Below are 56,664 nucleotides of genomic sequence, written 5' to 3'. Positions count from 1 at the left end.
GCGTCGGACCTTCGGGTTGCCCCCGGTCACGATCGATGTGGTGGCGCTCATTCGGAACCCTCCTTGCTCGTGACGGGCGGCTGTCGGAACGCGAGTCGTGCCCAGTCCGCGTCCATGGTGCGGAGCATCGACGCCGCGTCGGTGCCGAGGACCAGCGACTGCGCGTAGTTCTCGGTCGGGATGGCGCGAGGGTTGAGCACGCCCGGGCCCTGGTAGAACGCGCCGGCGTCGTAGTACGGGATCATGCCCGCGACGCGCGGGTCGTCGGGAGCCTTGCCGTCGTCGGTCGGGACGAACCCGAGCTGCGACTCGTTGTAGGCCTGGATGACCTCCGGCTGGAAGAGGTACTCGAGGAAGTCGCGGGCACCCTCGGGATTCTTCGCCTCTTCGGGGATGATGGTGACGAGGTCGAGGTTGACGCGAACCTTGAGGTCCTGAGGGTCTTCGGTCATCGGCAGCGGGAAGGTCCCGAGGTCGAGATCCGGTGCGGTCAGTGCGATCTGGCTGAACGCCCACGGGCCCTGCAGGTACATGGCGCCCTCACCCTCGGCGAAGGCGACGTTGCCGGCGTCGTAGGTGCGACTCGGCGCATCGGCCTGCGTGTACTCCTTGGCGAGCAGCTGCATCTTCTCGACGGGCTCCAGGAAGTCCTTCTCGAAGGAGACCGGAGCATCCGGTCCCACCTCGGTGCCTTCTTTAGCGAGCCGGTCGTAGAAGTCCGGGATGTCGACGGCGCCACCGACCGAGTAGTCGAACCAGCCCTGGTTGGCGGTCCAGGCATCGGCGAACGTCGCGTAGAACGGCGCCACGCCGGCCGCCTTCAGCGTGTCGGAGACGGCGATCAGTTCACTCCACGTCGTCGGCACCTCGAGGCCGTACTCGGCGAAGATCGTCTTGTTGTAGATGACCGAAGCGGCCATCACCGAGTAGGGCAACGCACTCGTGCGTCCCTCGCACACGCCGTACTGGTCGAGCAACGGCTGGAGGTCGTCGCGGATGGACGCCGCCGCTGTCGTGTCGGACAGGTCGGAGAGCGCGCACCGTTCGACGAAGCGCGACACCTCGTGGTTGTAGTTCGAGAGCATGAGGTCCGGCGGGTTGCCACGGACGAAGCTCGCCGCGAGCGGATCGGGCCCCGAGGTGTCCATGACGACCTCGTACTGCTGCTGCGAGGCGTTGTAGTCCGCGACGGCCTGGTTCATGAAGGTGAACGCCTCACGCTTGCTGAACGTGAAGTGGATGGTCTCCCGGCCATCACTCGAGCAACCGACGAGGACGCTGGCCAGGAGCGCCACCCCCGCCACTCCGGCCGTGGCGCGTATCGCGCGTTTCAGTGGGTTCGACATCATTGTCCTTCCGCGGAGCCCTCGATGGATCCGCTGACTAAATACCGAGAGTAAATCAACTGATGACGGAAACTCTGCCATCCGTTCGACGTCTGGTCAAGCACCGGTTCCATCACGACATCCACGGGTCGGACACCGTGATCGTTCACGGTTCTGCGCACGGTGCAGTGCCTCCGCGGCACGGTGTCCACGCGGGCCCTCGGATCGTGGATATCGTTGTCGGTCATGGAAGCGACGACGACGGAGCGGGCATCGGAGCCGCGCTCCTCCAGCATCACCGCAGTCCTCGATCACGCCTGGGCGACGTCCGCGTTCACCGCGGCCGACGTCATCACCGCGACCGGGTTGTCACGATCGACGGCGATCACGCTCTCCGACGAACTCATCGGACTGGGTTGGCTGACGGAGCTCGACGACGCACGTCAGGCTGGTGCCGCCTATCGGAAAGGTCGCCCCGCCCGACGCTACGAGCTGCGCATCGACGCCGGGATCGTCGTCGGTGTCGACGCCGGAGCCCACTCCATCACCGCCATCGCTGCAGACCTGCGCGGTCGGGAACTCGCGAGGTCGCACCACACCGTCGATCCGGCGGCCACCGCTGAGGCGCGGGTCGACGCCGTCGACGCGGCGATCGACGAGGTCCTGCGACAGTGCGGACCGAAGCCGCCGCTCTGCATCGTGCTCGGCGTCCCGGCCCCCATCGACGCGCTCGGGCGATCACCCGAGGGCAACGTTTTCTGGGATCGGATGAACCCTCGGCTCGGTGAGCGCATCCGCGACCACGGCTGCGCGGTCGTCACCGACAACGACGCGAACCTCGCCGCCGTCGCCGAGGGCGCGATCGGCGCCGGCGTCGGTGTCGACTCCTACATCACGGTGGTCACCGGTGAGCGGCTCGGAGCCGGATACGTCGTCGACGGTCGTCTCGTCCGCGGTCGCGGCCGGGCGGGCGAGCTGCACCTCCTCGACCTCGTCGACGGCGTCGGTTCGTCGCGAGGCATCGCCGCGCTCCTGCGCGACTGGGGTCGCGAGTACCGCGAGAGCGGCGGGCTCCCGGAGAGCAGCCCGCTCAGCCGCATACCGGTCGCGCAGGTGGATGCGCAGTCGGTCCTCGCTGCGGCGGACCAGGGCGACACGGTCGCGCTCGACCTGGTGCGCCGGATGGGTGATCGCATCGCGCGGATGAGCGCCATCCTGGGCGGGTTGCTCGACGTCGAGCGCATCGTGTTCGCCGGCGGGATCGCTCCGTCGATGTCGCAGCTGCTCGAGGTCGCGTCGGAGCGCATCCCCGGCTACATGAGCGCGGAACCTCCCTTGCTCGTCGCGTCGGAACTCGGTGCCGACATGGTGGCGCAGGGCGCGGTCGCGACCGCGATCGACGACGTGCGTCGCAACGCACTGCGGATCGACCTCGCCCGACCAGTACGCTGACGTCGTAGCCAGCCGGAAGGATCACCATGGCCGATGCGATCGTCCTCATGTCAGGGGGTGCCGCCGTGACCCCGTTCACGGGTCCGGACCATGCCGCCGACTCCGGCCTCGCCGCCGGGAACACCCTCACCGCACTGAGAGCGCACCTGCTCGGGCGGGATATCCCGGTCTTCACCGCACCGGCACGCATCGGTGCCGGGGAGGTGCACGAGGACACGGGTTGGCAGGGGTTCGCCGACGTCCCGATCGTGCTGCCCGCCGAGGTGACCGTCAACGCCGTCGGTGGGATCGACGCAGGCGGGACGAGCCTGGCCGCGTTCCTGCGGTGGTTGTCCGACGAACACGGCTTCGCGAGCGTCGACCTCGTCGCACACTCCATGGGCGGTCTCTTCTCTCGTGCCGCGATCCGCGAACTGCGCGGCTCCGGCCCATCGATCGGCCGGCTCGTCACCCTCGGCACCCCATGGGAGGGATCGCTCCTCGGCGACGTGCTCACCGGCGAGATCTCGGTCCACGACGCCCACGGCGACGAGGGGACCGCGACGATCCTCGAGCGGTCGAGCGGCTATGCCGCCGAGAACTCTCAGGGCGCTGCCGACGAGGTCTCACGCCGGTTCCTGCGCGAGTGGAACACGACACAGGCCGGCTTCCTCGATGGCGTCGCCGTCACCGCAGTCGGGGCGGGTCACTTCCACACGGCAGCCGAGCCGCGACAGCTGTGGCCACACGACGGCCTGGTGGCCCTGAGAAGCGCCCGAGCCGATGACGTCCCGGTCGACGTGCTCCCCCGCGTGGTCCGCCACGCCTTCGAGGACGACGTCCACAGCATCTTCTTCGCCGACGCCTTCGACCTCCCGTGGGAGCGCGCGCTCACCTGGGATCCCGAGGTCTTCGCCGTGGTCGACGAGGCGCTCGCGTCCTGAGTCGGCGTCGATGCCCGTGTGAGCCGACCAGCACTCCGGAATATACCCCCGAGGGGTATCGTTCGACCTCTTGGACGAACCGGAGGAGTGCTCATGAGCGACCAGACCCACCACCACCACCACCACCACCACCACGGCCCAGCAGCCGACAATGCGACCTCCTGGCGGATGGCCGCCACCGCCACCCTCCACTGCCTCACCGGATGTGCCATCGGCGAAGTGCTGGGCATGGTGATCGGCACCGGCCTCGGACTGCACAATCTCGGGACCGTGGTGCTCTCGATCGCACTGGCCTTCGTCTTCGGCTACGCGCTCACGATGCGCGGCGTGCGCCGCGCGGGACTGTCCTGGCGCGCCGCCCTCGGTGTCGCCCTGGCGGCGGACACGGTGTCGATCGCGGTCATGGAGATCATCGACAACACCGCGATGCTCGCCATCCCCGGAGCGATGGACGCCGGCCTCACCAGCGGCCTCTTCTGGGGCTCCCTGGTCGCCGCTCTCGCCCTGGCCTTCATCGTCACCACACCGGTCAACCGTTGGCTGATCGGCCGCGGCAAGGGGCACGCCGTCGTCCACGGACTCCACCACTGAGGCCATGATGGGCCTCCGACCTCGCGGTCTGCGACTGTCATTCGGACGGCGCGGTGTCGTCGACGGGGCCTGCCTGCTTCATCGTCGGCGGAGGTCTCGCAGTGCCTCCGGCGACGGGGTGAGACTGCCGACGATCTCGCCGAGGCTGCTGATGACCGGGTGACGTCGATGCGAAGGCGCGTCCTGGTGACCACCGTCGAATCGCAGGAACCGCACCTGGAGCGCTTCGGCGATCTCCTCGTCATGATTGGTGTCGCCGACCATCAACACGCGCCGGGGATCATGGCCCGAGTCCTCCAACCACGCGGTCACGACATGCTCCTTCGACGCCGCATAGACATTGGTGATGCCGTGGACGTGTGCGAAATGACCGTGCAGCGAGTGGGGAGCCAGCTGACGCTCGAGGGTGACCTCCGGGGTCGCCGAGATGAGGACCTGCTCGACGCCGAGCACGTCGATCGCCGCAAGGGTCGCGCGGGCCTGCGGTTGGAGCGACGCCGATCCCACACCGGCCGCGAACAGCGCGAGGTATTCGTCGGCCGCCTCCAGGAAGTCGGCTGCATCGACACCGAGCCGGGCGTAGAAGGCCCGGATGGGGAAGCCGAACACGGCCCGATACGCCTCCTGGTCGGATATCTCGGCAAGACCGCGCCGCCGGAGAACGGTGTTCATCGCGGCAAGCGCCACCTCGACGTCGTCGAGGAGCGTGCCGTTCCAGTCCCAGCACACCGCGTCGATGGTCGTGGATCCGTTCTCGTGCACGAGGTCGAGTCTCACACGGTCGGCTGACATCGGCCGGATCCGTCGAGGCCGGTGGTTCCTGCTCAGGTAGTGCCGACGCCGGCCGCCAGTCCCTCCAGGACATCCGCGAGTGCCACGGCACCGGCCTCGGCGTCCGCGTCCTCGGCGCGCTCTTCCTGCGAATGGGAGACGCCGGTCGGGTTCCGGACGAAGAGCATCGCGGTCGGCGCGTGCGACGCGAGCACTCCGGCGTCGTGCCCCGCGCCGGTACCGAGCACGGGCGCCTCCGGCAGCATCCGTTCGAGGCGCCCGCGGAGGAACGGGTCGAAGTCGGTCGTGGCGCTGAACGACTCCTCGGTGATCACGGCCTCGCATCCCTCCTCCGCTGCGATGAGCGACAGGCGTTCGGTGATCCCTGCCACGATCGCGGCGGTCACGACGTCGTCGGGATGACGGACGTCGATCCAGAAGTCCACGCTCGACGCGATCACGTTCGTGCCTCCCGGCAACGGGAGCACCCGGCCGACGGTCGCCCGAGCGTCCGGCGTGGCCCGTCCGATCGTGCGGATCTCGGTGATCATCCGCGCAGCCGCGACGAGCGGGTCCCGTCGATCCTGCATGAGCGTCGTCCCCGCATGGTTCCCTTCGCCGCGGATCGACACCCGCCACCGTCCATGCCCGAGGATGCTCGAACCGATCGCGACCGGGCGATCGAGGTCGACCAGCGCCCGCCCCTGCTCGACGTGGAGCTCGACGAACGCGTCGATCGCTCCGAGCCCGCCAGGATCTGGACCAACACCCCGCGGATCGACACCATTGCGGGCGAGGACTTCGGCGAACGTGTCGCCCTCCACGTCGCGCAGGGCCAGCGCCCGCTCCGGACTGATCGCACCGGTGAGGAGACGCGAGCCGAGGCACGCGACGCCGAAGCGCGAGCCTTCCTCCTCCGGGAAGACGGCGACGACGATCGGCTTGGTCGGCTCGACGCCACGTGTCCGCAGGACGTCGATCGCGATCAGCGCCGATGCGACCCCGAGTGGTCCGTCGTAGGCGCCACCGCCTGGGACCGAGTCGAGATGGCTCCCGGTGACCACCGCACCCGCCGTCGAACGTGACGGCACATGCCACCAGGCGCGGATGACCCCGTTGCCGTCGATGTCCACGTCGAGGCCACGGCGCTCGGCCTGACTGACGAACCACTCCCGCAGCTCGAGTTCGGCGGAGGAGTAGACGGGCCTCGAGTAGCCTCCCCGACGCTGATCCCGACCGATCCCCGCGACCTCGTCCAGAAGGGAGACAACGGTGTCGTGCGTCACCGGACGGCTGCCAGGCTCGGCCGGAACATCGCCGGCACAGCGTCTCGGCCCTCGACCAGCGCAAGGGCGTATTCGCCGATGAGCGGGGCGAACTTGGCACCGTGGCCGGAGCAGGGCGCCAGGACCGTGATCCCGTCGACACGGTCGATGACGAAGTCCTCCGTCGGGGTGTTCGTGAACAGGCAGGTCGTCTCGGCATACGGTTCCGGAACGAGGCTCGGGAGGAACTCTCGGACGTAGGCGACGACCCGTCGGCGGTTCGCGTCGTCGACGAGGCCGTCATGATCGGCGGCCGAGGGGATGCGCCTGCCGCCGTTGTACTCGGCGACCTTCTGACCACGCCACTCGGCGTCGCGCCCACCGGGGAGCCCGTAGACCTGCATCCGCTCGAACTTGTGGATGAAGGTGGGCCACACTGAACCGGATCGCGCCGGATCTTCCGCGTCGACGCCGATCCGGTCCCGATACGGGAAGTGGTACGCCTGCTCCTGACTGACCTCGAGGGCCGGGAACGCGTCGAGGAACCCGCCCGGCAGCGCGAGCTTGCCGAGGAGGTCCGGAAGCCAGCCGCCGGCTGCGACGACCACCTGCTCCGCATCGAACGCCCTGCCCCGAGATCCGAGCACCCGGTACCCGGTGGCAGTCCGCTCGACCCGCTCGACCGGCTGATCGTTCAGGACCGTGGCCCCGGCGCGGACGGCGGATTCGAGCATCGCCATCACCGCCTGCTCCGCGTCGATCACGCCGGCTCCCGGGTGCCACAGAGTGGGCGTGTCGAAGCCGATGTCCCAGCGGGCTCTGGCTTCGTCCCGGGAAAGCAGCTCGTGATCGATGCCGTGCTCGGCCAGCACCGACGCGAGGTGCTCCGGGCGACGGGTCGCACCGAAATCGAGCGCACCCGTCTGCGTGATCAGTGGACGCCCATGCTCCAGGCCGAGCTCGTCCCACCCAGACGCCGCCGCGAGGACGAGACGGGTGTAGGACGCCTTCGGGTAGGCATAGCGGAAGATCCGGGCCGATCCGTGGGACGATCCCCACTCGTTGGCCGGGCGACTCCGCTCGAGGACGGTGACGTCGTGCCCGGCCTGGGCCAGGCGCCAGGCCGCCGCAGCACCGGCGAGCCCGGCTCCGATGACGATGACGCTCGTCATGCGCGTGCTTCCTGGTCTTCGTCCTCATAGGCGCGCTCGGCGTGGGCGTGCTCGTCGATGCCGGCGACCTCGTGCTCCTCGGGGATCCGCAGACCGATGGTGATCTGGATCACCTTCGCGATCACCCAGGTGACGATGAACGAATAGGCGAGGACCGCGACGGTCGCGATCGTCTGCACGCCGAGGAGTTCGAATCCGCCGCCGTAGAGCAGACCGGAGCGTCCGTTCGGAGCCGCATCCGTCGCGAACACCCCGATGAGGAGCGTCCCGATGATGCCTCCGACGAGGTGGACCCCGACGACGTCGAGGGAGTCATCGAACCCGAGCCGGAACTTCCACTCGATGGCGAGGCAGCAGACGACGCCCGCGATGGCCCCGATGATGATCGCACCGATGGGCGAGACGGCGCCGCAGGCGGGGGTGATCGCCACGAGGGCGGCGATGATCCCCGATGCACTGCCGAGGCTCGTGACCGCTCCGTGTCGGAGTCGATCGACGATGGACCAGCCGATGAGGCCGGCACAGGCGGCGACGGTGGTGTTGAGGAACACGACGCTCGCCGCATTGCCGGCTGCCAGCGCCGAGCCGGCGTTGAAGCCGTACCAACCGATCCAGAGCAACCCGGCGCCGACGAGGACGAGCGGGCGGTTGTGCGGGCGGAGCTTGCCGCCCCAGTCCTTGCTCTTGCCGAGCACCAGGGCCAATGCGAGCGCCGCGATGCCGGCGTTCATGTGCACGGCCGTCCCGCCGGCGAAGTCGACGGCACCGAGGGTGTTCGCGATCCATCCACCGGTCGCCGTGTCGTTCGAGAAGGCGAACACCCAGTGCGCGATCGGGAAGTACACGAACGTCGCCCAGAGCCCGGCGAACAACAACCACGCGCCGTACTTCATGCGACCGGCGGCGGCACCCGCGACGAGTGCCGTCGTCACCCCCGCGAACAGCAGTTGGAACGCCGCGAAGAGCGCGAGCGGGATGCCGGCATCGGGGTCGTCGACGAGTGCCTGGTCGAGCCCCGCGAACTCGAACGGGTTCCCGATGAGTCCGAGCCCGCCGACGGAGTCACCGAAGACGAGCGAGTACCCGAAGGCCACCCAGAGCAACGCGACGAGGCTGGCCCCGCCGAAGCACATGATCATCATGTTGAGGATGCGGCGGGACGAGACCATCCCGCCGTAGAACAGAGCCAGGGCCGGGATCATGAGGGCGACGAGCGCCGAGCTCGTCAGGATCCAGGCGACGTTTCCAGCGTCCACAAATCACTCCATCGTTCGAGGTGCACAGCGGCCGGGCGGCCACAGCGTCGGGTTCGGGTGGAACAGGTGTCGGTGCTCGATGCCGGTCGGCGTTCAGGCCAGGTCGGGGGCGTCCCAGAGGTTGAGCTTCGTGCCGATCCCCTGCTCGACGGCGTTCTCGTAGATCGTCTTCGCCCACGCGACGTCCTCGACGCCCATCCCACCGACGCTGAAGAGCACCGGCTGCTCGGGGAACTCGCGACCGACGGCGTTCCCGTCGAAGACGTCTCCGATGTTGACCACGCGGGACTCGTCGAGCTCGCCGGTCCCGATGAGGTCCTGCCAGTAGAGGCCGATCATCCCGAACGCGGTCTCGTGCGACGGCGCCGGGTACTCCTCGGCCCACGCCTCGTAGATCTTCTTCGCGTCGGCGATGAGGCGCGCCTTGCCGGAGAGGGTGTACTCCTTGTCCATGCGCAGATTGGCGGGCAGGCTGAGGAAGGCGCCCGGCTTGATCCAGTCGCCGTCGATGAACGGGTAGTTCTCCGAGCCGACCAGGCCGGTGACGGCCTCGGAGACGATGTCCGAGTCGCGCACGGCGGCCTCGACCGTCTCGGCGATCTCGATCGTCGTGAACTGCGGGTAGTGCGCGCGGACGTAGTCGGCGAACGCCTCGGAGGTCGACCGTCGGCGCCCGTGGATGCGGATGGTGTCGAGCGAGGGACGGGCGGTGGTCATGGCGTGCAGGGCGCTCTTGTTCATGGCGCCGGGCCCGATGATGCCGAGCGACTTCGCATCCACCGGTGCCAGGAGCTTCGCGGCGGCTCCCGGCACGGCAGCGGTGCGGTAGGCGCTCTCGAGGTTGCCGGACATGATCGCGTAGGGCGCGCCGGTGTCCTTGTCGTTGAGCACGATGAGGTGGATGGAGCGCGGGAGGCCTCGCTCGCGGTTGTCGACGTTCGACCCGTACCACTTGACACCGGCGGTGTCGAAGCGCCCGCCGAGGTAGGCGGGCATCGCCATGAACCGACGGTCGGCGGCATCCAACGGCATGCCGGGGAACGGTGAGGTGGCGGGGAACCCGATCGGTGCTCCGTGCGAGTTGGCGGTCGGGCCGGCCATCCGGTAGTCACCCTTCGCGACGAGCACCAACACCTCCTCCATGACCTCCATGCAGTGGGCCATGTCTTTCATGCCGGCGGCGATGACCTCCGGTTCGCTCAGGTAGAGCATGTCGATCCGGGTGTTCGGGGAAGCGTCTGCAGTCACGGGTGGTCCTCCAGGTCGGGGTGTGTGGTCCTCAGCGAACACGGTCGCGATCGTCCTGGTCAAATACCGATTCGAACCTCGATTGAGAGCGTTTCGCTCGCAATCTGGACGAAACAGCGCGGTAATACGAGGGTCGTATCGTCGATGGGATGGAGCTCCGCCAGCTGCGCTACTTCCTCGCCGTCGCCGAGGAGCTCCACTTCGGTCGTGCCGCGCGACGGCTGCACATGTCGCAGCCACCGCTGAGCGTCCAGGTCTCACGACTGGAGCAGGAGGTCGGCACCGCGCTGTTCGACCGTTCGACGAGGCGGGTGGCGCTGACCCCCGCTGGACGACATCTCCAGGCGCGGGCACGACACATCGTCGAGGAGCTCGACACGGTCCGGGGTGAGATGCGCGACTTCGTCGACGGTCTCGCCGGGGAGCTCACCGCGGGGTTCGTGAGTTCAGCCAACTACACGGTCCTCCCAGGCGTCGTGCAGCTGTTCCGGGCGAGCCGCCCCGGGGTGACGCTGCGCCTGGTGCCGTTGACCTCGGGCGAGCAGTTCGACCGGCTCCGCGACGGCACGCTCGACGTCGGGATCGTCCGTGACGAGGTCCCGCAGACGCCGTCCGACAGCTCCCCCACGCTCACGACCGAGGTCGTCTTCGAGGAGCGTCTCGTGGCGTGCCTCCCGGTCGGTCATCCGCTGGCGGGCCGACCCGAGGTCACCGCGCACGAGCTCATGGAGGTCCCGATGATCTCCTACCCGCGGGCGCTCATGCCGGGGTTCGTGGACCGCGTCGCGGAGGTCCTCGGCACGTCGAGTCGGACGCAGGTGGTCGAGGAGGTCGTCCATCAGGAGACCGCACTCGGGTTCGTCGCGGCCGGCGTGGGCATGACGATCCTGCCCGAGTCGGTGCGGCAGCTGGTGCCGCCGTCGATCGTCGTCGTGCCGCTCGCCGGGTCGCCGACGACACGCCTGCTGGCCGCTCGTCAGGAACGGACGGACGAGAGCCCGGTCCACGACGCGTTCATCGCGTGTCTCCGCGACGCGGCCGCACAGCTCAGGTGAACGCCCACACGCACACCGCGCGTCCGCCTCCCGTCTCGGCGGCGTAGCCCAGGTGTTCCTGCCCGGCCTGGACAAACGAGTCGCGCCTGTCCAAGCTGGAACCGATGACCGACACCCGCGACGACTTCACCATCCGCCGAGCCACCCCGGACGACGTCCCCCTCCTCCAGGAGTGGAGCTGCGACGAACCGGTCGCCTGGGTCGATCCGGAGCGGCTGACCGCCGAACTCGCGAGTGGGAACTATCGGCCGGAATGGTCGTGGATCGCCGAGCAGGACGGTCGCCCGGTGGCACGAGCACTCTGGTGGGGCCAGGCGGACGCGAACCGGCCCGCCACACTCGACTGCCTCACCACCACGGTCGAAGTCGCGGAGCCCGAACGTGTCGGCGCTGCGCTCATCCGCGCTGGACTGGACGCCTTCGGCGCAGGTCCCGCACTGGAGTTCAATGTCGACGTCTCCCCTGCCTGGGCGGATGACGCCGCCAGCGTGGAAGCGGTGCGATGGCGCCATGAGGCGGCACGCGCGGGTGGATTCTCGCGCACGACCGAGCGGGTCAGTTTCGCGAGGTCCAGCTCCGATCCGGTGCCGGCGCGATCGCAGCGCCTCCGTTTCGTCGCCGCCGCGGACGACGCGTTCCATGAGCTGTTCGCCCTGGTCGCGACCGGCACCCTCGATGCGCACACGCAGGACATGGTCTCGCGCGAAGGGCTCGAGGCGCTCGCGGACGACGATCTAGCGTTCTACCAATCGCTCCCCGGCGAGCGGGACGCCTGGCGGGTCGCAGAGCTGCTCGACGGGACGATCGCGGGATTCATCGTCCCGACGAGGACGGCGTACGACGCGAGCATCAGTTACCTGGGCGTGCTCCCCGAGCATCGCGGACACGGTTACGTGCACGACCTCTTGGCGGAGATGGTCCACGTGCACCACGGGTCGGGACAGGACCGGATCGTCGGCACCACGGATGCCGCGAACACGCCGATGCGTGGCGCGTTCGAACGAGCCGGCTTCTCGGTCACGCGCGTTCGGATCGTGCACGAGCAGTAGGTTCGCCCCGGGCTCGGTTCCGACCGTGTCAGCCGAGCACTGCGACACGGTCGACCGCCGCGCGTGTCAGACCCGCGACGACCGCAGCACGCGGACGACCCCGAAGCAGACCGCGAGCCAGATGATCAGCTGCAAGACCGCAGCGACGAGGAGCGGCAGCACGAACGACCCGCTTTCGGCGGAGGACAGCCAGACCGTCGAGACGACGGTTGCGGCGATCCCTGCGCCCGAGACCGACAGGAAGAGGGTGCGCGTCGTCGCCGCCTCCCGCCGGTCAACGGACTGCGCAGTCGCCGTCTGTGGCTCCGGCGGGCCGCCGGTTCCCGGAGTGACGCCGGACCACACGGAGATGGCGCGGATGATGCGGTTCTCGGAGACCTGCAGCCGGAGCAGGATGACGACGCTCGTCAACGCGACCGCGAACCCGATGAGGACCACGAAGCCATAGAGCGCCCCGCTCTCCCCCACCCAGAACGGACCAAGGACGGTCACGGTCGCGACGGAGAGGGTGGCGGCCACGACGAGTGCCACGGACGAGACGAGCCCGAGCGCCAGGCGGGCCGGGCGACGGTACTCCAGGAGCAGGACCTCCAGAGCGACGTCGCCGACCTCAGCCTGTCGCTGTCCACGCTCGGTGGCACTGATCCACGCTCTCGCCTCAGGTCGGAGCAGGAAGGCGTTCCAGGCTGCCGCCGTGGATGACGCGGCCGAGGGCTTCGAGAGCGCTCGCCTCTGTTCAGGCTGTGGGGGTTGCTCGAGGGGCATGCGACGACCTTACGCTGACGGCGGGGCCGGCGAGATGGGCCCGGCCTGATGCGGTGCGTGTCATCTCACTGCGCATCGATGAAGGTACGGAGCGCCTCGACCCACTGCTCATGCGCATCGAGATGCGCGTCGTGCGATGCGCCGCTGAGATCGACGCGACGGACGCGCCTGCCCCGGCCTGCGAACGTCGCCTTCTGATCCTCGGTGAGGATTCCTCCGCCTGCATAGACCACGAGGGTTTGCACGCCTCGATCGTCGTCTGCATGACGTCCGCGTTGAACCGTGGGACCAACCCGTCGAGGAGGCGTTCGTGCGCAGCCAGGCCGGGAGCGGCCACCGCTAGCCTTACGTCATGCAACGCAGGGGTGTGGGCGCATGACGATCGACGATCTTCTCGCGGAATCAGACGACGGATGGTCTCGTAAACCACGGACCGTGCGTCAGGTGCTGGGAACGCTCGGGGTAGCCATCGGCTGTATGGCCGGCTTCGTCGTCCTCGTCGTCGCGCTACTGGGGTCGTTTCAAGGCAGCTACAGCTCGTTCCTCGAAGGTGACGTGTCCGTCTGCGGCTACGCAGGCGTGGATTCGGTCTGCCAGCAGGAGCTGCGGGAGCAGGTGCGCACCACGATGCACATTCCGCTCGCCGAGGACGTCCGCGTCGAGAAGCTGCGTCGCTACGGGTTCCCCGATCCGATCTATCAGGCCCGGTTGTCGTTCCCGAGCGCCGCCGATGCGAGGGCTGCCGGTTACACCGTGCTGGAGGTGAGACCGAGCGGCTCAGCCATCGTCGTCGTGAAGGCGAACGGCTGACTCCTGACCCATCCTTGCTCGACGGCCGGCGGCGCCGCCGTCACCAGGCCGCGAGCATCCGGTCGGCCGTGCGCAGCGACAACGCCATCTGCGCGAGGCCCGGGTTCGCGGAGAGCGCGCTCGGGAACGTGGAGTTGTCGCAGATCCACAGGTTGTCGATGTCGTGCGATCGACCCTCTCCGTCGACCACGCCGTCACTCGGATCGTCGCTCATCCGGCACGTGCCGAGCGTGTGCGCCGTGCGCGCCAGCACCCTGGTGCTCCGCGCACCGGCCGCCGTCAGGATCTCCGTCATCGTGCGGATGGCGTGGCGGTCGATGGCCTGCTCGTTGTCGCCGGGCGAGAACGAGATGGTCGCACGCGGCAGACCCCATTCGTCCTCCTCCGACGAGAGCTCGAGCCGGTTGCCGTCGGCGGGCAGACAGTCGGCGTTCATCCCGATGCCGGCGTTGTACCGGGACGCGTCGAGCTCGTCGACCAGCTCGGTACCCCAGAGACCGCCGCCGCGCACGAGGGTCGTCGCGTAGTTGAAGGGCATGACGCCGAGGCTCTGCAACAGATACCCTCCTGCGAAGTCCGCACCGTCAGGGCGGACGAAGTCCTCGGTGATGAGCGCCGACGGGTAGCCGCGGTAGCCGCGGATCTGCTCGTCGAACCGCCCCCACACCTGCACCGCACCATGGGCGAGGAAGTTCCGGCCGACCTGACCGCTGGCGTTCGCGAGGTCGTTGTGCAGCAGGAGCCGAGGGGTCTCCACCCCGCCGCCGGCCAACACGAGCACCTCGCAGCGTTGCCGCTTGTCGACGCCGTCCTGGCGATAGACGACGCCGGTCACCCGACCGCGGGCATCCCGCTCGATGGTGTGCACGACGGCGTCCGGACGGATCTCCGCTCCCGCCGCGACCGCCGCCGGCAGGTAGGTGATGGCCGTCGTCGCCTTCGCACCGTGGCGCTCGCCCTGGTGGATGGAGCCGACGTTCGTCGTGGCGCGTCGGAGGCCGTGGTGCGGCTGATCGCGGTCGCGCGTGATGATCGCGGCGGGTGCGTCGGTCGCCCGGATGCCGAGCGACTCTGCGCCCTTCGCCATGAGGTCAGCCGGGGCGTTCCGCTTCGGCGGCGCGTACAGGTAGGTGCGCGATGGGTCCCACGGATACGGCGTCGGCCCGGAGACACCGATGGTCGCCTCGACCTCTTCGACGTAGCGGGTGAACTCCGCATGATCGACGGGCCAGTCACGGCCGAGGCCGGTCTCGCTGCGCAGACGCAGGTCACGGGCGTCCGGTCGGGGCGTGAACGCGCCCCAGTGGACGGTGCCACCGCCGACGCCGAAGCCGCTGTTGTTCGGACCGAACGCCGTCGGAGCGTCCCCGCCGCTGAACCGGCTGGACATCCAGTTGATCGTCGTCGCGTCGACCTCGTCCGGCGTGGACTCCGCGGGGTCGTGATTCGGCCCGGCCTCGAGCGCGACGACGCGCAGCCCCGCCTCAGCGAGTCGCGCGAGCAGTGGTGCGCCACCCGCACCGGTACCGACCACCACGACGTCGACGCTGTCGTCGAGGTCGTAGGTCTTCATCGCGTCCAGGTTCACGCTGCGTCCTCCTGCTGCTGTGCGGCTGTGGGGGCGGGCGCGGCGCCAAGGTCGGAGGGCTCCCAGCCATCTCGGGTGTCGGCACCGAGCTCGCGGTAACCGGCGAAGTCGACGTCTTCTGCGCCGGTCGCGAACCCGTCGTACCCGACCCGGGCCAACGATGCGGGGTGGATGAGCCACTCCCGCGTGACGTCCACGCGCAAGTCCTCGAACCAGCGCCGCAGATCGTCCGCGTCGATGGCGCCCCCTGGAACGCCCCGGCCCTCGATCACGGCGCTGATCAACGCATCCTGGTCATCGGCCGAGTCCGTCCAAGCGGTTCGGAGGTCATCCAGCCCGGCGCGGTAGGCCTCGTCGTCCGTGAGTCCTCCGACCGGCCGCCATCCGTCGCCACCACCGGCTGCGAGGTCGGCGTCGACCCGCGCGGCGAGGTCGATCCGCCCACCCGCCGGTTGCGGAACCAGGCGATCGGCGATAGCTCGGAGCAGGTCCAGCTGTTCCGCGCTCAGCACGCGGGGCCGATACCGGGGGTCGTCCGGCAAGGCGCGTCGTGCCAGCGCGCTGCGCACCCGCGGCGTGGTCCGCAGGGACGCGATGACGAGCCCCCACTCGGCTGGGACGATGGCGCTGTGTGCGACGATCTCGTCCCAGAACTCGGTGAGCGCGCGCGCGACCGTGACCGGACGCTCGTACGAGAGCAGATGTCCGGCTCCTGCGAGCGACACGAATCGTGCACGGGGGTAGACGTCCGAGAGCAGCTCGGGCTGCACTGCGGCTCCGAGCGCCTCGTCCTGATCTCCGGCGAGCACGATGCACGGGAGGTCGAGCTTGCCGACGGAGGACGCGATGTCCTCCTCGCTGCCCTGCTCGAGCCAGCGGCGCCACGCGACGGGCGACATGGCCTGCACGGACGCCACGGCGGCGGCCTGTAGCTCGGCCGGAAGGGATGCACCCACGTTGTCGTCGACGAAGGTCTGCGCGTCCGGCTCGGCGATGGGCCCGTCCTCGATCCAGCTGAGCATCTGGTGGCGCTTGGCGTCAGGCATCGGCTCGGGCGTGGGCGGTGACGGTGCCAGGAGCACGACGCCGAGGAGCCCGAACACGGGGACGTCGCCGTGGCGGACCCGGGCGGCGATCCCGGCGGCGACCTTGCCGCCCATGCTGTGGGCGCACAGTATCCAGGGTCCGCCGTCGGCCTGCTCCGCGATCACGGCGAGGGCAGCGTCGACCTGCGACTCGACGGAGCCGTCCGGCGCGTCGGCCGTGTCACCTTGGCCGGGCAGCTCGACGGCGATCACCCGGAACCGAGCGTCGAGTTCGCGAGCCACGGGTGCGACCGCGGCGGCGTCGAGCCCGAGCCCTGGGAGGAAGAAGACCGTGCACGCAGCCGCGGTCACGGGGTGACCATGCCGCCGTTGACGTTCAGCGTCGCCCCGGAGACGTAACCGGACTCCGCTGAGGCGAGGTAGACGTACGCCGGCGCGAGCTCAGCCGGCTGTCCGGCACGCTGGTACGTGTTCTCGTCGTCGAAGGCCTGCATCTGCTCGTCGGAGACGCCGTCGGAGACCTGCAACGCTGTCCACACGGGGCCGGGAGCAACCACGTTCACGCGGATCCCGCGCGAGGCGAGCTGCAGCGCGAGCCCCTTCGAGAGGTTGTTGATCGCGGCCTTCGTCGCCGCGTAGTCGAGCCGGTCGGGTGACGGCTTGTACGCCTCGAGCGACGCCGTGTTCACGATGCTCGCGCCCTCGCCCAGGTGCTCGAGCGCCGCCTTGGTGATCCAGAAGTTCGCGAACACGTTCGTCCGGAAGGTCTCCTCGAACTGCTCGTCGCTGAGGTCTTCCACCCGGTCGACCGCGATCTGCTTGCCCGCGTTGTTGACGAGGACGTCCAGGCCTCCGAGGAAGTCCGCGGCCTCCGCGACGAGCCGACGGCACTGGTCGGCGTGCGAGATGTCGGCGACGATCGCCTTGCCCCGGCGTCCTGCGTCGGCGATGAGCGACAGCACGTGCTCGGCGTCCTCCTCCTCACCCGGGAGGTGGGCGATGACCACGTCCGCGCCTTCGCGGGCGAACGCGATCGCCGTGGCCGCACCGATCCCGGAGTCGCCGCCCGTGATGAGCGCCTTCCGACCGGTCAGCCGTCCGCTGCCCCGGTAGCTCGCTTCACCGAGGTCGGGAACGGGGGTTATCCTGGCCTGCACGCCCGGCTCCGGCTGGTGCTGCAGCGGGGGCTCGACCCGGTCGTACTGGGTCACGGGGTTGGTCAGGTCGTACTGGTCGCGCGGAGACATGACGACCACGCTAAACGAGACACAGGCCGGAACCGGTGGGGTTGCACTCAGCGCGTCCGGTGGTGCAGACGTCCGATGGAGGGCCGCGGCGTTCGGGCCGCGTGATCCGTGCGTGGACCGCGTCGTCGCCGATCGGGTCAGCAGAACGACGAGGGTCCGCCCCAGCCGCCGACCCAGGCCGCCACCCGGGGATCAGGCCGGAGCTGGTGGACGCCGTCGGCGACGAGCTGCTGCGTCTCGAAGGCATCCGGACTGCCCAAGCGTTCCTCACGCCGCCTGGCCCGCCGGGATCGCAGGCGGCCGAGCGACGCGCCGTCCGGGTCGACGAGCTCGACGGTGCCCACGTCTCCGGTACCGAGGCGGTCGACCAGATCGACGATCCACGTCGGGTCGAGGATGACGATCGGACGGTCGAGCTCCCACGTCACTCGGGCGTCGACTCCGGCTGCTTCGTCGAGGACGCGCGGGTCTCCCCCGAGCTCCTCAGCTCCCCCGCCGTCGAGGACGAACCGAGCCTGCGGGAAGGCGGTGAACAGCGAGTCCGCCGCGACGAACCGAGCGGCCGCCGTATGGACGCCCCGCAGCCGCACGACGAGATCGACCGCGTCCGACCACAGCCCCCGCGGCGCGGACCCCGACACGGGGATCGACGAGAGGAGCCGCATGGTCTGGGCGTTCGCGCGGTCCAGGCCTGAACCGTCACGCTCCCCCCACTCGGGGCCGTCGTGCCAGGCCACCGCTTTCGGGACATGGGCGAGGACCGCTCCCGCCTGCCACATGCGGTGCGCCCACTCCCAGTCCTCACCGCCGTACGAGGTGAAAGACTCGTCGAATCCGCCGACCTCGTCGAACAGGCTCCGCGAGCAGGCGATCACCGCGCCGATCATGAATCGATAGGAACGGTCGTCCGCGTCGCGCAGATCCCGACTGCGCGCGTACTCCTCGGCGAGCCACGCCGGTTCGGCGAGCTCACGGCCGGCGGCCGCCTCGGCGACCGGTGTCTCCGGGGCGACCCCGCTGAAGTCGGCGTGGCGACGCCGCCCCACCGTGACCGCCTCGGGCAGCAGGGCGGGGAGCCGCGTGAGCGCGCGCACGTACCCCGGCTCGGGGACCGTGTCGGCATCGAGGAAGCACAACACCTCGCCACTGCTCGCCCGCACGCCCAGGTTGCGGACGGCGGCAAGCCGGAACCCCTGGTCCTCCTGCCTGACGAGGATCACGTTCTCCGGCACCGACACGTCACCCGGGGATCCGTCGTCGGCGACGATCACCTCCAGGAGGTGACGCGGGTAGTCCTGCGCGGCGAGGGCGTGCAGGGTCCGGAGCAGCTCACCGGGCTGGTCGTAGTGCGCGACGATGACGGAGACGCGTGGGAGCGGATCAGGATGGACGTCGTCGAGCGTGTCCCACCGGTTGCCGACGACCCACGGCCGCACACTCGCGGTCACGCGTCGCGCCAGACGGTCAGGAGAGCCGAGAGCCGGTCGAGGGCAGGGACGACGAACTCGGCGTGGGACGCATACCAATCGGTGTGGGCGGCGCGCACCTCGGCGTCGTCGACCTCGACGCCCTCCAGGATCCAGTGGTCGCGGGGCTCGTCCGTCAGAGACCAGGCGTCGACGACCTCGGGTGCGATGGGCGCGCGCACCGCGTTGAGCAAAGGGCGTCCGGGGTCGGTGACGCCGCCAGGGGCCCCCAGGACGTCGAGGACGCGGGCGCCGAGCGGCAGCCAGATCGCGTTCCCCGGGTGGTTGACGGTGCGTGCGTGGTCGGCGGTGACCGACTCGAAGAGGTCGGACACCGGCACGTCGGTCGCGGCCTCGCGTCGCCGCAGTTCCTCGACGGAGGCTCGGCCGATCGCGCGAACGGCGTCCGGCTGGAGCGCGGACGCGACTGGCAGACCTGCAGCGGCCGCGAGCGTCCGGACGTCGTGGTACGCCACGATCGGCGGGTTCTCCTCGACGCCGGGGACCCGGACGGCGGCCTGGAACGGATGCAAGCCTCCGAACCGCACCGGAGTCACCGTCAGCACGCGGCCACTGGTGGAGGCTGCCACCTGACGCGTGCCGAGCGGCAGATCGTGGTAGTCGTCCCGCACGGGTTGCGAGACCACGGTGTGCGCGGCGCCGACCACCTCGTGCAGCCGCTCCGCATCTTCGGGGGTCATCTCGTGCACGGCCGGCACCCGCACGAACCTGCGGTCCGGTGCATCCATCACGGTGCGCAGGGACTCAGCCTGGCAGTTGCCGAGCACCACCCCGAAGTCCGTCGGCAACGGCGCGAGTCCGTAGAACTCCGCGTAGTGCCTGCGGCGTGCCTCCACCGGCGACCCGGCGGGCGCAGCGGTCGTGCCCGGTTCCAGGGTGTGGCTCATGCGTCGACGGTATACCGTCGCCGTGCGTGGCGTGGTCCTGCCGCATCGGGGTTGCGCCGGGACGCCGGAGTCTGCCATCAGCGCCGGACATGCGCGTCAGCATCACACTCAATCGGGCTGGCGCGGCACGCTGGCGGCACGGAACGGAGCAGACTCATGACGGCGGTGACGGTCTGCAAGAATGGGCAGATGTCGTCCGCCCGCTCGACCCGCGCCCTTCGTGGTGTGGTCGCAGCGGCGTTCTCGATCTTCGTCGCGCTCCTGTCGCACGTCGCCGGCGGCGGGTCCATGCCCGGCGCCCTCGGCCTCGTCGTGCCACTCGTGTTCTCGACCCTCGTCTGCGTCCTGCTCGCGGGCAGGCGGCTGTCGATCGTCCGTCTGTCAGTCTCCGTCGCGGTGAGTCAGGTCCTGTTCCACACGCTCTTCGTCCTCGGCACCGCCCAGGGCACCACCTCGACGGCGACGCCGAGCGGACACCTCTCCCACGGATCACCGGTGATCCTCGACACGTCGTCGATGCCGATGATGCACGACGGGCACGGCGGTGCCGGCATGTGGTTCGCCCACCTCGTCGCCGGCCTCGTGACCATCGCCGCGCTCCACCGAGCCGAGACGCTGCTGTCGACGGCCGCAGCCATCACGGAGTTCGTCCTCGCACGACTGGTGCCCGCGGTCCTCGCAGCTCTGGCGTCGCCAGTGCTGCCCGCCCGGGTGCTGCCGCAGCGTGACGTGCCGATCCTGCGCCCACTCGGCGTGTATCCGGAGACGACCGCCTTGCGCGGGCCTCCGGCGCTGTCCTTCCTCTGAGATCACGGCACGACCTCGCCGAGCTGCACGCTCGGTCGACGGTCACCGCTGCGTGCGCGTAGGACGCTTCCTCGACGACGACGCTCGAACCAGCGTCATCCCGATGCGCCGTGCGCCGGCGGAGTGCCACCATTTCCGCCGCTCGGTCCTGCCCCGGCGCCCGTCCGGGTGCGATCGCGGGCTCACCGGGTGAGCTGTGCCGCTGCGTTCGTCCACTCGAGCCCGCGGGGAAGGAGCCACCTCCTATGGCAGAAACAACCATTCCGTCGAATGCGCCCGAAGCCGATCCGAGCGGTCGGCGAGGCCAGTCGCCCGTCCTCGTGCCGATCCGTGCACCTGAAGCCGTCATGCTGGCCGCGTTGCCGGTGGCGGTCGTCGTGGCGCTCTCCGCGCTGCAATTCACCGGTGCGTTCACAACCGGCACGCTGCTGTCGGATCCGGGGGTGATCGTCACTCGCGGTCTGCCGGTCGCGAGGGTCATCCACGATGCCGCCGCGTCGGTCACGATCGGCCTGCTCATCGCGGCGACCTTCCTGCTGCCAGGGCAGCGGATCCTCCCGGGGGTCGTCTCGTTCTCGCAGTCGAAGGCGATCCGCTGGGCCGCCTGGGCGGCCTCCATCTGGCTCGCGGCGGGAATCGCAGTGCTGGTGTTCACCGCGGCGAACTCCATCGGTGTGCCGGTGTCCTCGCCGACGTTCGCGAAGACCTTCGTGTTCTACGCGACGCAGTTGGAACTCGGGCAGACCCTGGTGTGCTCGCTCGCGTGCGTGCTGGTGGTGTTCTGCATCGTGATCCTCGCCCGCCGTCTGGCGTGGATCGCCGCCGCGAACGCGATCGCTGTCTTCGCACTGCTTCCGCTGTCCCTGTCTGGTCATGCTGCAGGCTCCGACGAGCACGGCAACGCGGTCAACTCGCTCGCGATCCACCTCATCGGCGTCACCGCCTGGGTCGGCGGTCTCGTGGCCGTGATCCTGCTCCGTCGGAAGATCGGTGATCAGATCGGCGCGGTCGTCGCACGCTACTCGGTGCTCGCCGGTTGGGCGTTCGGTGCGGTGGCCTTCTCGGGCGTCGTGAACGCCTCGCTCCGCCTCGCGGGCCCGATGGACCTCCTCACCCCGTATGGGCTGCTCCTGGTCGCGAAGACCGTCGCGCTCGTGCTGCTCGGACTCGCCGGCGTGTGGCATCGGCTCCGGCTCATCCCCCGGCTGCAGGCCGAACCCGGGAAGCGGTCGACGTTCATCCGGCTTGCGGTCGTCGAGGTCGTCGTCATGGCGGTCACGATGGGCGTCTCGGTCGCGTTGTCGCGCAGCCAACCGCCGGTGTCGCAGGAGCCGGTCGCCGACGACGTCCGCCGTCGGCTCCTCGGGTTCGCCTACCCGCCGGAGGTGACGCCACTGCGGATGTTCACCGAGTGGCACGTCGACTGGATGTGGGCCGGCCTCGCCGTGGTCGGTGCGGCCTGGTACCTGTGGGCGTTCCGTACGCTCCGGCGCCGCGGCGACGCCTGGCCCGTGGTCCGCCTGATCGCCTGGCTGGCCGGGTGCGCGGCGCTGTTGTACGCGACCAGCGGTGGCCTCGCCGTGTACGGGCAGATCCACTTCAGCACGCACATGCTGCAGCACATGGCGCTCATGATGATCGTGCCGCCGCTGCTCGTCCTGGGCGGCCCGATCCTCCTCGCACTGCGAACCCTGCCCAGTCGCACCGACGGGGGCCGAGGCCTCCGGGAGTGGATCCTCGCCGTCGTGCACTCGCGGTACCTGCGGCTGCTGTCGAAACCGGCCGTCGCAGGAGTGCTCTTCGCCGGGAGTCTGGTGGTGTTCTACTACACCGGTTGGTTCGAATGGGCGATGCTCGCCCACCAGGGTCACATCCTGATGACGGTGCACTTCCTCGCCACCGGGTACCTGTTCTTCTGGGTCCTCATCGGCATCGACCCGGGCCCGAACCGCCCGGCCTACCCGTTCCGGATCATCATGCTGCTCGCGACTCTCGCCTTCCACGCCTTCTTCGGACTCGCGATCATGTCCAGCGCCACCGTGCTCGCCGAAGGGTGGTGGACCGCCCTCGGCTACACGGACACCGCCGCCCTCCTCGCCGATCAGGCGGTCGGCGGCGGCATCGCGTGGAGTGTCGGCGAGATCCCGGCCGTCCTCGTCGCCCTGATCGTCGTCTCCCAGTGGGTGCGGAGTGACGAACGTGCCGCGAAACGCTACGACCGCCGAGCAGAACGCGACGGGGACGCAGAACTCACCGACTACAACGCCCGCCTCGCACGCATCAACGACCACGACCAGGCCTCACGAAAGGACCACCCGTGACCACACACGCACCGACCCGACGCGACGCCGACGGCCCACCCCCGGAGCCGGTTGAACGCTGAGACTCCGTCGGGAGGGGTCGCGCTGGGCGGAATCAGGCGGTGACGACCGCGATGACGAGCAGCACGACGGTCGCCGCAAGCACTCCCAGGGTCACGGCCCGCGTACGGCTCCGGTGCTCCGGCGGCACAGCCAGCGGCAGCGAGACCGCCACGACCAGACCGGCGAAGAGTGCGATCGGGGTGCCGAAGAGCAGGCTGTACCCGTGGAGGTCGCGGTCGTCCCAGCCGAACCGGCTCGACACCACCATCCAGATCGCCAGCAGGAACACGATCGCGGCCGCGGCGGCGACGACACCGGCGATCACCCGGAGGACGAGACGTGTCCGAGTGGTCGCCCGCCGTGCGTGCGGGTGGGCCATACGGCCACCCTAGAGCGGAAGCCGAGGCGTCGGCCAGACCAACGGAGACGGTCGCTCTCCCCAGGTCGCCTGAATCCGCATCCGTCATCGCATCAGTTGACCTCCGCCGAGCGGCTCCTCGCGGCGTAGACGGCGGGGGTCACGGAGAACCGGGTCCGGAACGCCCCGATGAAGCTGCTCACCGACTCGTAGCCGACCGCGGGTGCGACGTCCTGCACGGCGGCACCCCGTCCGAGCATGCCCGCGGCAGCATGCAGGCGCACGCGGACCCGCCACTCGCGGAAGGTGCATCCCGTGCCGTCCACGAACGCCCGTCCGATCGTCTTCGAGCTGACGCCCGCCGCCGACGCCCAATCGTCGAGTCCGCGCGGGTCGGCGGGGTCCGCCATCAGGGCCGACGCGATGGCACGCGCACGCGGTTCACGGGGCATGGCCAACGCCTCATCGTCGCGAGCCGCAGCCGAGAGCAGGTCGACCAGGAGCGTCCAGCACCGCCATCGACGGCGCCCGGTCGGGTCGGCGTCGAGCAGATGCGCCAGCAGCGCTCCCGAGAGGTCGTCGACCCGGACGGTCCGTGCACCGTTCCAACGGCCGCCTTGTGGGCGCAGTTCCGGGTCGGCGTAGACGCTGATGAGCTCTCCGGGTTCGCTGAAGCTCATCTCGTGCACCATCCCCGCGGGGATCCAGGCGAGGTGCTCTCGCCGCATTCGCCGTCGATCGCCGAGGACCGACACCTCCATCGAGCCGGAGCTCATCCACGCGAGTTGGTCTTCGCGGTGGGAGTGCTCGTCGAACCGTGTCGTCGCGTCGACCCGCGAGCGAGAAAGCCGGAATTCCCCCGATGTCCTCTCGCCGTCATCCAGCGGGCCGACAAGCTCGATTCCGCCGTCCGAGTGATCGCGACCAGACATCCAGCTGTCTCCATTCGACAAGTCCTGTCCACTCAGCGCGATAGCGCGAAGCGATTAGGCAAGGCTAACCTGACTGTCGTCATCCCGCCAGCCGAACCGATGAAGGACCCCATGATCGTTCCGAAGCACCACCGCGCCCCGAGCGCGAGGGCCGCTCGCCTCCTTGCCGCGATGAGCGCGCTCGCCCTCGTCGGAGTCGCACTCTCCGCCTGCTCGAGCGCCGCCTCGACGACCGCCGAGAACCCGAACTACACGACCGAGCCGAGCGACTCGTTCCCGGTGACGATCGAGCACGAGTACGGCGAGACGATCATCCCGTCGGAACCGCAGCGGATCGTCGTGGTCGGCCTGACCGAGCAGGACATCCTCCTCGAACTGGGTGTCACACCGATCGCGACGACGGAATGGTACGGCGAGCAGCCGTATGCGGTGTGGCCGTGGGCGACGGACCTCCTGGGCGATGCCGAGCCGACCGTCCTCACCACGACCGACGGGTTCGAGTACGAGAAGATCGCGTCACTGCGGCCGGACCTGATCATCGGGACGAACGCCGGCATGACCGAGGAGAACTACGGGAAGCTCGCGGAGATCGCCCCGACCGTGACCAATGAGGAGGGCGCGGGGCTCTACTTCGCGGACTGGCGGGACCAGACCAGGATGGTCGCCCAAGCCGTGGGTCGGTCGGCGGAAGGCGAGGCGCTCATCACCGGCGTCGACGAGGCCTACGCGGCGGCCGCAGCAGCGCACCCGGAGTTCGCGGGCCTCACGGCGACCTTCTCGCAGGGTGGGCCGTGGGACGGCAACCTGTGGGTCTACCCCGACGGCCTCAACACCGACTTCCTGACGGATCTCGGGTTCACGATCACGCCCGGGTTGCAGCAGTACGTCCCGAGCGAGGGCGGACAGGCGCAGATCGCCGCGGAGAACGTCGGCGTCATCGATGCTGACGTGATCGTCTTCGCCACGGAGTCAGCGGATGCCGTCCAGGAGGTGCTGGGATTCGGCACCACCTCGAGCCTCGACGCCGTGACCGGCGGGCACGCGGTCTTCACCGACGGCGAGCTCGCTGGCGCGATCTACTTCCTCACCCCACTCAGCCAGAAGTACGTCCTCGAGCAGTTGGTGCCGCGCCTGGTGGACGCCGTCGCCGGCACAGCTCCACAGAGCGTCGACGGCTGACCCGTCGGTGACCTCCCGCACCCCTCGCGGGCGCCGTTCGCTGGGGCTCGGGATCGCGGTCGCGGCACTCGCGACCGCGATCCTGCTCAGCGTCCTCGTGGGGTCTCACCCCGTGGGCCCGACGGACGTCTGGCAGGCACTCACGAGGCCCGATGACTCCGTCACCGATCTGGTCGTCCTCGATCTGCGGATCCCCCGCACCGTGGCCGGACTCGTCGTCGGTGTGGGGCTCGGCGTCTCGGGCGCTCTCATCCAGGGCCTCACCCGCAATCCCCTCGGCGATCCGGGCATCCTCGGCGTCGACGCGGGCGCGGCGCTCTTCGTCGCGATCGGTGTCCTGCTCGGCGCTCGCACACCTGTGCAGTACCTCCCGTTCGCGTTCCTGGGAGCCCTGATCGTGACCGCCCTGGTCTACCTGATCGGCTCGGCGGGACGTGGTGGCGCGGATCCTGTCCGGCTGACCCTCGCCGGCGTCGCCCTTGCCGCTGTGCTCAGCGGCATCACGACCGCGATGATGCTCCTCGATCCGGTCACCTTCAGGCAGCTCCGCGGCTGGAACGCCGGGTCCTTCGTTGAACGCGGCTTCGACGTCATCCTGCCCGCACTCCCCTTCGTCCTCGCGGGCGTCGTCATCGCGCTGTTCAGTGCGAGGTCGCTGAACGCCCTGGCGCTGGGCGAGGATCTCGCCTCCTCACTCGGCACGCGCCTCGTGCGCACGCGCGTGCTCGCCGTCGTGGCGATCACCCTGCTGGCGGGTGCGGCGACCGCGATCGCCGGACCGGTCGGCTTCGTGGGCCTCATGGTGCCCCACATCGCGCGCTGGATCGTCGGCCCCGACCAGCGGTGGATCGTGGCGTACTCGATCCTGATCGCGCCGGCCGTGCTGCTCACCTCCGACGTGATCGGTCGCGTGATCCTCTGGCCGAGTGACGTCCCGGTCGGGATCGTCACCGCGTTCATCGGTGCGCCCGTGCTGATCCACCTTGTGCGGCGCGCGAAGGCGAGCGCACTGTGACCGGGGTCGAGACGGGACCGCGCGCGGTCGTGTGTCGGCGGCGCTCGCTCTCCCTCCGTGTCCGGCTGCGCACGATCGTCGTGTGCGGGGTGTTCTGCGTGGTCCTCTTGGCCCTGGCGTTGCTCGCGCTGTGTCTCGGCGATCTGCCGCTGTCGGTCGACGAGGTGGCGTCGGCGTTCCTCGGCGGACCGAGCACCCTGGTGCAGACGGTGGTGCTCGAATGGCGCCTCCCACGGGTCCTCGCCGCCCTCCTGTTCGGAGGAGCCCTCGGGCTCTCCGGTGCGATCTTCCAGTCCCTCACCCGGAACCCCCTCGCGAGCCCCGACATCATCGGGCTCACTGCGGGATCGTACGCGGGCGGTCTCATCGTGACCATCGTGATCGGCGCGGGCGCCGGGTCGGCAGCCGTCGCGGGCGGCGCCATCGGTGGCGGGCTGATCGCCACAGCGCTGGTCTACCTCCTCAGCTACCGTCGAGGCGTCCAGGGCTTCCGTCTCATCGTCGTGGGCATCGGTGTCTCGGCCATGCTCGAGGCGCTCAGCTCCTACCTCGTACTGCGGGCGAAGCTCGAAGTCGCGATGCTCGCCACCGTTTGGGGTGCCGGCTCGCTGAACAGCGTCGGTTGGGCGCAGTTGCTTCCGGCCGCAGTCGTGATCCTGACCATCATCATCGCCCTCGGTCCGCTCGGTGGTTCGCTCCGCCAGCTCGAGCTCGGCGACGACGCGGCGAAGGCGCTGGGCTCGCGGGTCGAACGTTCGCGGCTCGGTCTCGTGGCGTGCGCCGTCGCGCTCACGGCTGTCGTCACGGGCGCGGCCGGACCCATCGCCTTCGTCGCCCTCGCCGCCCCGCAGATCGCGCAGCGGATCACCCGCACCGCCGGCATCGCACTGGTGCCGTCTGCTCTGCTCGGGGCGCTCGTGCTACTGGCATCCGACGTCGTCGCGCAGCACCTGCTGCCGACGTCGCTGCCGGTGGGGGTCGTCACCGTGATCGTGGGTGGCGGTTACCTCGTCTGGCTCCTCGTCCACGAGATCCGGAGACGCTCGTGACCGTTCTGTCGTGAGGACCGGGGATACCCCCTCACCGCATCGATCGGCGGCCCTCTAGCCTGATGCCGAAGAGCCGACGCAGCCCACGCGACGGCGGAAACGAGGCACGATGTCGCTCCCTCCCGCCCCCGATCCCACCCGGACCACGAAGCGCTTCATCCTCGCCGCCTTCAGCTTCGTCGCGCTGATGGCGTCCGGCGTCGGTGTGGTCGCCTGCTCGATCGGCCTCGCCGACACCGGCCATCCCGCCATGATCGTCGGGCTCGCCGGAAGCGTGCTCGGCATCGCCGCCGCCTTCGTCGTGATGTGGACGGCCCTGCGCGCCGAACGCTGACGACGCCAGAGCGTTCAGGTCGGGAACGGCGAGGCTGATACGCTCTCGCAGGTCTGCGTTCGCGTCGCCACCCGGGTCGTGACCGGGGTCGGGGACGTGCTCATGCGCAGCGGGGCGTGAGGAGTCGCAATGAGCATGGAGAGCGCGGCCTGGAGCTCGCTGTACAAGATCTCGACCGCCAAGGACGGGAAGCACGGCATCTCCCGTGAGTCCGTGCGGCGCATCATGACGTTCGCGGTGCCCTACCGGTCCAAGTTGCTGGTCTTCATCGCCCTCTCCGTCGCGGGAGCATTCCTCGCGGTCGCGACGCCGGTGCTCGCCGGCCAGGTGGTCGATGTCATCGTCGCCCGGGGCGAGGTGGCCACGATCGTCCGGCTCGCCGTCGTCATCGCCCTCGTGGCCGTGGCGGACGCCGCCGTGTCGCTCGTGACGCGCTGGTATTCGGCGCGAATCGGCGAAGGCGTGATCCTGGACCTCCGCACCGCCGTCTTCAACCACGTGCAGCAGATGCCGATCGCGTTCTTCACCCGCACCAGGACGGGCGCGCTCGTGAGCCGCCTCAACAACGACGTGATCGGCGCGCAGCAGGCCTTCAGCGGCACGCTGTCCGGCGTGATCACGAACCTCGTGGCCCTGATCCTCACGCTGATCGTCATGCTCAGCACGTCATGGCTCGTGACGGTCCTCGCCGTGGTGATGCTCCCCATCTTCCTGGTACCCGCGCGCCGCATGGGTAGCCGTCTCGCCGCGCTGCGTCGCGAAGCCGCCGACCACAACTCGGCCATGAGCACGCAGATGACCGAACGGTTCTCAGCGCCCGGTGCCACGCTCGTCAAGCTGTTCGGTCGACCGGATCAGGAGGCTGAGGAGTTCCGCGTCCGTGCCGCCCGCGTCCGCGACATCGGCGTCCGGACGGCGATGCTGCAGTTCGTCTTCTTCACCGCGCTGATGCTCGTCTCCGCCCTCGCCCTCGCCCTCGTGTACGGCCTCGGCGGCATCCTCGCACTCGCCGGGCAACTGGACACCGGTGAGGTGGTCACCCTGGCGCTCCTGCTCACCCGCCTCTACGCACCGCTGACCGGCCTCGCGAACGCCCGGGTGGAGATCATGAGCGCGGTGGTCAGCTTCGAGCGCGTGTTCGAGGTGCTCGACCTGGAACCGCTCATCCTGGAGAAGCCCGACGCCGTCACCGTCGCCGATGGTCCGGTGTCCGTCGAGTTCGACGACGTCCACTTCGCCTACCCGTCGGCGGACAAGGTGTCCCTGGCCTCTCTGGAAGAGGTCTCGACGTTAGACACCCGCGGCGGCGAGGAGGTGCTGCACGGCGTCTCCTTCCGGATCGAGCCGGGGCAGACCGTCGCCCTCGTCGGCTCGTCGGGAGCGGGTAAGTCCACGATCGCGCAGCTGCTGTCGCGGCTGTATGACGTCGACGAGGGCGCCGTGCGTCTCGCGGGGACGGACGTTCGCGATGTCGCCTTCGCCTCCATGCGGCACACCCTGGGCATGGTGACGCAGGACGGTCACCTGTTCCACGAGACCATCCGCTCCAATCTGCGTCTCGCACGTCCGGAGGCGTCCGAGGACGAGGTGTGGGACGCCGTCCGCCGCGCGCGGCTCGAACCGCTCATCCGGTCCCTGCCGGACCAGCTGGACACCATGGTGGGCGAGCGTGGCTACCGACTCTCCGGTGGTGAGCGCCAACGGATGACCATCGCGCGGCTGCTCCTCGCCCAGCCGCGCGTCGTCATCCTCGATGAGGCGACAGCGGCACTGGACTCGACCTCGGAGGCGGCGGTGCAGGCGGCGCTCAGCGAGGCCCTCGAAGGCCGGACGGCGATGGTCATCGCGCACCGGCTCTCAACCATCCGCAGCGCGGATCTGATCCTCGTGGTCGAGGACGGCTCGATCGTGGAGCGGGGCACGCACGACGAGCTGCTGGCTTCCGGCGGGCGGTACGAAGAGTTGCACCGGACGCAGTTCGCCGTCCAGAAGAACCTGGCAGCGGATGAGGAGACACCGAGCGGGACCTGACCGCGGTCGCCCCCCTCGCAGCCTCCGGGCCGATGGGTTACCGGAGACGCCTGCGCAAGAGCAGGGCGGCTCCGCCCGCGAGCAGGCCGGCGGCGACGACGCCGGCCCCGCCGAGCTGCCAGCCCGTCAGCGCCAGGTCTCCGTCAGCGGAGGGTCGTGCTGCGGCCGACGGGCTCGGCGACGCGATCGCCCCTGCTCCAGGACCTCCCAAGGGCGGGCCAGCGGTCGGAGTGGCCGTCGGAGGGACCGGCTCAACTTGAGCGCCGGGAACGGACCAGGTTCCCGCGGCGAACGTGACGGGCAGGGTCGCCGCCGTGACCACCGATGACGGGATGCCTGACTCGAGAACGAGGCACTCGAGCGCGAGGGTCGCATCTCCCTGTTCGACGCCACCGTCCACGACCTCCTGGAACGAGATGGCCATCGGCACCTCGACCGGCTGCCCGGCGGCCACCGTGACGGTCGGAGACGTGACGACGGTGACCCCTCCCGCCGTCACGGAGAGTCGGGCGGCGTCGTCCGCATCGGCTGGGCAGCCCGCGGCGAGCACCGCGGAGCCGAACGACGGGACGGCGCGCGCGTCACCTGACGTGACCGCGGCGCCGGCGGTGTCGCGCAGCGTGAGCGGTGCCGGCGCCGAGGCGGCGACGGCAGCACCAGCGCCGGTGAGGCAGAGCACCGCGCTGGCGCTGAGCGCTGCCGTGACGAGCAGGGTGCGCCCTGCGGCACGGAGCGGAGAACGGTGGATGACGCGAACGGTGGAAGACATCGGGACCTTTGGTGGGTGCGGTGGGCCTCCGGGACGGGGATACCCGGTGACGCCAGGACTATCGCCCACGCAGGTGAATGGGTCGTGAACGCGGGGCGTCACTCGTGGCACCGGCCGTTGGGCCGAGGTTCACCTCCGCTGCCTACGATCGGCGCGTCCGTCCGATGAAAGTGATGCCATGCCCTTCGATCCCCGCCCCGAGCAGCCCGCGCCAACCGGTGGCTCATCCTCCGTGCCCGAGGTGAAGCGGGGCGCATCGGCCCGGCCCGGCCTCTCCCGCCGGTCCTTCCTGGGGGTTTCCGTCGCTGCGACGGTCGCAGTGGGAGCGACCGCCCAGGGGCTCGGGAGCGCGGCTTCTGCCCAGGGCGCGCCGCTGCCGTCGGCGTCGGCAGTCGTCGACCCGGATGCGCTCTCCTGGCTGGTGTTCGACCACCACGTGCACTCGGTCTACTCGCACGACGCCAAGTACCCGATGACGACGATCCTCGATCAGGCGCAACGTTTCGCGGTCGACGCGATCGCCTTCACCGAGCACAGCAACAAGGGACATGCCAATGTCGGCGGGGTGTTCAACGCGGCACGCGAGATCGACACCGCGCGGGCGGCTCGCCCCGACATGCTCGTGCTCCAGGGCCTCGAGTGGTACATCCCGGGAGCCGAGCACGCGACCGTGCTGATCGCGCCCGGGCCCCAGACGACCCTCGTGTTGCGCCGCTTCGAGCTCGACCACGACGGCAAGCTCAACGGATGGGAGAAACCGCGCCCCGGCACCGAAGACGCCGCCGAGTGGCTCGTGCACGCGACCGACGGGATCGCCTGGCTCGGCGCCCAGAAGCGTGCAGGCGTCATCGACGACGTGATCGTCCTGGCGAACCACCCGAGCCGCCTCGGCATCGACTCGCCCGGCGAGCTCCGTGCCTGGCAGGACGCCGACCCCGAGGTGTTCGTCGGCATGGAGGGCGCTCCCGGCGCCCAGGCCGGAGCGATCGCAGCGAACGCGACCGAACGCTCACGGCGTGGCGAGTACGAGAACACCCCCAGCGAGTTCTCCTTCCCCGGCTACCCCGCGGAGGCCTATCTGACGCACGGCGGGTTCGACTGGACGACGGCCGTCGTCGGCGGCGTGTGGGACTCGCTCCTGAGCGAGGGACGGCGCTGGTGGATCACCACGAACAGCGATCTGCACCTCAAGGAGTCCGACGCGACCCGCGTCGGCGACTTCCCGACCGGGCCGGGCTGGGAGTCCGGGGCGACGCTCGCGAACTTCAACCGCGCCGGCCGTCGGCCGGACCCGATCGCCACGGACACACCCCAGAACGGCGCCGACTTCTGGCCGGGCGAGTTCAGTCGGACGCACGTCGGGGCCGTCGACCGGTCGTCCGTCTCCCTGCTCGACGCGATCCGGGCCGGCCGTGTCTGGGTCGACCACGGGCACCTCGTCGCCGGGCTCTCCGTCGTGCTCCGTGCCACCGACCAGCCGGAGACCGGCGTCACCTTGGGTGGGACCCTCACCGTCGAAAGCGGCACAGCCCTCGAGCTCGTGGTCGATGTCACGCCCACGACGACGCCGACCTCGCGGGGCACGACGCCGAGACTCGCGCACCTCGACCTGATCCGCGGGCGCGTCACCGGGCTCGTCGCCGACCGTGACGAACAGCGCGCACCAGGCACCCGAGTCGTCGAGATGCTCGACGTCGCCGACCGCAGCGACTCCCCGTTCCGTGTCGTGGTGCCCCTCGAGCCGGCCACTGAGGACGGCTACGTCCGCCTTCGCGGCAGCGATGGCCAGGTGCACGGGGTCGGTCCGCTCGGCGCCGAGGTCGACTCACGTGCACCCCAGCCGTACCCGGTCTCCCCTGCGGACCCATGGGCCGACACCTGGCTGTACACGAATCCGATCTTCGTCAGCGTGCGCTGAGCCCGGTCGGGCCCGGTCCGTGCCAGCGACCCGGATCCGTCCACGCATGTCGTCAGGTTGTCCTCGCATCAGTACGTCTGGAGTTCGTTTGGGTGGCCGCCCAGCTCGCGAGCAGTGCGAGCGCCTGTTCCGAGGATGAGTCCGGTTCCGCGCCGTAAGCGACGAGTGAGAGGCCATCGTCGGCGGTGAGGTCCATGGCTTCGAAGGTGAGTTCGATGCCGCCGATGACGGGGTGGTGGATGCGTTTCTTACCGGCGCGGTGGGCGTGGACGTCGTGCGCGGCCCAGCGGACCCGGAAGTCTTCGCTCCGGGTGGACAGTTCGCCGATCAGATCGGTGAGCCGTTTGTCATAGGGCCGTCGGCCGGCTTCACCGCGAAGTGAGGCGACGAGGTCGGAAGCAAGGCGGTCCCAGTCGGGGTAGAAGTCCTTCGAGCGAGGGTCGAGGAACGTGAACCGCGCGGAGTTCGGCGTCCCTGCCGGGTCGATGAACATCGGTGCGTACAGTGCCCGTCCGAGCGTGTTGGTGGCGAGCATGTCGGATCGTCCGTTCCTGATGACGGCGGGGGCACCCATGCTGTCGAGGAGTCGTTGGATCGTCGGGCGGACCCGGTTCGCGGGTGTTCGTCGGCGTGCGACCGGGGAGGCGTTCGCGGCGTGAGCAAGATCGAGCAGGTGGGCGTGCTCGGCCTCGTCGAGTTGCAGGGCGCGTGACAGCGCTTCGAGGACGCTCTCGGAGACGCCGGCGAGGTTGCCGCGTTCGAGCCGGACGTAGTAGTCGACGCTGACACCGGAGAGCATCGCGACCTCCTCGCGGCGAAGCCCCGCGACGCGCCGCTGGCCGCCCAGGTCCGGGAGCCCAGCGTCGTGCGGCGTGAGTTTCGCACGTCGACTGGTCAGGAACTGCTGCACCTGCGCTGTGATGTCCACCCTGTAACGGTACGTCGCCGCGATCGCTCGTGGGAGGTACCGTCCTTAACTCCCACCCCGCTGGGCCGTGCTCGTAGCGTCGAAGTATGGACACTTTCACTCTGAACAACGGCGTCGTCATCCCCGCTCTCGGGCTCGGCGTCTTCCAGACCCCGCCGGATGAGACCACCGCCGCGGTCACCGCCGCCCTGCAAGCCGGCTACCGCCACATCGACACCGCGGCCGCCTACGCGAACGAGCGCGGGGTCGGTGACGCGATCGCCTCATCCGGCCTCGACCGTTCCGAGGTCTTCATCGAGACGAAGATCTGGATCAGCGACTACGGCTACGACGAGACGTTGCACTCCTTCACCAAGAGCGCCGGCAAGTTGGGTGTCGAACAGCTCGACCTGCTCATCCTCCACCAGGCTCTCCCGAGCGAGTTCGAGCAGACCATCGGTGCGTACCGGGCCCTCGAACAGCTCCTCGCCGACGGCAAGGTCCGGGCGATCGGCGTGAGCAACTTCATGGTCGATCACCTGACCCGCCTCCTCGACGCGACGAGCGTCGTGCCCGCGGTCAACCAGATCGAGGTCCACCCGCACTTCCAGCAGCGCGAGGTCCAGGCGTTCGGTACTGAGCACGGCATCCTCACCCAGGCGTGGTCACCGATCGGCGGCATCACGTCCTACCGCGACGCTGCGCGACCGAGCTTCGACGAACCCGTCATCCTCGGCATCGGTGAGCGGTACGGCAAGTCGGCCGCTCAGGTGATGCTCCGCTGGCACATCCAGCAGGGCCGCCAGGTCATCCCGAAGTCCACCAAGCCCGAGCGCATCGCGGAGAACCTCGACGTGTTCGACTTCGCCCTCACCGATGACGAGCTCGCGCAGATCGACGCCCTCGAGACCGGCGTCCGCGGCGGCCCCGAGCCCGAAGCAGTCACCCTCGGGGCCTTCGGCCGCGAGATCCCGGAGGCCTGACCCACGCTCGGCCGCTGGACATCGCAAGCACCCATCCCGGGCACCCACGCACAACCGTCTCCGATGAGAGGACACCTCATGAAACACACCCGTCTCGGCAACTCAGGCCTGAAAGTTAGCCGCATCGCGCTCGGCTGTATGAGCTTCGGTGACCCCGCCAGCGGCCACCTGCCATGGTCCCTCCCGAAGGACGATGCCCTGCCGTACTTCCGGCAGGCACTCGACCTCGGCATCACGTTCTGGGACACCGCGAACGTCTACTCCTACGGCGATTCCGAACGTATCGTCGGCGAAGCGCTCCGGCAGTTCACGAACCGCGACGAGATCGTCCTCGCCACCAAGGCCCACTTCTCCGACACCCCCGGCACCGGCCCCGGCCTGCAGGTCGCCGGGCTGTCGCGGAAGGCGATCATGCAGCAGATCGACGCGTCCCTGACCCGCCTCGGCGCCGACTACGTGGACCTTTACCAGATCCATCGCTTCGACCCCGAGACCCCGATCGAAGAGACGATGGAGGCCCTCCACGACGTCGTCAAGGCCGGCAAGGCGCGCTACCTCGGCGCGTCAGCGATGTGGGCGTGGCAGTTCGCGACGATGCAGCATGCTGCGGACATGCACGGCTGGACCCGGTTCGTGTCCATGCAGGACCAGTACTCGCTCCTCTACCGAGAGGAAGAGCGCGAGATGTTCGGTTTGCTCGCAGACCAAGGCGTCGGCAGCATCCCCTACAGCCCCCTCGCCAAGGGCCGCGTCGCCCGCCCTGCCGGCGAGCAGACGCAGCGCTCCTCCGACGACCCGGTCGGTAACAGCTTCTTCGCTGACTCCGAACGGGACCGCCCCGTGATCGACGCCGTGCAACGCGTCGCGGAGAGCCGCGGTGTCCCCATGGCGCAGATCGCGATGGCGTGGGTGCTCAGCAACCCCGTCGTCGCAGCCCCCATCATCGGAGCGACCAAGCCCCGCCACCTCGATGACGCCGCGGCAGCCGTCGACATCGACCTCACCCCAGAAGAAGTCACCGCACTCACCGAGCACTACACCGTCCGTGCCGCCGGCGGGTTCTGACGGGAAGGCGACATCCGAATCGGCCGAAAGGTGACCCGAGATGCGCATGATCTCGGGGAGCTTCCTTCGGTGGGCCCTGCCGGGATCGAACCGACGACATCCACGGTGTAAACGTGGCGCTCTACCAGCTGAGCTAAAGGCCCGCGATCGGATGGAACCATCCGATGCGACTCGTCGAGTCTAGCCGGAGTCCCCGTCGGAGCCGGAACGCTCCACAACCCTGGTCCGCGCGCATCCGTCGCGACACCGGACGATCGGTCGGGCGCGGTGACGGTCGCTGGCCGTACGATCGAGGGGATGGATACGACGATCCCCACCCCGTACGAAGACCTCCTGCGCGACACGCTCGAGCATGGCGCCACCAAAGGCGACCGCACCGGAACCGGCACGCGCAGTGTGTTCGGCCGCCAGCTCCGTTTCGACCTCTCCGAGGGCTTCCCGCTCATCACCACCAAGCGGGTGCACTGGAAGTCCATCGCCTACGAACTCCTCTGGTTCCTCCGCGGCGACGGCAACGTCCGCTGGCTGCAGGAGCACGGCGTCTCCATCTGGGACGAATGGGCCGACGACCAGGGCGAACTCGGTCCCGTGTACGGCGTGCAGTGGCGGTCCTGGCCGACCCCCGACGGCTCGCACATCGACCAGATCTCGCAGGTCATCGACCAGCTGCGCACCGATCCGAACTCGCGCCGCATCATCGTCTCCGCCTGGAACGTCGCCGACATCCCCAACATGGCGCTCGCCCCGTGCCACGCCTTCTTCCAGTTCTACGTCGCCGACGGCAAGCTCTCCTGCCAGCTCTACCAGCGCAGCGCAGACCTCTTCCTCGGCGTTCCGTTCAACATCGCCAGTTACGCGCTCCTCACCCACCTCGTCGCCGAGCAGGTCGGCCTCGAGGTCGGCGACTTCGTGTGGACGGGCGGCGACTGCCACATCTACGACAACCACGTCGAGCAGGTGACGGAGCAGCTCACGCGCGCACCGTTCCCCTACCCGAAGCTGCGCATCAATACGAAGCGCGACAGCATCTTCGACGTGGAGTACGACGACCTCGAGATCGTCGACTACCAGCACCACCCCGCCATCCGCGCGGCCGTCGCCGTATGAGCCTGGCACTCATCTGGGCCCAGGCCCACGACGGCGTCATCGGCGCAGACGGCGACATGCCCTGGCACGTCCCCGAAGACCTCGCGCATTTCAAGGCGCTCACCGGGTCGGACGCGGTGATCATGGGTCGCCGAACCTGGGATTCACTCCCCCCGCGGTTCCGTCCGCTCCCAGGACGCCCGAACATCGTCGTCACCCGCGATCACGCGTGGTCCGCCGACGGCGCGATCGTCGCGCACTCCCTGGAGGATGCATTCGAAGCGGCACAGCTCGTCGGCAACGGCCAGGCCTGGGTCACCGGCGGCGCGGGTCTCTTCACCGAAGCGCTCGCGCTTGCCGACCGGCTCGAGGTGACCGAACTCGACCTCGACGTCGCGGGCGACACCTTCGCACCGACCATCGGCGAGGAGTGGGTGCCGGTCACGATCGATCCGGCGCACGGCTGGTCGGAATCCCGCACGGGTGTCCCCTACCGGTTCATCCGCTACGAGCGCGCACCCGAGGTCACGATCACCGGCTGAGACGCCCGGCGATCCGGATCGACCAGAGCGAGCCCCGACTCAGGCCGGCTGACGCAGCTCTTCGAGCGCGGCGCGGTAGGCCGCGAGCGAGCGGGCTTCGCCCGGTGCCGTGATGAAGCTCTCACGGATGATGCCCTGCTGGTCGATGAGGAAGGTCGCACGGTTCGCGAACCCCTTCTCCTGCAGGAACACCCCGTACTCCTTGGCGACCTGGCCGTGCGGCCAGAAGTCGGCGAGCAGCTGGAAGCCGTACTGCTCCTGCTCCGCCCACGCGCGCAGCGTGTGCTTCGAGTCGACGGAGATGCCGACGAGCGTGACCTGGTCGTCCGTGAACAGGCTGAGGTTGTCGCGCAACTCGCACAGCTCCCCCGTGCAGGTGCCGGAGAACGCCAACGGGAAGAAGACGAGGGCGACAGCCGAACTGCCGCGGAACTGACTCAACCTGACGAGTTCACCGAACTGGTTCGCCAGTTCGAAGTCGGGTGCCAGGGTGTCGTTCTCGAGTGCCATGAGGGTCCTTTCAGGCGGGTTCGCCTGCTCCGGATCGCCCGAGCGGTGGACGGGTCCGATCCGGTCACACATCCTAACCCCGCACCGCAGCTGCACAAACCCGGAGGGGTGCGCCGCTCGGTCACCGTTCCCTGGGGTGACCGGATAGGGTGAAAGGTGGCGCCCGCGTCCATACCCATCAGGACGCATGGAGTTCACCATCACAACCCAGGCACGATCTGCCACGAGAGAAAGGTCGACGGTGACTGTTCACGACCAGGATCCATACTCGTCCAACCACGTAGACGCCGATCCTGAGGAGACGTCCGAGTGGAATGAGTCCCTCGACGCCCTCGTCGACGAACGTGGCCGCGGTCGCGGCCGCGACATCATGCTGAGCCTCCTGAAGCGCTCGAAGGAGCTGCACCTCGGCGTGCCGATGGTGCCCACCACCGACTACATCAACACCATCGCCTCGGAGAACGAGCCCGACTTCCCGGGCGACGAGGACATCGAACGCCGCTACCGCGCCTGGATCCGCTGGAACGCGGCCATGACCGTGCACCGCGCGCAGCGCCCCGGCATCGGTGTCGGCGGACACATCTCCACCTACGCGTCGTCGGCCGCGCTCTACGAGGTCGGCTTCAACCACTTCTTCCGCGGCCAGGACGCCCCGGGCGGTGGCGACCAGATCTACATCCAGGGCCACGCCTCCCCCGGCACCTACGCCCGCGCCTTCCTCGAGGGACGCCTCAGCACCGACCAGCTCGACGGCTTCCGTCAGGAGAAGTCGCACGCGCCGCACGGGCTCTCCTCGTACCCGCACCCGCGCCTCATGCCGGACTTCTGGCAGTTCCCGACGGTCTCCATGGGTCTCGGTCCGATCAACGCGATCTACCAGGCGCACCTCGCCAAGTACGTCACGAACCGTGGCATCAAGGACGCCAGCGACCAGCAGGTCTGGGCGTTCCTCGGCGACGGCGAGATGGACGAGGTCGAGAGCCGCGGTCAGCTCCAGGTCGCCGCGAACGAGGGCCTCGACAACCTCAACTTCGTGATCAACTGCAACCTGCAGCGCCTCGACGGCCCCGTCCGCGGGAACGGCAAGATCATCCAGGAGCTCGAGAGCTTCTTCCGCGGCGCCGGCTGGAACGTCATCAAGGTCATCTGGGGCCGCGAGTGGGACGACCTCCTCAACCGCGACACCGACGGCGCGCTCCTCAACCTCATGAACGTCACGCCCGACGGCGACTTCCAGACGTACAAGACGGAGGACGGCGCCTACGTCCGCGAGAACTTCTTCGGCCGCGACGAGCGTGCCCTGAAGCTCGTCGAGGGCTACACCGACGACGAGGTCTGGAACCTCAAGCGCGGCGGCCACGACTACCGCAAGGTCTACGCGGCGTTCAAGGCGGCCAGCGAGCACAAGGGCCAGCCGACGGTCATCCTCGCGCACACCATCAAGGGCTACGGCCTCGGCCCGAGCTTCGAGGGCCGCAACGCTACCCACCAGATGAAGAAGATGACGCTCGACAACCTGAAGACCTTCAGGGACACGATGCGCATCCCGATCACCGACTCGCAGCTCGAAGAGAACCCCTACCTCCCGCCGTACTACCACCCGGGCGAGGACGACGAGGCGATCCAGTACCTGCACGAGCGTCGCCGCGCGCTCGGCGGCTACGTCCCCGAGCGTCGCAGCAAGTACACGCAGCTGAACCTGCCCGACGACTCCGCGTACGCGGCAGCGAAGAAGGGCTCCGGCACGCAGGAGATCGCCACCACCATGGCGTTCGTCCGACTGCTGAAGGACCTCCTCCGCGCCAAGGACTTCGGCAACCGGATCGTCCCGATCATCCCCGACGAGGCACGCACCTTCGGTATGGACGCGTTCTTCCCGAGCGCGAAGATCTACAACCCGAACGGTCAGCACTACACCTCGGTGGACCGCGAACTGCTGCTCGCCTACAAGGAGAGCCCGCAGGGTCAGATCGTGCACGTGGGCATCAACGAGGCGGGCGCCGTCGCGGCCTTCTCCGCGATCGGAACCTCGTACTCGGTGCAGGGCGAGCCGCTCATCCCGGTCTACGTCTTCTACTCGATGTTCGGCTTCCAGCGCACCGCCGACGCCATCTGGGCTGCCGGCGACCAGATGACCCGTGGCTTCATGATCGGCGCGACCGCCGGTCGCACGACGCTCACGGGTGAGGGTCTCCAGCACGCGGACGGCCACTCGCTGCTGCTCTCGTCGTCGAACCCCGCGGTCGTCAGCTACGACCCGGCCTACGGCTACGAGATCGCGCACATCGTGCGCAGCGGTATCCAGCGCATGTACGGCGGCGAGCACGAGGACCCGAACGTCATGTACTACCTCACGGTGTACAACGAGCCGATGGTCATGCCCGTCGAGCCCGAGGGCGTGGACGTCGACGGCATCGTGCGCGGTATCCACCGCATCAGCACGAGCGACAAGCAGGGCCCGAAGGCTCAGCTGATGGCCTCCGGTGTCGCGGTCCCGTGGGCGATCGAAGCGCAGCAGCTGCTCGCCGACGACTGGGGCGTCTCCGCAGACGTCTGGAGCGTCACGAGCTGGACCGAGCTCCGTCGCGACGGGCTCGCCGCCGACCAGCACAACTTCCTCCACCCGCAGGAGGAGCGTCGTGTGCCCTACGTCACGGAGAAGCTGAGCGGTGCCGCAGGTCCGTTCGTCGCCGTGACCGACCACATGCACGCCGTGCCGGACCAGATCCGTCAGTTCGTGCCTGGCGACTTCGCGACGCTGGGTGCCGACGACTTCGGCTTCTCCGACACGCGCGCCGCTGCCCGTCGCTTCTTCAAGATCGACGGCCCGTCGCTCGTCGTCCGCACCCTCCAGCAGCTCGCTGCTCGGGGTGAGGTCGATGCGAGCCTCCCGCAGCAGGCGATCGACCGCTACCGCCTCCACGACGTGAACGCCGGCAACACCGGTAACGCGGGTGGCGAGAGCTGATTCCATCGCTACCACGGTGACGAAGACGAAGACGAAGGCCGAGACACTCGACTGGCTCCGCCGGATCTCGGGTGAGCTCGCGACCGCGACGCTCAAACGCCTCGAGGACACCCTTCCCTGGTACGCCGAGATGCCACCAGGCCGCCGCTCAGCGGTCGGCCTGGTGGCCCAGGCGGGCATCAGTTCGTTCATCTCGTGGTTCGACGATCCCCGGTCGACGCCGTGGATCGCTGCCGACGTGTTCGGGGCGGCTCCTCGCGAGCTGCTCCGTTCCGTCAGCCTGCAGCAGACGCTGCAACTCATCAGGGTCACCGTCGAGGTCGTCGAGGAACGCGTCGCGTCCGGAAGCGTCGACCTCCGCGAGGCGATCCTCCTTTACTCACGCGACATCGCGTTCGCCTCGGCCGACGTGTACGCCCGTGCGGCCGAAGCGCGCGGACTCTGGGACGCCCGCCTCGAGGCCCTCGTCGTCGACTCGATCCTCAGTGGCGAGGCCGACGACGAGCTCCCCAGCCGGATCGCCGCCCTCGGGTGGCACGGGCACGGTGAGGCCTGCGTCCTGGTCGGGACGACCCCACGGGTGCTCGATGTCGACATGCTCCGCCGGACCGCCCGACACCTCGACGCCGACGTGCTCATCGGCGTCCAGGGCAACCGGCTCGTGCTCGTCCTGGGTCGCGCCGAGCTACCCAGCACCGAGCCCGGAGACGGCGAACCCGTCGACGAGGCCGAACAGGCCGCCGCGGACGCCCGCACCAGCTCACAACTCACCTTCCTCGACATCGCCGCCAAGCTCGAGCACGGCTTCGGGCCGGGGCACCTGGTGCTCGGTCACGCCGTGCCCTCCCTCATCGAGGCGTCGCGCAGCGCGAAGGCCGCACTGGCCGGCTTCGCCGTGGCGAAGTCCTGGCGACACGCACCACGTCCGGTCGCCGCGGACGACCTCCTTCCGGAACGCGCCCTCGCCGGCGACAACCTGGCGAAGACCACGCTCATCGAGCGGGTCTACCGCCCGCTCAAGGACTACTCCGGCGAGCTCGTGACCACGCTCTGGTGTTACCTCGACAACGGCCGCTCGCTCGAAGCGACCGCGCGCGAGCTGTTCGTGCACCCCAACACGGTCCGGTACCGCCTCAAGCGGGTCTCCGAGGTCATCGGCTGGGACGCGACCGGTGCCCGCGAGTCGCTCATCCTGCAAGCGGCCCTCATCCTCGGTGCCATCGCTGAGCCCGAGCCGTCCCGACGTCGGCTGACCTCCTGACGCTCGCAAGGCCGTCCGACCGGTCGGTTTTGTGGACTCCACACAACACATTTCCCGAAGGTTCGTGGTGTTGCTCCACTGCTGGGCGTCCTCCGGTTGGCAGACTAGAGCGGTGATCGTCATCGCCTGCCCTGGACAGGGCTCCCAAACCCCCGGCTTCCTCGACCCCTGGTTGCAAGACGCGTCCGCGAAGGACGCGCTCGCGCGCTTCTCCGACGAAGCAGGACTCGACCTCGTCAAGCACGGCACCGTCTCCGACGCCGACACCATCCGCGACACCGCGGTGGCCCAGCCGCTCATCGTCGCGGCCGGCATCGTCGCCTTGGACGCCCTGCGGAAGGCCCTCCCCGCCGACGCCGCGCCGTTCGGCGGCATCGCCGGACACTCCGTCGGCGAGATCACTGCGGCCTACGGCGCCGGCATCCTCTCGGACAGCGACGCGATGAGCTTCGTGAGCGAACGCGCCGTGGCCATGGCCGAAGCCGCAGCCACCACCCCGACGGGCATGAGCGCCGTCCTCGGTGGCGACCAGGACGCCGTCGTCGCGCACGTCCGTTCCTTCGGGCTGGAGCCCGCCAACCACAACGGCGGCGGCCAGATCGTCGTCGCCGGTGCGCATGACGCCCTCGCCCGCCTCGCCGACGAGCCGCTCAAGGGCACGCGGGTGATCCCGTTGCAGGTCGCAGGCGCCTTCCACACGAGCTACATGCAGTCGGCCCGCGACTGGCTGGCCGGGGCGAGCCGCACGGTCGAGCCCCTGGACCCGACGCTCCGCATCTGGACGAACCACGACGGCACCGAGGTCACCTCGGGTACGGCGTTCTTCGACCTCCTCATCGGTCAGGTCGCCTCCCCGGTACGCTGGGACCTGTGCATGGACGCGTTCAGCGCCGCAGGGATCACCGGACTCATCGAGCTCGCCCCCGCCGGGGCGCTCACCGGACTCGCACGTCGCGGCCTGAAGGGCGTGCCGACGGTCGCCATCAAGACCCCCGACGACCTGCCGGCAGCCCTCGACCTCATCGCCCAGCAGTAGCGCAGACGGAGAACCAGTCAATGACCACCCCCACCCTCAAGCAGTCGCGCGGTCCCGAGTTCACCCGCATCCTCGGCCTCGGCGCAGCTCGCGGAGACCTCAGCGTCCCGAACGACGACCTCGTCGGTCCGATCAACTCGTCCGACGAGTGGATCCAGCAGCGCACCGGAATCGTCACCCGCACGCGGGCGTCGGCCGACGTCAGCGCCGTCGACCTCGCAGCCGAAGCCGGCGCCGAGGCCATCGCGGCCGCGGGCATCTCGCCCGAACAGGTCGACCTCGTCCTCATCGCGACGATCAGCAACGTCCAGCAGTCCCCGTCGATGGCGGCCGTCGTGGCCGACCGCGTCGGAGCGAACCCCGCTGCCGCCTACGACCTCAACGCCGCATGTGCCGGATACGCCTACGCGATCGCCCAGGCCGATGCCCTCATCCGATCGGGCGCGGCCCACTACGCACTCGTCATCGGCGCCGAGAAGCTGTCCGACATCGTCGATCCGACCGACCGGTCGATCTCATTCCTCCTCGGCGACGGTGCAGGCGCGGCCGTCGTCGGTCCGAGCGACTTCCCCGGCATCTCCCCCACCGTGTGGGGATCCGACGGCTCGAAGGCCGACGCCGTCGGCATGAGCGGCACGCTCACCGAGTTCCGCGACGGCACCGCCGCCTGGCCGACCCTGCGCCAGGAGGGCCAGACGGTCTTCCGGTGGGCGGTCTGGGAGATGGCCAAGGTCGCCAAGCAGGCCCTGGAGGAAGCGGGCGTCGAAGCCTCCGACCTCGCGGCCTTCATCCCCCACCAGGCGAACATGCGCATCGTCGACGAGTTCGCCAAGCAGCTCAAGCTGCCGGAGACCGTCGTCATCGCGCGCGACATCGAGACCACCGGCAACACCTCTGCGGCATCCATCCCGCTCGCAACCCACCGGCTCCTCCAGGGGCACCCCGAGCTCAGCGGCGGCCTCGCCCTGCAGATCGGGTTCGGTGCCGGACTGGTCTTCGGCGCTCAGGTCGTCGTCCTGCCGTAGCAGGACGCCCGACGCGACTACACTCGACTACGGTCAAACCTCACCCAAGGAGTAGAACAATGGCACTGTCCACCGAAGAAGTCCTCGCCGGCCTGGCCGAGCTGATCAACGACGAGACCGGCATCGCGACCGACACCGTCGAGCTGGACAAGTCGTTCACCGACGACCTCGACATCGACTCGATCTCCATGATGACCATCGTCGTCAACGCGGAGGAGAAGTTCGACGTGAAGATCCCGGACGAAGAAGTCAAGAACCTGAAGACCGTCGGCGACGCCGTCGACTTCATCGTCAAGGCTCAGGGCTAGTCCCAGCGCAGTGCTGAAGGGTCGGCCGGCAGTTGGCCGACCGGCCCTTCAGCGTTCGAGGCGGCTCGTCCGTCCGGACACGGGCTCGACCGCCGCAGGGCTCGGACCCCCTCGTCGTCTCCACAGAAGGTTTGACTGAATGACCACCAAACGCATCGTCATCACCGGCATCGGTGCCACCACTCCCCTCGGCGGCAACGCCACCGACTCCTGGGACAACCTCCTCGCCGGCAAGAGCGGTGCGAGCCGTCTCGAGCAGCCATGGGCCGAAGAGCTCGAGCTGCCCGTACGCTTCGCCGCGCAGGCCGCCGTCCCCACCGCGGACATCCTCGACCGTCGTGAGGTCAAGCGCCTCGACCCGTCGAGCCAGTTCGCCCTGATCGCCGCGCGCGAGGCCTGGCAGGACGCCGGCGCCCCCGAGGTCGACCCGGAGCGACTCCTCGTCGACTGGGCCACCGGCATCGGCGGCGTGTGGACGCTCCTCGACGCTTGGGACACCCTGCGCGAGAAGGGCCCCCGCCGCGTCCTCCCCATGACCGTCCCGATGCTCATGCCGAACGGCCCGGCAGCGGCGATCGGCATGGACCTCGGTGCCCGAGGCGGAGAGCGCACCGTCGTCTCCGCTTGTGCGTCAAGCACCGAGTCGCTCGCCAACGCCTACGACCACCTCCAGGCCGGCCTCGCCGACATCGTCGTGGCCGGTGGCTCCGAAGCCGCCATCCACCCGCTCCCGCTCGCGTCCTTCGCGGCGATGCAGGCGTTGTCCAAGCGCAACGACGACCCCGCCATCGCCTCGCGTCCCTACGACGTCGACCGCGACGGATTCGTCCTCGGAGAGGGCGCGGCAGCGCTCATCGTCGAGACCGAGGAGCACGCCAAGGCCCGTGGCGCCCGCATCTACGCCGAGCTCCTCGGTGGTGCGGTGACGAGCGACGCGTACCACATCACCGCTCCCGACCCCGAGGGTTCAGCTGCGGCCCGCGCCATGCGTGCGGCCGTCGAGAACGGTGGCGCGTCACTCGACGACGTCGTGCACGTCAACGCACACGCCACAAGCACGCCCGTGGGCGACATCGCGGAGTACAACGCGCTGCGTCGGGTCTTCGGTGCCCACCTCGACGACATCGCCGTGACGGCCACGAAGGCGTCGACCGGTCACCTCCTCGGCGGCGCGGGTGCCATCGAGGCGGCCTACACAGCGCTCGCCCTGCACCACCGGGTCATCCCGCCGACCATCAACCTCGACAACCAGGACCCGGAGATCCCGCTCGACGTCGTCACGACGCCGCGGCAGCTCGGGTCCGGCGACCTGCTCGCCATCAGCAACTCGTTCGGGTTCGGCGGCCACAACGCGGTCGTCGCGTTCCGGAGCTACTGAGCCGTCCGCGACGGAGACGATGACGGGTCGTGGTGCATGCACCACGACCCGTCGTCGTCTACTGACCAGGGTGCCGCCGTTTCGTCACCTCGTGTCTGCCGGGAGTGTCACCGACCTCGCACGGTCCACGCCACGTGGGCACCCTGTCGTCTGTGAAGTTGTCTCGCGTGCGCGGTGCCGCCACGCCGGCGGGGCCGGATCAGCCCACGTTGTGCAGCCAGATGACAGAGGACCCGTCGCCGGCGTGACGGAACGGCTCGAGTTCGTCGTCCCACGGCTGTCCGAGCGCGACGCGGAGTTCGCGCTGGAGTTCGGCGGCGTTCCCGGCGCCGACCTCCATGGCGTACCGGATGCGATCCTCCGGGACGACGACGTTGCCGATGCTGTCGGTCTGCGCGTAGAAGATCCCGAGGTCGGGCGTGTGCATCCACCGGGCACCGTCGACACCCTGGGCCGGGTCTTCGCTCACCTCGTAGCGGAGGTGCTCCCAGCCGCGCAGGGCTGAGGCGAGTGCGGCTCCGGTGCCGTGCGGGCCTTCCCAGAAGACCTCGGCACGCTGCGCACCGCGGAGGATCGGCTGGTCTTCCCAGTCGAAACTGATGGCACGACCAAGAGCGCGACCTGCCGCCCATTCGAGGTGCGGGCAGAGCGCGCGAGGCGACGAGTGCACGAACAGCACACCCTTCGTCATCGGTGTCGACATGATTCCTCCACTGCGTCCGGGTGCGTCTTCCCCAACGACCCATGCAGTGTTATCCATGTCGGTGTCCGGCTGACCGGACCTCCGTGTATGCAGTTGTTCGACTCGCGCCGATACGAGCATTATGCCCCATGACCTGGAGGAATGACAACCGTGTCGTTCCCAGTACGCTGGATCGGGAGCCGGCCCGGACTGACGGCCCTCCAGGATGGAGCGGTGATGCACGAGGCCCTCGCGATCGACATCGGCGGCACGAAGGTCGAAGCGGCCGTCGTCGACGCTGAGGGACGGATCCTGCCCGGCACCCGGTTCCGCGGTTCGACGGGCGCCGCGGCCACCCGCGAGGAGCTCGTGGCGTCGATCCTCCAGACCGCCGAACGGAGCGTCGCGGCCCATGGCGGGCCGGTGTCCGGTGTCGGGATCGGTTCGGCGGGCCCCATCGGCAGGGCCGACGGCACCGTCTCGCCGATCAACCTCCCCCGACTCGCCGACTTCCCCGTCGTGGCGGAGCTCCGGCGCTTCACGTCTGGTCCGGTGGAACTCCGTCTCGACGGCACCTGCATCGCCCTGGCCGAACACTGGCAGGGCGCGCTCCGCGGAACCGAGAACAGCATGGGCATCGTCGTCTCGACTGGGATCGGTGGCGGGATCATTCTCGGATCCCGACTCGTCCCGGGCACCTCGGGCAACGCCGGCCACCTCGGACAGATGCAGCTCCGCCGACGCGAACCGGATGCCGTCGGCACACCCTGGACCTTGGAGGGCATCGCGTCGGGAACCGCGACGGTCGCCTGGGCCCGCACGCAAGGATGGACCGGCACGACGGGCGAACAGCTCGGGGCCGACTACGCAGCCGGAACGGAGATCGCGATCCGCGCCGTCCGACGTTCCGCCGAGGCCGTCGGCGAAGCCCTCTGCAGCATCACGACCCTGCTCGACCTGGAACGCGTCGCGATCGGAGGCGGCTTCTCGCGGGTCTCCCCCGACTACCTCGACCTCGTCCAGAAGGCTGCGACCGCGGCTGCACTGCACGCCTACGCCCGTGAGCTGCGCGTGGTCCCGGCCGGCCTCGACGCCGACGGCCCGCTCATCGGTGCTGCCGCACTCGTCCTCGCGGACTGACCGGTCCCTGAGCAACCCGGCACCCCTGAGCCCCACCCCATCCCGGTCCCTGAGCCGCCCCGTCCCGGTCCCTGAGCCTGTCGAAGGGCGCCCTTCGACAAGCTCCGGGACCGGAAGCAAGGCTCATGGGCCGGATCTCGGTAGGGCGGGTGGGACTTGAACCCACGCATCGTTCGGTTATGAGCCGAATGCCTTCACCAGCTTGGCTACCGCCCCGTGCGGAACCCAGTGTACCGAGTGGCCCGCCGGGCGGGAGTCAGTCGCGGGATTCCTGGCGGTCTGCGGTCGCCGTGTGACGCTCGGTCGTCGGGTCGACGACCTGCTCGCCGCGGTAGAGCGCTTCGAAGGTGTCGAGCGTGCGCTCGATGTCGTGTGCGGAGACGAGCTCCAACGAGGCGTCCTGCATCCGGCGGTACTCCTCGGGCGAGGCGCTGAGTACCGTCGCGAGCCGCTCGGCCAGGGCGTCGACGTTGCCCGGCTCGAACAGGTATCCGTTGACCTGATCGTGCACGAGGTGGGGCAGCGCCATGGCGTCGGCCGCGACCACCGGGAGACCGGAGGCCATGGCCTCCATCGTCGCGATGCTCTGCAGCTCCGCGATGGACGGCATCGCGAAGACGGTGGCGTTCGTGTAGGCCTGCTTCACCTCATCGTCGGACACCTTGCCGAGGAATCGGACGCGGTCGCCGATGCCGAGCTGCTGGGTCAGCTGCTCGAGGTTCTTCGCCTGGTCGCCGCCACCGATGACGTCGACGTGGGCGTCGAGTTCCTTCGGGAGTTTCGTGAGCGCGCGCAGGAGCACGTCGATCTGCTTCTCGCTCGTGATGCGACCCACGAACAGGATGGTGTTGCGCTTCCGCGGTTCGAACGACGGCGTGTACTGTCCGGCCTCGATCCCGCAGGAGATCGCGTGCACACCGGTCAGGCCCGTGAACTGCTCCAGGAAGTCGGCGGCCTTGCGCGTCGGGGTCGTCACGGCGAAGGCACGATCGAAGACGCGACGGGCGGCAGCCCACTGCGTCCGGACGAGCCACTCCTGGGTGCGCTTGGGGATGACGGTGAAGTCGAGGATGTTGTCGGGCATGATGTGGTTCGTCGCCACCATGCGGATGCCGCGTCGCTCGGCCTCGATCGAGAGACCACGGCCCACCACGATGTGCGACTGCAGATGCACGACGTCGGGCTTCACGCGGTCGAGGATCTTCCGGGCGTTCCGTCGCATCGACCACGGCATCGCGAAGCGCAGCCAGTCGTGCGGGTACCACCGGAGGCTGAAGAGGCGGTGCGCCGTCATCGTCTGACCCTCGTGGGTCTCCTTCCACGTGCCGAACTTGCGCGAGCCGGCGGGCGCCACGATGTGGACGTCGTGGCCTCGGCGGACGAGTCCGGCCGCGAGCCGTTCGGCGAAGCGTGCGGCGCCGTTCACGTCGGGCGAGAAGGTGTCGGCACCGATCACCACCCGCAGCGGCTTGTGGGTGTCGGCGCTCGGCGTCGTGCTGGACGCCTTCGCGAGGTGCTGGTCGTCGGGAGAAGTCAAGGTATCGGTGATTCCTCTGTGCTTGGCCAGTGATGTGAGGGGGTGCGGGCGGTCGCTCACGACCCTGATGCGGCGCGGAACGCCATGCTCAAGCATACCTGCAGCCCGTTCGGGCTCCAGGGCTCAGGCGGGCGCGTCGCCGGTCGCGAGGGCCTTCGCGGCTGCCGCGGCCGCCGGCGTCTGGCTCACCTGCGGGTGATGGCGGGCGAGCTGAAAGACACCCCACACGGCGATCGCGCCGGCCACGACGAAGCCGAAGCCCGCCCAGAACGGGGCGTTGCTCGCCTCCCCCAGCACGATGATGCCGATGCCGACCGCGATCATCGGATCGATGACGGTGAGGCCCGCGATGACCAGGTCGGGAGGCCCCGAGGAGTAGGCGGTCTGCACGAAGTAGCCGCCGAGCGCACTCGCGGCGACGAGGCCGAGCCCGCAGAGGACCGTGAGCCAGTCGAACTCGCCCTGCTGCAGCCGTCCGATGATGACCTTGGCGAGCGTCGCGACGAAGCCGTAAAGCACCCCGGTCCCGACGATGTAGAAGATGGCCGTGAAGCGTGACCGGAACACCATGAAGCCGAGCCCGAACACGACGAGCACGACACCGAGCATCACCAGGATCGTGACGAGTTCGGCCTCGGTGATCCGGTGCTCGCCCGTGAAGACCGCGGCGATCGTCACGAACAGGCCGACGCCGCCGACGCAGGCGACGATCGCGACGACCGATCGACGGTTCAACCGGACGCCGCTGATCCTGCTGTTCACCACCGCCGTGATGACGAGCGCGACCGCGCCCAACGGCTGGACGAGGGTGATCGGTGCGAGGGACAGGCTGCCGAGCTGGAGCACGATCGCGAGCCCGAGCATGACGGTTCCGGTCACCCAGGAGGGCCGACTGAGCAAGGCCAGCAGCTGGGCGACGTTGAGCCCCGAGGTCGCGTCGGTGCCGCTCGACGACTCGACCTTCGCCACACCCCGGTGCTGCAGCTGCGCGCCGAGCGAGAGGAAGACGGCGCCGAGGAGTGCGAACGGGATGCCGAGCAGCTGCGAGGGGTTGCGGGTGAAGTCGTCCGCGAGGTCGGCGATGTCGATGGCGGAGGGGATCACCCGTCGAGGCTACCCCGCCGCCCCGCCGATCCCTGCGCGCCAGGCCGAGCCCAGCGGATAGGCTCGAGCAATGGCAATTCTCGAGATCCACGTGACCGGTGACCCGGTGCTCCACTCCGTCGCCCGGCCGGTCGCCACCGTGGACGACGACCTCCGACGACTCGTCGCCGACATGTACGAGACCATGGATCTGGCTCCCGGCGTCGGGCTCGCGGCTCCGCAGGTCGGCGTGCCGCTCCGCCTCTTCGTCTACAGCTACGAGGACGACGACGGCCAGCCATGGCGCGGCGTCGCGATCAACCCGGTGCTGTGGATCAGTCCCCCGCCGGTGGGCGAGCTCGACGAGGAGGATGAGTCGGAGGGCTGCCTCTCCGTCCCAGGCGAGCGGCACCCGCTCCGTCGAGCGGAAGCGGCCATGCTCATCGGGACCGACCTCGAGGGCGCCCCGGTCGAGCTGCGGGTCGTCGGCTGGCGCGCACGCATCCTGCAGCACGAGTTCGACCACCTCAACGGCGTGCTCTACGTGGACCGCCTCGAACTGCCGCACTCGCGCCGAGCGGCGAAGGCGATCCGCAAGGCGGGCTGGGGCGTGCCCGGGATCTCCTGGCTCCCGGGTCGCGACGACCTCGAGGGCTGAACCACCTCGACGGACACGACGCCGGCACGATCGACACGGCATCACCTCGACAGGCGCAGGGTGTCCGGACATGCAACGAGGCCCGAAGAGTGGAGTCTTCGGGCCTCGTTGCCTAGTCTACGGCGTCCCTGCCGGTTTCGTGAAACCGGCCTCAAACGACGAATCCCCCGGTCCGTATGGACCGAGGGATTCTGTGCAGCTCCTCGAGTTGGACTCGAACCAACAACCTATCGATTAACAGTCGATTGCTCTGCCAATTGAGCTATCGAGGAATACGTGCTTCGACCGGCCGGACGAATCCGGCCTCTGCGTTGCAGCGCGTATCTACTGTAGCAAAGGATTCGCAGACTCCAAATCGACACGCGATCAATCGATGCCGACGGCCTCGGGCGTCTCGTACTGGGTCTCCGTGCCTCCCGACTGGGCGAGCGCCGCGAGGAACTCGTGCGGCGGATCGGCGAGCATCGCGTCGATCGGGCCGTAGCCCACGACCCGTGACTGGTGGAGCGCCAGGACGTCGTCGGTCACCTCGCGGAGCATCGCGAGGTCGTGTGTCACGACGATGACCGTGCCGCCGTCGCGTCGGAACCCGTCGAGCAACTCGGTCACCGTGTGCCGGACCGTGATGTCGATGCCGGCCGTCGGTTCGTCGGCGATGAACACCTTCGGGCCGAGGACGAGAGCACGCGCGATGGCGATGCGCTGTCGCTGACCGCCGCTCAGTTCATAGGGGTACTTGTCGAGGCTGGAGAGGGGCATCTGCACGGCGTCCAACAGTGTGGCGACCCGGACGCCGAGCGCCTGCTCGCTGAACTTCTTGTCGCGCGCGAGCACGGGTTCGGAGATGAGCTCCGTGACGGTGAGTTCGGGCTTCAGGTGCGCACCGGCCTCCTGCTCGAGCAGCGACACCTCGAACGTGAGCTTCGTGAGTTCTTTGCGACCCACCTTGCGCATGGAGCGACCGAGCGTGCTCGCGTCGCCGCCGGACACGAACGGACGGGAGTCCGCTCCGGTCAGGTGGCGTCCGGACAACACCCGCAGGAGCGTGCTCTTCCCCGAGCCCGAGCTGCCGATGACCCCGAGCGAGCCACCGACGGGCAGCTCGAAGCTGATGCCGTCCAACGCTCGATTGCTCGGACTCACGCCGTGCGCGGCGTAGTCGACGCTCAGATCACTCGCCCGGACCGCCGGTCCGTCCTGCTCTGGGTGCTTCATGAGACCTCTCCTTCCGGTGCACGGGGAGCCACCGGATCGCCATCGAGTGTATCCGGCGATCCCGGCGGGGCCACGTGCCACGCTCGGAGGAGGCCGACCGCGTCAGGCCTCGGCGCGGAGCGCACGCCGTTCCGCCTCGACGTCCGCGAGCTGCCGGGTGATCTCCCGGTGGGACTCGTCGCGGGGGTCGGTGCGACGCAACGACCCGAGCAACGCCGCCTTCCGACCGAGGAGGTCGCGGTCGATCAGCGCCCGCGCGATGTCCCGGACGTAGCTCGGCAGTTTCTCCTCGTTCGTCTCGGGGAGCGGGGACACCCCGAGCTCACGCACCAGTCCGTCGAAGCCGGGTGGGACCTGCGCGATGACGGTCTCGAGCCAGGCGTTCGTCCCGAGGTGGTCCAGGCTCACACTCATGGCGTCGCGTACCACGGCGAGGGAACTGTTGGCGACCGAGCTCTGGACCGCGCGCTCCAGCATGGGGCGTTCGAGGTGCTGGGGCAGCTGCAGGATCGCACGGAGGGCGTCTTGCTCGAGGCGCGTCGACGGATCCTTGGGCAGGTCGTTGAGCGAGGCCTGGCGCTCGCGCGGCGGCTCGGCGGCTGGTGCGCCGGGGCCCTGCTGGCGGGCGTCTCGGGCGGAGTTCTGCGAGCCTCCTGCGGCGGCACCGCCAGCGGCCCGCACGGCGCGGGCCACCTCGTCGAGTTCCATGCCGAGCTGCTTCGCGAGCACCCGGGTGTACCCGGGACGGAGCGAGGGGTCGCGGATCTCGGCGACGACCGGCGCGGCCGCGCGGAGTGCGCCGACGCGACCCTCGACCGTCTCGAGGTCGAAGCCCGCCAGCGTCCGCCGGATGATGAACTCGAACATCGGCTCGCGGCCGTCGACGAGCTTCCGGATGGCGCCGTCGCCGCGGTTGAGCCGGAGGTCGCAGGGGTCGAGGCCGTCGGAGGACACGGCGACGTATGTCTGGGCGGAGAAGCGCTTCTCCTCGCCGAACGCACGCGTCGCGGCCTTCTGCCCGGCCTCATCGGGGTCGAAGGTGAAGATGACCTCGCCGGTGGCGGAGTCGTCGCCCATGACGCGGCGGATCATCTTGATGTGGTCGACCCCGAACGAGGTCCCGCAGGTCGCCACCGCGGTGGTCTCCCCCGCCAGGTGGCAGGCCATGACGTCGGTGTACCCCTCGACGACGACGACGCGCTTGCCGCGCGAGATGTCGCGTTTGGCGAGGTCGAGTCCGTAGAGGACCTGCGCCTTGTGGTAGATCGCCGTCTCGGGGGTGTTGAGGTACTTCGGTCCCTTGTCGTCGTCGCGCAGGCGCCGGGCGCCGAAGCCGAGCACCTGCCCGGTGGTGTCGCGGATGGGCCAGATGAGGCGCCCGCGGAACCGGTCGTAAACCCCGCGGTCGCCGCTCGACACGAGCCCGGCCGCGAGCATCTCCTCGTCGGAGAATCCGCGAGACCGCAGCGCCTTCATGAGGTGGTCCCAACCGGCAGGCGCGAACCCGATCCCGAAGTGGTCGGCAGCGGCGGCGTCGAAGCCGCGTTCGCCGAGGAACCGCCGCCCGAGGTCGGCGTCGCCGTCGTGGAGCTGCTGCTGGAAGTACTCGGCGGCAGCCTGGTTGGCGGCGAAGAGGCGAGCCCGGTTGCCGTGGTCGACCTTGCCGCCGCCCTCCTCGTAGCTGAGCGGGTACCCGATGCGCTGCGCGAGACGTTCCACCGACTCCGCGAACGTCACGTGGTCCATCTTCTGCAGGAAGCTGTAGACGTCGCCGCTCTCGCCACAACCGAAGCAGTGGTAGAGCCCGACCGTGGGGCGCACGTGGAAGCTCGGGCTGCGTTCGTCGTGGAAGGGGCACAAGCCCTTCAGCGAGCCGACGCCGGCGGACTTCAGCGAGACGTAGTCGCCGACGACGTCGCCGATGTTGGTGCGTGCCTTGACCTCTTCAACATCGCTCTGTCGAATCCGTCCGGCCATGCTTCGATCCTAGTCTCGTGCGTCCATCGTCCATCCCTGAGGGCCTCCGCGCAGTGGAGTCGGAGACCCGCTCCCGTGTGGAGGAGCGTCAGGCGCCGACGTGCCGTTCGTGCCAGGAGAGGGCGCTCTGATCGGTCAGGCTCGCGATCTGGTCGACGACGACGCGACGGCGTTCCGCGTCGGACCCGGCTGCCCGCCAGTCCGCCGCGAAGCCGACGTCGAGGGCCGACTCCCCGAGCGCGAACACCGCGTCCGACAGTTCGATGAGGATCTCCCGCTGCCGGACGTACAGCGGCTGGCGGGAGTCGCTGTACATCACGAACGCGGCCACGATCCCCTTGAGAAGCGCGATCTCGGCCTGGATGCCGTGGGGCACCACGACGTCGGCCCCGAACCGCACGAGGCTGGCCTGCGGGAAGGCCTCCCGGGTCGCCGCAGTCGCCGCACCGGCGAACCGACCGATCATCTGGCTCGTGAAGTTCTTGAGCCGACCGAGGTCGCGCCGGGAGCCGTCCCAGGCGGTGATCCAGGTGTGCGAGGACTGCAGCCGGTCGAAGGCGGCGGCGAGGTCGTCGTGGGTGAAGTCGTCGCCGGCCCAGGACAGCGCCGTGTCGATGAGGCGGTCGTGTCCTGCGCGCGCGTTCAGGAACGCCGGGTCGATGTACTCCCCGACGACGGCGTCCTCGAAGTCGTGCACGGAGTAGGCGATGTCGTCCGCGAGGTCCATGACCTGCGCCTCGACGCAGCGGACGCGCTCGGGAGCGCCGGCTCGCAACCAGCGGAAGGCTGCTGAGTCCTCGTCGAAGAACCCGAACTTGGCGCGACCACCGGGATCCGGCACCGACTGCGCCGCCGGCCACGGGTACTTGCAGCTGGCGTCGAGGCTCGCGCGGGTGAGGTTCAGACCGTACGGCTCGCCGTCGGGGCCGAAGACCTTGGATTCGAGGCGCGTGAGGATCCGCAGGGTCTGGGCGTTGCCCTCGAACCCGCCGATCGCGGCGGACCAGTCGTTGAGCGCTCGTTCGCCGTTGTGACCGAACGGCGGATGACCGAGGTCGTGCGCGAGGCACGCCGTGTCGACGACGTCCGGAGCGAGGTCCAGGCTGGCAGCCAGCTCGCGACCGACCTGCGCCACCTCGAGGGAGTGCGTCAGTCGGTTCCGGGCGAAGTCGACCCCGCTCGTCGGGCTGAGCACCTGGGTCTTGGCGGCGAGTCGCCGCAGGGCACTGGAGTGCAAGAGCCGTGCACGATCGCGCGCGAAGTCGGAGCGTCGCGTCGAGTGGTGCTCGGGCATCCAGCGTTCTTCGTCGTGCAGGGTGTAGCCGTCCCGGTCCATGGAGACGCTCCCCTGCTCGATGATGCTATCCGCCACTGTGGTCCAGTTCCGCTCCCGCGATCTCGGTCTGCTCGTCGGCACCCAGCGACTGCGAGTCGAGCCAGCCGTAGGGCAGTGCCGGTCGTTTCGGCGTGCCGGCGCGTCCGCGCTGCCCTTCCGCTGCGGCGCCCGGGTAGGGGGCCGTCCAGTCGAGGGTCGCGAGCAGGTCGTCGAGCTGGTCGAGCGACTCCACGGTCGCAAGGCTCGCGCGGAGGTCACCGCCGACGGGGTAGCCCTTGAAGTACCAGGCGACGTGCTTCCGGATGTCGCGGCAGCCGCGCTCCTCGCTCTCGAAGAACTCGGCCAGGAGCTCGGCGTGACGCCGGAACGCGGCCGCGACGTCGCCCAGGGACGGCTCCGCCTTGCCGCCCTCACCGGCGAACGCCGAGCTGAGGTCGCCGAAGAGCCAGGGGCGACCGAGGCAACCGCGGCCCACGACGACGCCGTCGCAGCCGGTCTCGTCGACCATCCTCAGGGCGTCCTCTCCCGACCAGATGTCGCCGTTCCCGAGGACCGGCACCGAGGTGACCGTCTCCTTGAGCTTGGTGATCGCCGACCAGTCCGCGTGGCCGGAGTAGAACTCGGCGGCGGTCCTGGCGTGCAGCGCGATCGACGCCACGCCGGCGCCCTCGGCGATCCGGCCGGCCTCGAGGTAGGTGAGGTGGTCGGAGTCGATGCCCTTGCGCATCTTGATCGTGAGCGGGACGTCGCCGGCGGCACGGACAGCGCCCTCGACGATGTCGCGGAAGAGCCCGGTCTTCCAGGGCAGCGCCGCTCCCCCGCCCTTGCGGGTGACCTTGGGCACCGGGCAGCCGAAGTTGAGGTCGATGTGGTCGGCGCGATCCTCGGCGACGAGCATGGTGACGGCCTCGGCGACCGTCTTCGGGTCGACGCCGTAGAGCTGGATGGAGCGGAGCGTCTCGCTCTCGTGGTGCTGGATGAGCCGCATGGTCTCCGGCGTGCGTTCGACGAGCGCGCGGGAGGTGATCATCTCGCTGACGTACAGTCCAGCACCGTATTCGCGGCACAGTCGACGGAACGCCGTGTTGGTGATCCCGGCCATGGGGGCGAGCACGACCGGCGAGTCGAGCACGATGGGCCCGATCGCGAGGCTCGGGCGCTGCGAGAGCGTGGTAGGAAGAGACATCACCCTCGATTCTCCCAGATGATCGGCGCTCCCGCGCCCAGTGAGGACCACATGTCAGACGCCGTCCCGCCCGCCGACCTCAAGCCGTC

53 protein-coding genes and 3 tRNA genes (2 of these 56 cut by a window edge) are annotated in these 56,664 nt (G+C 69.3%); 27 read left to right on the top strand and 29 right to left on the bottom strand.

What is annotated here, in order from left to right:
• Together EAO79_RS13120 and EAO79_RS13115 are read right to left on the bottom strand one after the other, a co-directional pair.
• On the bottom strand, positions 1-51 hold the 5' end (the start) of the coding sequence (locus EAO79_RS13120) for a carbohydrate ABC transporter permease (RefSeq protein ID WP_079002413.1). 861 nt of this gene lie to the left of the window's left edge; only the first 51 of its 912 coding nucleotides appear in the window; the start codon lies at positions 49-51; the stop codon falls past the left edge of the window.
• Positions 48-1,346: an extracellular solute-binding protein gene (locus EAO79_RS13115; RefSeq protein WP_124769253.1), complete on the bottom strand. Its 1,299-nt coding sequence runs from the start codon at positions 1,344-1,346 to the stop codon at positions 48-50. Before EAO79_RS13115 ends, EAO79_RS13120 begins: the two co-directional genes overlap by 4 nt.
• A 225-nt stretch (positions 1,347-1,571) precedes the next feature.
• Here EAO79_RS13115 and EAO79_RS13110 point away from each other — a divergent pair, with 225 nt between their 5' ends.
• From EAO79_RS13110 to EAO79_RS13100, 3 genes are all read left to right on the top strand, one after another.
• Positions 1,572-2,777, top strand: coding sequence for an ROK family protein (locus tag EAO79_RS13110; protein WP_124769252.1), 1,206 nt, complete (start codon positions 1,572-1,574; stop codon positions 2,775-2,777).
• 26 nt (positions 2,778-2,803) lie between these two features.
• On the top strand, positions 2,804-3,700 hold the full coding sequence (locus EAO79_RS13105; protein ID WP_124769251.1) for a triacylglycerol lipase: 897 nt from the start codon (positions 2,804-2,806) through the stop codon (positions 3,698-3,700).
• Positions 3,701-3,793: 93 nt separating this feature from the next.
• On the top strand, positions 3,794-4,291 hold the full coding sequence (locus EAO79_RS13100; RefSeq protein WP_124769250.1) for a DUF4396 domain-containing protein: 498 nt from the start codon (positions 3,794-3,796) through the stop codon (positions 4,289-4,291).
• A 78-nt stretch (positions 4,292-4,369) separates the two neighbouring features.
• Here the strand turns inward: EAO79_RS13100 and EAO79_RS13095 are convergent, their stop codons facing one another.
• From EAO79_RS13095 to EAO79_RS13075, 5 genes are all read right to left on the bottom strand, one after another.
• Complete coding sequence (locus EAO79_RS13095) at positions 4,370-5,083, bottom strand: HAD family hydrolase (protein WP_124769249.1); 714 nt, start codon at positions 5,081-5,083, stop codon at positions 4,370-4,372.
• 32 nt (positions 5,084-5,115) lie between these two features.
• Complete coding sequence (locus EAO79_RS13090) at positions 5,116-6,348, bottom strand: allantoate amidohydrolase (protein WP_124769248.1); 1,233 nt, start codon at positions 6,346-6,348, stop codon at positions 5,116-5,118.
• Entirely contained in the window at positions 6,345-7,499 is a 1,155-nt protein-coding gene (locus EAO79_RS13085) for an FAD-dependent oxidoreductase (RefSeq protein WP_124769247.1), read from the bottom strand. Before EAO79_RS13085 ends, EAO79_RS13090 begins: the two co-directional genes overlap by 4 nt.
• Positions 7,496-8,755, bottom strand: a complete 1,260-nt coding sequence (locus EAO79_RS13080) for an ammonium transporter (protein ID WP_124769246.1) — start codon at positions 8,753-8,755, stop codon at positions 7,496-7,498. The genes EAO79_RS13085 and EAO79_RS13080 overlap by 4 nt, the downstream gene beginning before the upstream one ends.
• A 93-nt stretch (positions 8,756-8,848) precedes the next feature.
• Positions 8,849-10,003: a tyramine oxidase subunit B gene (locus tag EAO79_RS13075; RefSeq protein ID WP_241160877.1), complete on the bottom strand. Its 1,155-nt coding sequence runs from the start codon at positions 10,001-10,003 to the stop codon at positions 8,849-8,851.
• Positions 10,004-10,152: 149 nt separating this feature from the next.
• Between EAO79_RS13075 and EAO79_RS13070 the strand changes: the two genes are divergently transcribed.
• Together EAO79_RS13070 and EAO79_RS13065 are read left to right on the top strand one after the other, a co-directional pair.
• A complete protein-coding gene (locus EAO79_RS13070; protein ID WP_124769245.1) occupies positions 10,153-11,058 on the top strand; it encodes a LysR family transcriptional regulator in 906 nt (301 codons plus the stop codon).
• A gap of 104 nt (positions 11,059-11,162) precedes the next feature.
• The gene (locus EAO79_RS13065) at positions 11,163-12,107 is read left to right on the top strand and encodes a GNAT family N-acetyltransferase (protein ID WP_124769244.1); all 945 of its coding nucleotides are present in this window, start codon (positions 11,163-11,165) and stop codon (positions 12,105-12,107) included.
• Between the two features lie 66 nt (positions 12,108-12,173).
• Here the strand turns inward: EAO79_RS13065 and EAO79_RS13060 are convergent, their stop codons facing one another.
• Both EAO79_RS13060 and EAO79_RS13055 read right to left on the bottom strand, forming a co-directional pair.
• The gene (locus EAO79_RS13060) at positions 12,174-12,872 is read right to left on the bottom strand and encodes a hypothetical protein (protein ID WP_124769243.1); all 699 of its coding nucleotides are present in this window, start codon (positions 12,870-12,872) and stop codon (positions 12,174-12,176) included.
• Positions 12,873-12,937: 65 nt separating this feature from the next.
• Positions 12,938-13,117 carry a hypothetical protein gene (locus EAO79_RS13055; RefSeq protein ID WP_124769242.1) on the bottom strand — a complete coding sequence of 60 codons (180 nt, stop codon included), beginning with the start codon at positions 13,115-13,117 and terminating at the stop codon, positions 12,938-12,940.
• Between the two features lie 130 nt (positions 13,118-13,247).
• Here EAO79_RS13055 and EAO79_RS13050 point away from each other — a divergent pair, with 130 nt between their 5' ends.
• The gene (locus tag EAO79_RS13050; protein ID WP_124769241.1) at positions 13,248-13,682 is read left to right on the top strand and encodes a hypothetical protein; all 435 of its coding nucleotides are present in this window, start codon (positions 13,248-13,250) and stop codon (positions 13,680-13,682) included.
• 40 nt (positions 13,683-13,722) lie between these two features.
• On the opposite strand, the gene EAO79_RS13045 is transcribed toward EAO79_RS13050, so the two are convergent.
• From EAO79_RS13045 to EAO79_RS13025, 5 genes are all read right to left on the bottom strand, one after another.
• Positions 13,723-15,270, bottom strand: a complete 1,548-nt coding sequence (locus tag EAO79_RS13045) for a GMC family oxidoreductase (protein ID WP_241160876.1) — start codon at positions 15,268-15,270, stop codon at positions 13,723-13,725.
• Positions 15,267-16,667: an alpha/beta hydrolase gene (locus tag EAO79_RS13040; RefSeq protein ID WP_124769240.1), complete on the bottom strand. Its 1,401-nt coding sequence runs from the start codon at positions 16,665-16,667 to the stop codon at positions 15,267-15,269. The genes EAO79_RS13045 and EAO79_RS13040 overlap by 4 nt, the downstream gene beginning before the upstream one ends.
• Positions 16,664-17,563 (bottom strand): SDR family oxidoreductase, encoded by a 900-nt coding sequence (locus EAO79_RS13035; protein WP_124769239.1) that lies wholly within the window; start codon positions 17,561-17,563, stop codon positions 16,664-16,666. The genes EAO79_RS13040 and EAO79_RS13035 overlap by 4 nt, the downstream gene beginning before the upstream one ends.
• Positions 17,564-17,700: 137 nt before the next feature.
• Positions 17,701-19,011, bottom strand: a complete 1,311-nt coding sequence (locus tag EAO79_RS13030; protein ID WP_124769238.1) for a glycosyltransferase family 2 protein — start codon at positions 19,009-19,011, stop codon at positions 17,701-17,703.
• Positions 19,008-19,937 carry a WcbI family polysaccharide biosynthesis putative acetyltransferase gene (locus EAO79_RS13025; protein WP_124769237.1) on the bottom strand — a complete coding sequence of 310 codons (930 nt, stop codon included), beginning with the start codon at positions 19,935-19,937 and terminating at the stop codon, positions 19,008-19,010. The genes EAO79_RS13030 and EAO79_RS13025 overlap by 4 nt, the downstream gene beginning before the upstream one ends.
• A 189-nt stretch (positions 19,938-20,126) precedes the next feature.
• On the opposite strand from EAO79_RS13025, the gene EAO79_RS13020 reads away from it, so the two are divergent.
• Both EAO79_RS13020 and EAO79_RS13015 read left to right on the top strand, forming a co-directional pair.
• The gene (locus EAO79_RS13020) at positions 20,127-20,744 is read left to right on the top strand and encodes a hypothetical protein (RefSeq protein WP_124769236.1); all 618 of its coding nucleotides are present in this window, start codon (positions 20,127-20,129) and stop codon (positions 20,742-20,744) included.
• 245 nt (positions 20,745-20,989) lie between these two features.
• Positions 20,990-23,065, top strand: coding sequence for a cytochrome c oxidase assembly protein (locus EAO79_RS13015; protein ID WP_124769235.1), 2,076 nt, complete (start codon positions 20,990-20,992; stop codon positions 23,063-23,065).
• Positions 23,066-23,159: 94 nt separating this feature from the next.
• Here the strand turns inward: EAO79_RS13015 and EAO79_RS13010 are convergent, their stop codons facing one another.
• Both EAO79_RS13010 and EAO79_RS13005 read right to left on the bottom strand, forming a co-directional pair.
• Entirely contained in the window at positions 23,160-23,486 is a 327-nt protein-coding gene (locus EAO79_RS13010; RefSeq protein ID WP_124769234.1) for a hypothetical protein, read from the bottom strand.
• Between the two features lie 92 nt (positions 23,487-23,578).
• Positions 23,579-24,397, bottom strand: a complete 819-nt coding sequence (locus tag EAO79_RS13005; protein ID WP_124769233.1) for an AraC family transcriptional regulator — start codon at positions 24,395-24,397, stop codon at positions 23,579-23,581.
• 111 nt (positions 24,398-24,508) lie between these two features.
• On the opposite strand from EAO79_RS13005, the gene EAO79_RS13000 reads away from it, so the two are divergent.
• The 5 genes from EAO79_RS13000 (at position 24,509) to EAO79_RS12980 (ending at position 30,005) form a co-directional block, all read left to right on the top strand.
• The gene (locus tag EAO79_RS13000; protein ID WP_206428236.1) at positions 24,509-25,576 is read left to right on the top strand and encodes an ABC transporter substrate-binding protein; all 1,068 of its coding nucleotides are present in this window, start codon (positions 24,509-24,511) and stop codon (positions 25,574-25,576) included.
• Between the two features lie 7 nt (positions 25,577-25,583).
• Positions 25,584-26,591, top strand: coding sequence for an iron chelate uptake ABC transporter family permease subunit (locus EAO79_RS12995; RefSeq protein ID WP_206428235.1), 1,008 nt, complete (start codon positions 25,584-25,586; stop codon positions 26,589-26,591).
• A complete protein-coding gene (locus EAO79_RS12990; RefSeq protein WP_124769232.1) occupies positions 26,588-27,640 on the top strand; it encodes an iron chelate uptake ABC transporter family permease subunit in 1,053 nt (350 codons plus the stop codon). Before EAO79_RS12995 ends, EAO79_RS12990 begins: the two co-directional genes overlap by 4 nt.
• 109 nt (positions 27,641-27,749) lie before the next feature.
• On the top strand, positions 27,750-27,974 hold the full coding sequence (locus EAO79_RS12985; RefSeq protein ID WP_079705792.1) for a hypothetical protein: 225 nt from the start codon (positions 27,750-27,752) through the stop codon (positions 27,972-27,974).
• Between the two features lie 129 nt (positions 27,975-28,103).
• On the top strand, positions 28,104-30,005 hold the full coding sequence (locus EAO79_RS12980) for an ABC transporter ATP-binding protein (RefSeq protein ID WP_124769231.1): 1,902 nt from the start codon (positions 28,104-28,106) through the stop codon (positions 30,003-30,005).
• Between the two features lie 37 nt (positions 30,006-30,042).
• Here the strand turns inward: EAO79_RS12980 and EAO79_RS12975 are convergent, their stop codons facing one another.
• The gene (locus EAO79_RS12975; protein WP_124769230.1) at positions 30,043-30,774 is read right to left on the bottom strand and encodes a hypothetical protein; all 732 of its coding nucleotides are present in this window, start codon (positions 30,772-30,774) and stop codon (positions 30,043-30,045) included.
• 178 nt (positions 30,775-30,952) lie between these two features.
• On the opposite strand from EAO79_RS12975, the gene EAO79_RS12970 reads away from it, so the two are divergent.
• Positions 30,953-32,692 (top strand): PHP domain-containing protein, encoded by a 1,740-nt coding sequence (locus tag EAO79_RS12970; RefSeq protein ID WP_124769229.1) that lies wholly within the window; start codon positions 30,953-30,955, stop codon positions 32,690-32,692.
• Positions 32,693-32,744: 52 nt separating this feature from the next.
• Here EAO79_RS12970 and EAO79_RS12965 read toward each other — a convergent pair whose 3' ends face one another.
• Positions 32,745-33,620 (bottom strand): helix-turn-helix transcriptional regulator, encoded by an 876-nt coding sequence (locus EAO79_RS12965; protein ID WP_124769228.1) that lies wholly within the window; start codon positions 33,618-33,620, stop codon positions 32,745-32,747.
• Positions 33,621-33,706: 86 nt separating this feature from the next.
• On the opposite strand from EAO79_RS12965, the gene EAO79_RS12960 reads away from it, so the two are divergent.
• Together EAO79_RS12960 and EAO79_RS12955 are read left to right on the top strand one after the other, a co-directional pair.
• Positions 33,707-34,582, top strand: coding sequence for an aldo/keto reductase (locus EAO79_RS12960; protein WP_124769227.1), 876 nt, complete (start codon positions 33,707-33,709; stop codon positions 34,580-34,582).
• Between the two features lie 78 nt (positions 34,583-34,660).
• Positions 34,661-35,647: an aldo/keto reductase gene (locus EAO79_RS12955; RefSeq protein WP_124769226.1), complete on the top strand. Its 987-nt coding sequence runs from the start codon at positions 34,661-34,663 to the stop codon at positions 35,645-35,647.
• Between the two features lie 70 nt (positions 35,648-35,717).
• Here the strand turns inward: EAO79_RS12955 and EAO79_RS12950 are convergent.
• Positions 35,718-35,790: transfer RNA gene (locus EAO79_RS12950), tRNA-Val, on the bottom strand.
• Positions 35,791-35,944: 154 nt separating this feature from the next.
• Here EAO79_RS12950 and EAO79_RS12945 point away from each other — a divergent pair.
• The gene (locus tag EAO79_RS12945) at positions 35,945-36,754 is read left to right on the top strand and encodes a thymidylate synthase (protein ID WP_124769225.1); all 810 of its coding nucleotides are present in this window, start codon (positions 35,945-35,947) and stop codon (positions 36,752-36,754) included.
• The gene (locus EAO79_RS12940; RefSeq protein ID WP_124769224.1) at positions 36,751-37,275 is read left to right on the top strand and encodes a dihydrofolate reductase; all 525 of its coding nucleotides are present in this window, start codon (positions 36,751-36,753) and stop codon (positions 37,273-37,275) included. The genes EAO79_RS12945 and EAO79_RS12940 overlap by 4 nt, the downstream gene beginning before the upstream one ends.
• 39 nt (positions 37,276-37,314) lie before the next feature.
• On the opposite strand, the gene EAO79_RS12935 is transcribed toward EAO79_RS12940, so the two are convergent.
• Complete coding sequence (locus EAO79_RS12935; protein ID WP_064293656.1) at positions 37,315-37,785, bottom strand: peroxiredoxin; 471 nt, start codon at positions 37,783-37,785, stop codon at positions 37,315-37,317.
• Positions 37,786-38,026: 241 nt separating this feature from the next.
• Here EAO79_RS12935 and aceE point away from each other — a divergent pair, with 241 nt between their 5' ends.
• The 6 genes from aceE (at position 38,027) to EAO79_RS12905 (ending at position 45,761) form a co-directional block, all read left to right on the top strand.
• Positions 38,027-40,753, top strand: coding sequence for a pyruvate dehydrogenase (acetyl-transferring), homodimeric type (aceE, locus tag EAO79_RS12930; RefSeq protein WP_085510736.1), 2,727 nt, complete (start codon positions 38,027-38,029; stop codon positions 40,751-40,753).
• Between the two features lie 16 nt (positions 40,754-40,769).
• The gene (locus tag EAO79_RS12925; protein ID WP_206428234.1) at positions 40,770-42,014 is read left to right on the top strand and encodes a CdaR family transcriptional regulator; all 1,245 of its coding nucleotides are present in this window, start codon (positions 40,770-40,772) and stop codon (positions 42,012-42,014) included.
• Between the two features lie 112 nt (positions 42,015-42,126).
• Positions 42,127-43,050, top strand: coding sequence for an ACP S-malonyltransferase (locus EAO79_RS12920; protein ID WP_124769222.1), 924 nt, complete (start codon positions 42,127-42,129; stop codon positions 43,048-43,050).
• A gap of 20 nt (positions 43,051-43,070) precedes the next feature.
• Positions 43,071-44,075 (top strand): beta-ketoacyl-ACP synthase III, encoded by a 1,005-nt coding sequence (locus EAO79_RS12915; RefSeq protein WP_079705772.1) that lies wholly within the window; start codon positions 43,071-43,073, stop codon positions 44,073-44,075.
• Positions 44,076-44,134: 59 nt separating this feature from the next.
• Positions 44,135-44,383 carry an acyl carrier protein gene (locus tag EAO79_RS12910; protein ID WP_056006457.1) on the top strand — a complete coding sequence of 83 codons (249 nt, stop codon included), beginning with the start codon at positions 44,135-44,137 and terminating at the stop codon, positions 44,381-44,383.
• 139 nt (positions 44,384-44,522) lie between these two features.
• A complete protein-coding gene (locus tag EAO79_RS12905; RefSeq protein ID WP_124769221.1) occupies positions 44,523-45,761 on the top strand; it encodes a beta-ketoacyl synthase in 1,239 nt (412 codons plus the stop codon).
• 199 nt (positions 45,762-45,960) lie between these two features.
• Here the strand turns inward: EAO79_RS12905 and EAO79_RS12900 are convergent, their stop codons facing one another.
• Positions 45,961-46,464: a DUF3145 domain-containing protein gene (locus EAO79_RS12900; RefSeq protein WP_064293650.1), complete on the bottom strand. Its 504-nt coding sequence runs from the start codon at positions 46,462-46,464 to the stop codon at positions 45,961-45,963.
• Between the two features lie 150 nt (positions 46,465-46,614).
• Here EAO79_RS12900 and EAO79_RS12895 point away from each other — a divergent pair, with 150 nt between their 5' ends.
• Positions 46,615-47,583: an ROK family protein gene (locus EAO79_RS12895; protein WP_371413644.1), complete on the top strand. Its 969-nt coding sequence runs from the start codon at positions 46,615-46,617 to the stop codon at positions 47,581-47,583.
• A gap of 141 nt (positions 47,584-47,724) precedes the next feature.
• On the opposite strand, the gene EAO79_RS12890 is transcribed toward EAO79_RS12895, so the two are convergent.
• The 3 genes from EAO79_RS12890 to EAO79_RS12880 all read right to left on the bottom strand — a co-directional run bounded on the left by EAO79_RS12890 (position 47,725) and on the right by EAO79_RS12880 (position 50,224).
• Positions 47,725-47,799, bottom strand: a tRNA-Ile gene (locus tag EAO79_RS12890).
• Positions 47,800-47,839: 40 nt separating this feature from the next.
• Positions 47,840-49,120: a glycosyltransferase gene (locus tag EAO79_RS12885; RefSeq protein ID WP_371413643.1), complete on the bottom strand. Its 1,281-nt coding sequence runs from the start codon at positions 49,118-49,120 to the stop codon at positions 47,840-47,842.
• Positions 49,121-49,243: 123 nt separating this feature from the next.
• Entirely contained in the window at positions 49,244-50,224 is a 981-nt protein-coding gene (locus tag EAO79_RS12880; RefSeq protein WP_241160875.1) for a DMT family transporter, read from the bottom strand.
• 70 nt (positions 50,225-50,294) lie between these two features.
• Here EAO79_RS12880 and def point away from each other — a divergent pair, with 70 nt between their 5' ends.
• The gene (def, locus tag EAO79_RS12875) at positions 50,295-50,861 is read left to right on the top strand and encodes a peptide deformylase (protein ID WP_079705767.1); all 567 of its coding nucleotides are present in this window, start codon (positions 50,295-50,297) and stop codon (positions 50,859-50,861) included.
• Positions 50,862-51,060: 199 nt separating this feature from the next.
• On the opposite strand, the gene EAO79_RS12870 is transcribed toward def, so the two are convergent.
• From EAO79_RS12870 to dusB, 5 genes are all read right to left on the bottom strand, one after another.
• Positions 51,061-51,133, bottom strand: a tRNA-Asn gene (locus EAO79_RS12870).
• A 94-nt stretch (positions 51,134-51,227) separates the two neighbouring features.
• Complete coding sequence (locus tag EAO79_RS12865) at positions 51,228-52,076, bottom strand: ATP-binding cassette domain-containing protein (RefSeq protein ID WP_079705766.1); 849 nt, start codon at positions 52,074-52,076, stop codon at positions 51,228-51,230.
• A gap of 102 nt (positions 52,077-52,178) precedes the next feature.
• A complete protein-coding gene (gene dnaG / locus EAO79_RS12860; RefSeq protein ID WP_085510730.1) occupies positions 52,179-54,053 on the bottom strand; it encodes a DNA primase in 1,875 nt (624 codons plus the stop codon).
• Positions 54,054-54,141: 88 nt separating this feature from the next.
• A complete protein-coding gene (locus tag EAO79_RS12855; RefSeq protein ID WP_085511054.1) occupies positions 54,142-55,389 on the bottom strand; it encodes a deoxyguanosinetriphosphate triphosphohydrolase in 1,248 nt (415 codons plus the stop codon).
• 25 nt (positions 55,390-55,414) lie between these two features.
• The gene (gene dusB / locus EAO79_RS12850) at positions 55,415-56,575 is read right to left on the bottom strand and encodes a tRNA dihydrouridine synthase DusB (RefSeq protein WP_085510729.1); all 1,161 of its coding nucleotides are present in this window, start codon (positions 56,573-56,575) and stop codon (positions 55,415-55,417) included.
• A 51-nt stretch (positions 56,576-56,626) separates the two neighbouring features.
• Between dusB and EAO79_RS12845 the strand changes: the two genes are divergently transcribed.
• A protein-coding gene (locus EAO79_RS12845) for an aminoacyl-tRNA deacylase (RefSeq protein ID WP_124769219.1) crosses the window boundary here: on the top strand, positions 56,627-56,664 show its beginning. 481 nt of this gene lie beyond the right edge of the window; only the first 38 of its 519 coding nucleotides appear in the window; the start codon lies at positions 56,627-56,629; its stop codon lies beyond the right edge, outside the window.

Source organism: Plantibacter sp. PA-3-X8, from assembly GCF_003856975.1.
Classification (GTDB): Bacteria; Actinomycetota; Actinomycetes; order Actinomycetales; family Microbacteriaceae; genus Plantibacter; species Plantibacter auratus.
This window is presented reverse-complemented; position numbering and strand designations above follow the sequence as displayed.

Excerpts from the sequence above, each read along its gene's own strand:
- EAO79_RS12905 (WP_124769221.1), top strand. The coding sequence starts at position 44,523 with ATGACCACCAAACGCATCGTCATCACCGGCATCGGTGCCACCACTCCC.
- EAO79_RS12970 (WP_124769229.1), top strand. The coding sequence starts at position 30,953 with ATGCCCTTCGATCCCCGCCCCGAGCAGCCCGCGCCAACCGGTGGCTCA.
- EAO79_RS12900 (WP_064293650.1), bottom strand. The coding sequence starts at position 46,464 with ATGTCGACACCGATGACGAAGGGTGTGCTGTTCGTGCACTCGTCGCCT.
- EAO79_RS13025 (WP_124769237.1), bottom strand. The coding sequence starts at position 19,937 with ATGAGCCACACCCTGGAACCGGGCACGACCGCTGCGCCCGCCGGGTCG.
- EAO79_RS13085 (WP_124769247.1), bottom strand. The coding sequence starts at position 7,499 with ATGACGAGCGTCATCGTCATCGGAGCCGGGCTCGCCGGTGCTGCGGCG.
- def (WP_079705767.1), top strand. The coding sequence starts at position 50,295 with ATGGCAATTCTCGAGATCCACGTGACCGGTGACCCGGTGCTCCACTCC.
- EAO79_RS13065 (WP_124769244.1), top strand. The coding sequence starts at position 11,163 with ATGACCGACACCCGCGACGACTTCACCATCCGCCGAGCCACCCCGGAC.
- EAO79_RS12915 (WP_079705772.1), top strand. The coding sequence starts at position 43,071 with ATGACCACCCCCACCCTCAAGCAGTCGCGCGGTCCCGAGTTCACCCGC.
- EAO79_RS13005 (WP_124769233.1), bottom strand. The coding sequence starts at position 24,397 with ATGTCTGGTCGCGATCACTCGGACGGCGGAATCGAGCTTGTCGGCCCG.
- EAO79_RS13115 (WP_124769253.1), bottom strand. The coding sequence starts at position 1,346 with ATGTCGAACCCACTGAAACGCGCGATACGCGCCACGGCCGGAGTGGCG.
- EAO79_RS13020 (WP_124769236.1), top strand. The coding sequence starts at position 20,127 with ATGTCGTCCGCCCGCTCGACCCGCGCCCTTCGTGGTGTGGTCGCAGCG.
- EAO79_RS12985 (WP_079705792.1), top strand. The coding sequence starts at position 27,750 with ATGTCGCTCCCTCCCGCCCCCGATCCCACCCGGACCACGAAGCGCTTC.
- EAO79_RS12960 (WP_124769227.1), top strand. The coding sequence starts at position 33,707 with ATGGACACTTTCACTCTGAACAACGGCGTCGTCATCCCCGCTCTCGGG.
- EAO79_RS13110 (WP_124769252.1), top strand. The coding sequence starts at position 1,572 with ATGGAAGCGACGACGACGGAGCGGGCATCGGAGCCGCGCTCCTCCAGC.
- EAO79_RS13105 (WP_124769251.1), top strand. The coding sequence starts at position 2,804 with ATGGCCGATGCGATCGTCCTCATGTCAGGGGGTGCCGCCGTGACCCCG.
- EAO79_RS13015 (WP_124769235.1), top strand. The coding sequence starts at position 20,990 with ATGGCAGAAACAACCATTCCGTCGAATGCGCCCGAAGCCGATCCGAGC.
- EAO79_RS13050 (WP_124769241.1), top strand. The coding sequence starts at position 13,248 with ATGACGATCGACGATCTTCTCGCGGAATCAGACGACGGATGGTCTCGT.
- EAO79_RS12975 (WP_124769230.1), bottom strand. The coding sequence starts at position 30,774 with ATGTCTTCCACCGTTCGCGTCATCCACCGTTCTCCGCTCCGTGCCGCA.
- dusB (WP_085510729.1), bottom strand. The coding sequence starts at position 56,575 with ATGTCTCTTCCTACCACGCTCTCGCAGCGCCCGAGCCTCGCGATCGGG.
- EAO79_RS12955 (WP_124769226.1), top strand. The coding sequence starts at position 34,661 with ATGAAACACACCCGTCTCGGCAACTCAGGCCTGAAAGTTAGCCGCATC.
- EAO79_RS12865 (WP_079705766.1), bottom strand. The coding sequence starts at position 52,076 with ATGAAGCACCCAGAGCAGGACGGACCGGCGGTCCGGGCGAGTGATCTG.
- EAO79_RS12935 (WP_064293656.1), bottom strand. The coding sequence starts at position 37,785 with ATGGCACTCGAGAACGACACCCTGGCACCCGACTTCGAACTGGCGAAC.
- EAO79_RS13070 (WP_124769245.1), top strand. The coding sequence starts at position 10,153 with ATGGAGCTCCGCCAGCTGCGCTACTTCCTCGCCGTCGCCGAGGAGCTC.
- EAO79_RS12910 (WP_056006457.1), top strand. The coding sequence starts at position 44,135 with ATGGCACTGTCCACCGAAGAAGTCCTCGCCGGCCTGGCCGAGCTGATC.
- EAO79_RS13010 (WP_124769234.1), bottom strand. The coding sequence starts at position 23,486 with ATGGCCCACCCGCACGCACGGCGGGCGACCACTCGGACACGTCTCGTC.
- EAO79_RS13035 (WP_124769239.1), bottom strand. The coding sequence starts at position 17,563 with ATGTCTCCGCGCGACCAGTACGACCTGACCAACCCCGTGACCCAGTAC.
- EAO79_RS13060 (WP_124769243.1), bottom strand. The coding sequence starts at position 12,872 with ATGCCCCTCGAGCAACCCCCACAGCCTGAACAGAGGCGAGCGCTCTCG.
- EAO79_RS12980 (WP_124769231.1), top strand. The coding sequence starts at position 28,104 with ATGAGCATGGAGAGCGCGGCCTGGAGCTCGCTGTACAAGATCTCGACC.
- EAO79_RS12855 (WP_085511054.1), bottom strand. The coding sequence starts at position 55,389 with ATGGACCGGGACGGCTACACCCTGCACGACGAAGAACGCTGGATGCCC.
- EAO79_RS13095 (WP_124769249.1), bottom strand. The coding sequence starts at position 5,083 with ATGTCAGCCGACCGTGTGAGACTCGACCTCGTGCACGAGAACGGATCC.
- EAO79_RS12945 (WP_124769225.1), top strand. The coding sequence starts at position 35,945 with ATGGATACGACGATCCCCACCCCGTACGAAGACCTCCTGCGCGACACG.
- EAO79_RS12940 (WP_124769224.1), top strand. The coding sequence starts at position 36,751 with ATGAGCCTGGCACTCATCTGGGCCCAGGCCCACGACGGCGTCATCGGC.
- EAO79_RS13000 (WP_206428236.1), top strand. The coding sequence starts at position 24,509 with ATGATCGTTCCGAAGCACCACCGCGCCCCGAGCGCGAGGGCCGCTCGC.
- EAO79_RS13100 (WP_124769250.1), top strand. The coding sequence starts at position 3,794 with ATGAGCGACCAGACCCACCACCACCACCACCACCACCACCACGGCCCA.
- dnaG (WP_085510730.1), bottom strand. The coding sequence starts at position 54,053 with ATGGCCGGACGGATTCGACAGAGCGATGTTGAAGAGGTCAAGGCACGC.